This is a genomic window from Salipiger sp. D13 (assembly GCF_003703915.1).
GTDB classification, from domain to species: domain Bacteria; phylum Pseudomonadota; class Alphaproteobacteria; order Rhodobacterales; family Rhodobacteraceae; genus Salipiger; species Salipiger profundus.
Genome location: NZ_ML112596.1, coordinates 1 through 55,518, shown reverse-complemented (window position 1 = coordinate 55,518; position 55,518 = coordinate 1). Strand labels below are relative to the sequence as shown.

The following is a 55,518-nucleotide window of genomic DNA, read 5'->3' as shown; positions in this document are numbered from 1 at the left end:
CTCATCTCCGCCTTCGCGACGCTCTTCGTGGTGATCGATCCGATCGGCCTCACGCCGATCTTCATCGCGCTGACGCAGGGGGCGGATTCGCTCCATCGCCGCCGGCTGGCGCTGCGGTCCTGCATCATCGCCGGTGCCGTGCTCACGCTCTTCACCTTTTTCGGCGAGGCTGTGCTCGGCTTCATCGGCATCACCATGCCCGCTTTCCGCATCGCCGGTGGTATCCTGCTGTTCATCACCGCGCTCGACATGCTCTTCGAACGCCGCTCGAAACGCCGCGAGGACAAGGTCGAGGATGACGACGCCCTGCCCGACCCGTCGGTCTTCCCGATCGCGATCCCGCTGATCGCCGGCCCCGGCGCCATCGCGACGATGATCCTGCTCGCCGGGCGCACCTCCGGCCCGCTCGAGCTTGCCGCCGTCCTCGGCGTGCTGCTGGTGGTCCTGTTGCTGGTGCTGCTGCTGTTCCTCGCCGCAGGGCCCATCGAGCGCGCGCTCGGGCACACCGGCATTGTGGTCGTCACGCGGCTGCTGGGCATGCTGCTCGCCGCGCTCTCGGTGCAGTTCGTCATCGACGGGATGCGCAACATCGGCGCGCTCGGCTGAGACCTGTTCAGCGGCGGCGCGGATGCCTATGTTGGACCCGTCCCAAACGGAGTGCGCCGGTGTCCCCGACCGACTATGGAAATCTCGCCTACCTCGGGCTGCTGGCCGCGGTGCTGGTGGTCTGGATGTTCATCGCCAACCGCGGCGGCCTCGGCCGCAAGCTGCAGCACCTCGCGGCCTGGGGGCTGATCTTCCTCGGGGTGATCGCGGCGGTCGGGCTCTGGGGCGACATCCGCCAGACCGTGATGCCGCAGCAGTCGGTCTTCGCAGAGGAGGGCCGGGTCGAACTGCCGCGCGCGCCGGACGGGCACTACTACGTCTCGCTCGATCTCAACGGCGTGCCCACGCGCTTCGTCGTCGATACCGGTGCCTCGGGGCTGGTGCTGACCCGGCACGACGCGGAACGCGCCGGGCTCGACGTCGCGGCGCTGCTTTACCGGGGCGAGGCGAGCACCGCCAACGGCGTGGTGCGCACCGCGCCGGTGCGCCTTGACGAGGTCGCGCTCGGCCCCTTCACCGACCGCAACGTACGCGCCTACGTGAACGAGGGCGCGATGAAGACCTCGCTGCTCGGGATGAGCTATCTCCAGAACTTCAGCCGGCTCGAGATCACCAACGGGCAGATGGTGCTGGAGCGCTGACGTCTCGAACCTGGCTCCCGCCCGTGGTGGGCCTGCGCCCCCGAGAGGCTGCCGGCGCCGTGGCGCCGGCCCGAGGCGGGGGCTCTGCCCCCGCACCCCCGGGAATATTTCTGGCCAGAAGAAGACCGGGCCGCGGCGCAGTGGAGCGTGGGCTGTAGCGGGCCCCGGGCGCGGGTCAGGCCTCGGCCTTCTTTTCCCAGCGGCCGGATTCCTCGGACCAGTATTGCGCGGCGCAACCGGCCTTGGTGAGGGTCCGCCACTGGCCGCGCGCGGCGTCGACCGCCGCCGGGTCGTGCCCGTCGAAGAGGATGCAGACCCGGTCGAGCGCGGATACCTCCTCGGGCACGACGCCCGCGCCGTCCACCGCCATCAGGCAGGCCGCATCGTTGGGCAGCGCCGCGTCGGTGGTCAGAAGCACCGGCTGCAGCGCGTCATGCGGGCCGCCCGCGAGCCCGTGCGGCAGGAAGCCGTCGTCGGGGCCCTGCCAGAGCGTGCGGTCAAGCCACTCCATGCGGTCGCGGTCGACGCCGCGCACCGCCACGCGCCAGCCCGCCGCCAGTGACTTTTCAAGCAGCACCGGCAGCGTCGCCTCGAGCGGGCGCTGGGTCAGGTGGTAGAAGAAGGCCGCGCCCATCGGTCAGCCCCTGCGAGCCTTGCGCATCTCAGCCCTCTTTCGTCTCGAACCGGTCGCGCACCAGCCGGTCGAGCGCCAGCACGCCCCATCCGGTGGCCCCCTTCGGCGCGAAGGGGCCATCGGTCTTGCGACTGGCGACGCCGGCGATATCGAGGTGGATCCACGGCATGTCGTCACGCACGAAGCGGCAGAGGAACTGCGCCGCGGTGATCGACCCCGCTGGCCGGCCACCGATGTTCTTCATGTCGGCGATGGGCGATTTCAACATGTCGTCGTAGGCCTTGCCCATCGGCATCCGCCAGGCGCCTTCGTCCTCGCTACCGGCCGACTTGAGGAAGGCCTCGGCGAAGCCGTCGTCATTGGAGAAGACGGCCGCGTTCTCGTGCCCGAGCGCCACGACGCAGGCGCCGGTGAGGGTCGCGAGATCGACCATGGCGGCGGGCTTCACGTGTTCCTGCGCGTACCACAGGACGTCGCAGAGCACGAGCCGGCCCTCGGCGTCGGTGTTGATCACCTCGATGGTGTCGCCCTTCATCGAGCGGACCACGTCGCCGGGGCGCACCGCCTCGCCCGAGGGCATGTTCTCGACGAGGCCCACGAGCCCCACCACGTTGGCCTTCGCCTTGCGCTGTGCCAGTGCCTTCATGACGCCCGAGACGACCCCGGCGCCGCCCATGTCCATGGTCATGTCTTCCATGCCGACCGAAGGCTTCAGCGAGATGCCGCCGCTGTCGAAGACCACGCCCTTGCCGACCAGCGCGAGCGGATCGCCCGAGCCACCGTTCCAGCGCATCACCACCATCTTTGTCGGCGCGCTCGAGCCCTGCCCGACGCAGAGCATCGCGTTCATGCCGAGTTCGGCGAGGCGGTCTTCCTCGATCACCTCGACCTCGACGCCGAGATCGCGCAGCGCGACCAGCCGGTCGGCGAACTCGGTCGTGGTGAGCACGTTGGCCGGCTCGTTCACGAGGTCGCGGGTGAAGAACACGCCCTCGGCCAGTGCCAGCGCCTCCTTGCAGGCGGCCTCGGTCTCGTCGGGTTTGCTGCAGAACACATGCGCCGGCGCGGGCGCCTTGCCCTTATCGCTCTTGTGGTCGGTGAAGGCATAGCCGCGCAGCGACAGCCCGAGCAGAAGCTGCGGCAGGCGCGGCAGTGTTTCACCCAGGATGGTGAGCGGGCTGCCGCCGGCGATGCGGGCCAGTGTGGCCCCTGCCTTGCGCGCCTCGGCCACTGTCGGGCGGCGTTCGAGCCGGACGACGTCGACCGCTTCTGCCTCCATGCCGACGGGATAGGCGAGCGTGACCACGTCGCCGGCCGCCTTCGCCTCCCAGCCCTCGTCGGCCACGGCCCGCGCGAGCGCGCCCTTCGTCAGGCGGTTCAGGCGACGGGCACCGCGCCCGAGCTGCCCCGCACCATTCACGAAGACGGCGACGCGGCCCTCGGCATCTTTCAGCGCATCGAGGTCGGTTTCGGCAAAGGTGATCTCGCGCAGATCGGTCATCAGGCTCTCCTGTTCTCGGACGCCCCAGTGGTAGTGGCCCCGCGCGGCATTGACCAGAGCCACCTTTTCCCGCAATTACCGATCGTCTACGGTCAGGCGCAACACGGGATCTGGGGGAAACGCGGACGTGCAGAGATTCGACAGATACATGCTGTCGCAACTCATGGTGGTCTTTGGGTTTTTCGCCCTCGTCCTTGTCATGGTCTACTGGGTGAACCGCTCGGTCAGCCTGTTCGACGAGCTGATCGCCGATGGCCATTCGGCGGGGATCTTCCTCGAATTCACGCTGCTCAGCCTGCCTACGGTGATCGCCATCGTGCTGCCGATGGCGGCCTTCGGGGCAGCTGTCTACGTCACCAACCGGATGTCGAACGAATCCGAGATGACGGTGCTCAAGGCGACCGGGCTCTCTCCCTGGCGGCTGGCGCGGCCGGTGCTGGTGTTCGGCATCCTCATCGGCGCCATGATGGCGATGCTGAGCCACGTGCTGGTGCCCGCCTCGATCGCCCAGCTGCGCCTCCGCGAGGGCCAGATCGCAGGGTCCGTCTCGGCCCGCCTGCTGCACGAGGGCACGTTCCTGCACCCGACGCGCGGCGTCACCTTCTACATCCGCGAGATCACCCCCGAGGGCGAGCTGCGCGACGTCTACCTCTCGGACCGCCGCGATTCCGAGCGCGCTGTGACCTACACCGCCGCCACCGCCTACGTGCTCAACGACGACGAGGGGCCTCGGCTGACGATGCAGAGCGGGCTCGCGCAGACGCTGCGCTACGAGGACCAGACCCTCTCGACCACGGATTTCACCAACCTCACCTATGACATCAGCGGGCTGGTGAGCGCGGGCGATGCGCCGAGACGGCGGGCGCGGCAGGTGCCGACGTGGGAGCTGCTGACCGACACCGAGGCGGTCGCGGAAGAGGTCAACGACAGCGTCGGCGAGGTGCTGGAGGAAGCCCATTCCCGCTTCGAGCTGCCGCTTCTCTGCGTGGTGGCCGCGCTCATCGGTTACGCCGCGCTGATGGCGAGCCGCTTCTCGCGGTTCGGCGTCACGCGGCAGATCGTGGGCGCGATCTTCCTGCTGGTGCTCATAAAGATCATCGAGAGCGTCGTCGGCGGACCGGTGCGCGCGAACGGCGCACTCTGGCCGTTGATCTACCTGCCAAGCGTCAGCGGGCTGGGCATCGCCTGCCTGCTGCTGTGGCAGGCGTCCCGCCCGTTCCGTCCGGCGCGGCGAGCAAACGCCGACCCCGTGGCGGAGGCTGGCGCATGATCCTGCATCGCTACTTCGCGCGGCGCTTCTTCTGGGTGTTCATGTCGATCCTCGGGATCTTCGCGCTGTTCATGGGTCTCGTGGATTTCGTCGAGCAGCTGCGCCAGCTCGGTGGCGACGCGAGCTTCGGCCAAGTCGTGCAGGTGACGCTGCTGCGCCTGCCCGAGGGCATGTACGAGATCCTGCCGCTGGTAATGATCCTTGCCACCGCCTCGCTGTTCCTGATGCTGGCGCGCAGCTCCGAGCTCGTGGTGGTGCGCGCCGCCGGACGGTCGGGGCTGGCCGCGCTCATGGGACCGGTGATGGTCGCGCTGGTCATCAGCGGCATCACCGTGGCGATGCTGAACCCGCTGGTGGCGGCGACCTCGAAGCGCGCGTCGGACCTGTCGGAGAGCTACGAGAGCGGCGGCGCCTCGGTGCTGTCGATCGGCCGCGAGGGTCTCTGGCTGCGGCAGGGCGGACCGCGCGGACAGACCGTGATCCGCGCCGACAGCGCCAACCCCGATGCCACGGTGCTCTACGACGTGAGCTTCATCGCCTACGCACCCGACGGCGGACCGATCCGGCGCATCGAAGCCGCCGAGGCGCAGCTCGAAGACGGCGCCTGGGTGCTGCATGACGCCAAGGCGTGGCCGCTGAGCACCGGCATCAACCCAGAGACGGGCGCCCGCACCCACGCCGAACTGAGGGTCGAGTCGGATCTCACGCAGGACGGCATCCGCGACCGTTTCGGCAAGCCTTCGGCCATCCCGATCTGGGATCTGCCAGCCTTTATCGCGGGGCTGGAAGAGGCCGGATTTTCCGCCCGCCGCCACCAGGTCTGGTTCCAGATGGAGCTGGCGCGGCCGATCTTCCTCATCGCGATGGTGCTCGTGGCCGCGGGCTTCACCATGCGTCCGGCCCGGCTGGGCCGCACGGGGCTATACGTGCTGGCCGCCGTGCTGCTGGGCTTCGGCCTCTACTACGTGCGCAACTTCGCGCAGATCATGGGCGAGAACGGCCAGCTTCCGCCGATCCTCGCGGCCTGGACGCCGCCGGTGGCTTCGCTGCTGCTGGCGCTCGGGCTGGTACTACAGATGGAGGACGGCTGATGCGTCTTGCCCGCCACCTCTGCGTCGCCGCGCTTCTCGCGCTCGGCGCGGCGCCGCTGCCGCTTGTCGCGCAGACCACGACCCTCACCGCCAATGCCGGCGACGAGAGCACCGAGCCTGCGCTGCTGCTGGCCGACGCGGTCTTCGTCGAAAACGGCGCGCGGCTCATCGCCAGCGGCAACGTCGAGGCGCTGCACGACGGCCTGCGCCTGACCGCCGAACGCATCGTCTTCGACCAGGACGCCGGCACGCTGCAGATCGAGGGCCCGATCCGCATCACCGACGAGACCGGCAACCTGCTGCTCGCCGATGCCGCGCAGATGGACGAGGGGCTGCGCAACGGGCTGCTCAAGGGCGCGCGCATGGTCATGGACGACCAGCTGCAGCTTGCCGCCGTCGAAGCCCAGCGGGTCAAGGGCCGCTACACCCAGCTCAGCCGCGTCGCCGTGACCTCCTGCCAGGTCTGCGGTGCGAACGAGGTGCCGTTGTGGCAGATCCGCGCCGACCGGGTGATCCACGACGAGGAGGCCCGCCAGCTCTACTTCGAGGGCGCGCAGTTCCGGGTGCTCGACGTGCCGATCCTCTGGGTGCCGCAGCTTCGACTGCCCGACCCGTCGCTCGACCGCGCGCGCGGCTTCCTGACGCCGTCGATCCGCAGCACCACGCTGCTCGGTACCGGGGTCCGCATCCCCTATTTCATTCCGCTCGGCGAGCATCAGGACATCACGCTCACGCCCTATGTCTCGGCCGAGACCCGCACGCTGGAGGCGCGCTACCGGCGGGCGTTCTCCAATGGCACGATCGAGCTTAACGGCGCGGTCACCAAGGACACGCTGCGCCCCGACGACACGCGGGGCTACCTGTTCATCGAGGGCGAATTCGGCCTCAAGGGCGATTTCACGCTCGATTTCGATATCCAGACGGTCTCGGACGACGCCTATTTCAACGTCTACGACTACGGGCCCAGCGAGCGGCTCGAGAGCGCGCTGACGCTGACCCGCGCCCGGCGCGACGACTTCCTGCAGGCCGACCTGACCTACTACGAGACGCTGCTCGCCTCCGAGGAAAACGACACGCAGCCCTCGGTCATGGTCAACACCATGTACGAGCGGCGGTTCTACCCCGACCGCATCGGCGGCGAATTCCGCCTTGGCGCCATCATGCACGCGCATTACCGCCAGTCCGATCTCGACTACGACAGCGATGATGCCGACAGCATCGTCGACGGTCGCGACATGGCCCGGCTCAGCGCAGAGGCCAGCTGGCGCCGCCGCTGGACGCTGGCGGGCGGCATTCGTGCGGGGATCACCGGCTATCTCTGGGCGGACCGTTTCGAGGTCCGGCAGGACGCCACGTCGGAGAACTCGGCGTCGCAGCTGACGCCCGCCGCCTCGGTCGAGCTGCGCTGGCCGCTGGTCCGACGCGGCGCCGGCGGGGTGCGCGATCTCGTCGAGCCGGTGCTGCAGTACGGCTGGGTCGGCGGCGAACGGCTCGACATCCCGAACGACGAAAGCACGAGGGTCGAGTTCGACGAGGCCAACCTGCTGTCGCTGTCGCGTTTCCCGGCCTCGGACAGGCGTGAACGCGGCGAGCTGGCGGTCGCCGGTCTGCGCTGGCTGCACGAGGCCCCCGCCGGCTGGACCGCGGGCCTTACCGTCGGCCGCGTCTGGCGCGACGAGCTGGACAGTGACCTCGGGCGGTCGAGCGGGCTCGACAGCCAGACCTCCGACTGGCTGATCGCGGGCGGTTTCGCCAACCCGCTGGGGCTCAGCATCACCGCGCGTGGCCTGCTCGACGAGGACGGCCAGTTCAACAAGGCCGAGGCGCGCGCCGCCTGGGCCAACCCACGGGTCGATCTTGCCGCGACCTACGTCATGCTCGTCGAGGACCCGGTCGAGGACCGCGATGAGAGCCAGGCCGAGTGGGGCTTCGAAGGCAGCTACCGTCTCAGCCGTCACTGGACCGGCGCGGCGGAGTGGCGCTACGATCTCGCCGATCGTCGGCTTGACCGCACCGGGCTGGGGCTGCAATACCGCAATGAATGCGTTCAGGTGGATTTCTCGGTGACCCGCAAGTTTGCCTCCTCGACCAACCTCGAACCGTCCACGGATTACGGCCTCACGGTCGCGCTGACCGGCTTCGGCACCGCCGCGAGCGCCAAGGAGTATCGACGCACATGCAACTGACCTCTGCCCGCCTCTTCCGTTCGCTCGTCCTGGCCGCGGGGCTGGCGATGACCGCGCTGCCCGGCGCCGCGCCGGCGCAGGGGCTCTTCGCGCCCGCGATCGTGGTCGACGAGATGGTGATCACCGGCTACGAGATCGACCAGCGCACGCGGATGCTCACGCTGCTGAACGCCCCCGGCAACCCCGAGGAACTGGCCCGCGAGCAGCTTATCGACGACCGGCTGCGGCTACAGGCGGCCCGTGACGCCGGCATCGAGCCCACCGAGGAAGAGATCCTCGATGGCATGGAGGAATTCGCCGGCCGCGCCGACATGAACCGCGAACAGTTCGTCGCGGCGCTCGCGCAGAACGGCGTCGCCGAAGAGACCTTCCGCGATTTCGTGCGGGCCGGCACCGCCTGGCGGTCGCTGGTCCAGGCGCGTTTCGTGTCGCGCGCGCAGGTCTCGCCCGAGGAGATCGACCGCGCCCTCGCCGGCTCCGGTGGAACCTCGAACGTGCGGGTGCTGCTGTCGGAACTCATCATGCCGGTGACGCCAGAGAACGCGCAGGAGGTGCGGGCGCGCGCCGACCGTATCTCGCAATACACCTCCACCGCCGACTTCTCGGCCGCCGCCCGGCAGTATTCCGCGACCTCGACACGGGGCGACGGCGGCCGCCTGCCATGGCGCGACATTAACGAACTGCCGCCGCAGCTGCGCCCGCTGATCATCGGGCTCGCGCCCGGCGAGGTCACCGATCCGCTCCCGATCCAGGGCGCGGTCGCGCTGTTCCAGCTGCGCGATCTCGAGGAAACCGGCTATACCGCGCCGGAGATTTCCGCCGTGGAATACGCCGCCTACTACATGCCCGGCGGTCGCTCGCAGGAGACGCTGGCCAAGGCCCGCGTGCTCGCCTCGAAGGTCGATCGCTGCGACGATCTCTACGGCATCGCCAAGGGCCAGCCCGAAGACGTGCTGCAGCGCGACACGCTGCCGCCGTCCGAGATCCCCACGGATGTCGCCTACGAGCTGTCGAAGCTCGACCCGGGCGAAGTCTCCACGGCGCTGACCCGCGCCAACGGGCAGACGCTGGTCTTCCTGATGCTTTGCGGTCGCACCACCGCCGTGGCCGAGGACACCGACCGGCAGGAGGTCGAGATGGGCCTGCGCAACCGCCGTGTCACCGCGCTGGCCGAGGGCTATCTCGCGCAGCTGCGGGCCAACGCGCGCATCGTCGAGAAATGAGCCCGGTCGGAAGCGCCCCCCTCGCCCCCGTTGCCCTGAGCTGCGGCGAGCCGTCCGGCATCGGGCCGGAGGTGGCCGAAGCCGCCTGGACAGCCCTGCGCGGCGAATTGCCCTTCGTCTGGATCGGCGACCCGGCGCATCTGCCCGGCGGTGTGCCGCACGGCTGGATCTCGGACCCGTCCGATGCCGCATCGGTGATGACCGAGGCGCTGCCGGTGCTGCCGCTGCCGATGCCGGGCCCGCGCGTGCCCGGAGCCCCGCAGCCGGCGCAGGCGGCAGGCGTGATCGAGGCCATCGCGCGTGGCGTTTCGCTGGTTCGGGACGGCGCCTGCTCGGCGCTCTGCACGCTGCCGATCTCGAAGCAGGCCCTGGCCGAGGGCGCTGGCTTTGCCTACCCCGGCCACACCGAGTACCTGCAGGCGCTCGCGGGGGCCGACGAGGTGGTGATGATGCTGGCCTCCGACGAGCTCCGCGTGGTCCCGGCGACGATCCACATCCCGATCTCGGAGGTGCCGCAGGCGCTGACGGCGGAGCTGCTGGAGAAACGCCTGCGCATCACCCATGCCGCGCTGATCGCGCGGTTCGGCATCGCGCAGCCGCGGATCGCGGTGGCGGGGCTGAACCCGCACGCCGGCGAAGGCGGGCGCATGGGCCGCGAGGAGATCGAGCTGATCTCTCCGGTGCTCGACCGGCTTCGGGCCGAGGGGATGGACCTGGCGGGCCCGCTGCCCGCCGACACGATGTTCCACGCCGAGGCCCGCGCCGGCTACGACGCCGCCGTGGCGATGTATCACGACCAGGCGCTGATCCCGATCAAGACGCTGGCCTTCGACCGGGGCGTGAACGTGACGCTCGGGCTGCCCTTCGTGCGCACCTCGCCCGATCACGGCACCGCCTTCGGCATCGCCGGACAGGGCATCGCCAACCCGACCTCGACCATCGAGGCGTTGCGGATGGCGTGGCGCATGGCCGGGACGGCGGCCTGATGGGGGCGCTGCCCCCGTCCGCGCGGACGCGCGGACTCCCCCGAGGTATTTTTCAACCAGAGAAGACATGAGCGCGATCGACGGTCTGCCGCCCCTGCGCGAGGTGATCGCCTCGCACGGGCTGACGGCGAAGAAATCCCTTGGCCAGAACTTCCTGCTGGACCTGAACCTGACGGCGAAGATCGCGCGGCAGGCGGGCGACCTGTCGGGCATGGACGTGCTCGAGGTGGGGCCCGGGCCCGGCGGGCTCACGCGCGGGCTGCTCGCCGAGGGCGCACGCAAGGTGCTGGCCATCGAGAAGGACACGCGCTGCCTGCCGGCGCTTTCGGAGATCGCGGCGGCCTACCCCGACCGGCTCGAGGTGATCTCGGGCGACGCGCTCGAGGTCGATCCGTTGGCGCATCTGACCCCGCCGATCGCGGTCTGCGCCAACCTGCCCTACAACGTCGGCACCGAGTTGCTGGTGCGCTGGCTGACCCCCGAGGACTGGCCGCCGTTCTGGACCACGCTGACGCTGATGTTTCAGCGCGAGGTGGCCGAACGGATCGTGGCGCAGCCCGGATCAAAGGCTTACGGGCGCCTCGCCGTGCTCGCGCAGTGGCGCTGCGAGGTGCGCATCGCGCTGAGCCTGCCGCCGGGGGCGTTCACGCCGCCGCCCAAGGTCTCCTCGGCGGTGGTGCACCTGAAGGCTCTGCCCGAGCCGCGCTTTCCGGCCGACCGCAAGGTGCTCGAGCGGGTGGTGGCGGCGGCCTTCAACCAGCGGCGCAAGATGCTGCGCGCGGCGCTGAAGGGGCTCGCGCCGGACATCGAGGCAAAGCTCGAGGCCGCCGGCATCGCGCCCACCGAGCGCGCGGAGCAGGTCTCGCTCGAGAAGTTCTGCGCGCTGGCGCGGGTTCTGGCCTGAGACGCTTCTTCTCGGAGATTCCTTCCTGAAACGAGAAGCGCCGCGCCCGGAGATCCGGGGCGCGGCGCTTTTCATGTCGCACACACGGCTGAGAGCCAGCCCTACTGCTCGGCGGTATCCGGCGCCGGCGCGTCATCCTTGGGCTTGGCGCGCGACCGCGACCGCGGTTTCGGTGCGGGTTTCGCATCGCCCTGGGGCTGGTCGCCCTCGGCCGCGGGCTCGGCTTTCTTCCGGGTCCGACGGGGCTTCTTGGGCTTTTCCTCGGCGGCAGGAGTCTCGCGGTTTTCCGGCGTCTCGACGAGGCCGGAATCGGCGTTTTCGCCCATGTCGATCACGTCGTCGCCCTGGTTGCCGTTGCCGAGCGGATCCTTGCGGGTCTGGCCCTGCTCGTCCGACGATGCCTGCTGCTCGTCGCGCGGCTTGCCGCCGCCCTGCTGCTGGCCGCCGCCCTGGCTGCCCGACTGGGAGTTGTTGTCGGAGGAGCCGCTGTCGTCGCGGTCGGACGACTTCTGCGCCTCGCGCTCGGCGCGTTCCTTGTCGCGCTGCGACTGGCGTTCGCGGTTCTCGCGTTCCTGCTGTTCGCGACGCTGGTCCGCATCGCGCTGCGCTTCGGACAGCATCCGCATGTAGTGTTCGGCGTGCTGCTGGAAGTTCTCCATCGCCACCCGGTCGTTGCCGAGCGAGGCATCGCGCGCCAGTTGGTTGTACTTGTCGATGATCTGCTGCGGCGTGCCGCGCACCTTGCCCTCGGGGCCGCTGCTGTCGAACACACGGTTGACGACGTTGCCCAGCGAGTTGCGGTTGCGGTTACTCTTCGACCGCGAGCGTGATTTCGAGGATCGCATGTTGTCTGCTATCAGCCTTGTGTCTGACTGTCCCTGTGACCCGTGTAGCGCTCTGGGCGCGGTAGAATGTGAGGTCACATCAATGTTGGGTTGGCGTCGGGCGGGACCGCCGCGAGGCATCCACCGCTCCGACCCCTTCGACAAACCACGTTCGGCGCCCGGAAACAAGGGAAAAACCGAGATAAATCTAAAGAAACTGGCGATGTCTTGCCACAGGGCGGCGTCAAAGCGCTTGCAGTCGCGCGCCCACGACACGGTCGCGCCCGTCGAGATCCTGCACCACGCTCACCTCGGAAAGCCCGGCCAGGTCGAAGAGCGCGCTTACCGCAGCGCCCTGGGTCGGGCCGATCTCGACCAGCAGTCGCCCGCCGGGCGCGAGATGCGCCGCCGCGCCGGCCGCGATGGCGCGGTAGGCGGCGAGCCCGTCGCTCTCGTCGGTGAGCGCCATCCTCGGCTCGTGCTCGCGCACCTCGGGCGAAAGCCCGGCCATCTCGTCACGGGCGATATAGGGGGGATTCGAGATGATCAGGTCGAAACCACCCTGCCCGGGACCGAGCGCCTCGTACCAGCTGCCCCGGCAGAGCGTCGCACGGTCGGAGAGACCCAGAGCGTCCCGATTCCGGCAGGCGACGGCGAGCGCGGCCTCGGAGAGGTCGCTTCCGACGCCGGTCGCCGCCGGGCGTTCCGCGAGCAAGGTCAGCAGGATGCAGCCCGAGCCGGTGCCGAGGTCGAGCAGGCGGGTGACGGGGCCGGAGAGCGCGGTCTCGATGAGGGTCTCGGTCTCGGGGCGCGGGTCGAGCACATCCGATGTCACCTCGAAGTCGCGACCGTAGAAGGCACGATGGCCAACGAGGTGCGAGACGGGTTCGCGGGCGGCGCGGCGCGCGATCAGCGCCTCGAACGCCACGCTTGCGTCGGCAGGCATGGGGTCGGGCAACACGAGCGTGAGCCGCGCGGGTGGCACGTCAAGCGCATGGGCCAGCAGCCGTCGCGCGTCGCGCGCCGCATCGGGAATGCCGGCCTCAGCAAGCCGGCGCGTGGCTGCGACCAGCGCCACCGAGGCGCTCGGCGTGCCAGTGGCAAGGGCTTCGCTCATGCGCCCATCTCGGCGAGCTGCGCGGCCTGCGCGTCGGCGGTGAGCGCGTCGATGATCTCGTCGAGGTCGCCGCCCATGATCTGCTCGAGCCGGTAGAGCGTGAGGCCGATGCGGTGGTCGGTCATGCGGCCCTGCGGGAAGTTGTAGGTGCGGATGCGCTCGGACCGGTCGCCGCTGCCGACCTGCGCCTTGCGATCCGAGGCGCGCGCGTCGGCGGCCTTCTGGCGCTCCATGTCGAAGAGCCGGGCGCGCAGGACGTTCATCGCGATCTCGCGGTTGCGATGCTGCGATTTCTCCGAGCTGGTGACCACGAGGCCGGTCGGCAGGTGGGTGATGCGCACTGCCGAGTCGGTGGTGTTCACGTGCTGACCGCCGGCACCCGAGGCGCGCATGGTGTCGATGCGCACGTCCTGCGGCGAGATGTCGATGTCGACGGCCTCGGCCACGGGCAGCACCGCGACGGTGGCGGCGGAGGTGTGGATGCGGCCGCCGGATTCGGTCTCGGGCACCCGTTGCACCCGGTGCACGCCGCTTTCGTACTTGAGGCGCGCGAAGACGTTCTCGCCCTCGATGCGCACGACAAGCTCCTTGAGGCCGCCGAGCTCGGTGGCCTGCTCCTCGATCACCTCCCAGCGCCAACCGTGCGCCTCGGCGTAGCGCTGGTACATCCGGGCAAGATCGCCGGCGAAGAGCGCCGCTTCCTCGCCGCCGGTGCCGGGCCGGATCTCGAGGATGGCTGGCCGGGCGTCGGCGGCATCGCGGGGAAGAAGGGAAAGCTGCAGCGCCGCCTCGGCCTCGGGGAGGCGCGCGCGCAACAGCGGCAGTTCCTCCTCGGCAAGCGCGGCCATCTCGGGATCGTCGAGCATCGCCTCGGCTTCGGAGAGATCGGACTGCAGCCGGTCCCACTCGGCGATCTGGTCGACCACCGGCTTCAGCTCGGCATATTCACGCCCGAGCGCGGCGATGTCGCCCTCGCCCGTGGCCATCTTCGCCTCGAGAAACTCGAAACGCGCGCGGATCTGCAAAAGTCGGTCGGTCGGGATCATGGCGCAACTGTCTTTCCCGAAACCGCTCAGGCGTCAAGTGCCCGCGAACCGGCCCGCGATGCGCCATCGCGCCTGTCAGTCGGCGGCGCCGATCCGGTCGAGCCAGCCTTCGACCCGCGCCCGGTTCACGCCTTGGTCGGACTGGCCGAAACGCAGGCGGCCATAGATCTCGAGACCGTCGTCCTCGAGTTGCACGGTGGTGTAGTCGGGAAAGCCGAACCACATGGAGCGCGTGATGTAGGTCACCCGGCCCTCGGAGGGCGACCCGGCCAGCACCTCGGTGCGCGGGGTCTCGAGGATGATCCGGTGCAGCGCTTCAAAGGTCGTCTCGTCACCGGGAATGCGCCGCCGCACGCCGCCGGCGAGATCCTGCGCCGCGGTCACCTTGGGATCGACATGCCACACCGCCGGATCCGAGGGGGCCAGCCTGATCCAGGCGAGGCCACCGATCACGGCGAGCAGAACGAGCCAGAAGAAAATCCGCAACTCTCAGGTCCTTTCGGCTGGGGGCGTCGGGCGGGCCGTCTTTCGCGACTCGCCATCGGCCGGCCTCCTCCTGTTCACACGATTCTGGCCGGCGGGAAAAGGCCGGCCCGCCCGCTTTCGCGGGATTTCGCCCAAGCCGGCCGTCAGGCGCCGCCGCGCCGGGTCCAGCCCCAGAGGCACAGCAGCTCGGTCGCCACATGCGCCGCCGCGATGGCGGTGGCCCCGGTGGTGTCGAACGGGGGCGAGACCTCGACCACGTCGCCGCCCTTGAGGTCGATCCCGGCCAGCTCGCGCAGCATCACCGCCGCCTGGTGCGAGGTGAGCCCGCCCCAGACCGGCGTACCGGTGCCGGGCGCGAAGGCCGGGTCGAGCGCGTCGATGTCGAAGGTCAGGTAGACCGGGCTGTCGCCGACGATCTCGCGGGCCTGCGCGGCGATGGCCTCGGGGCCCTGCCGGTGCACGGCGCGCGCATCGAGAATGTTGAAGCCCAGGGTGTCTGGGTTGTCGGTGCGGATACCGATCTGCACCGAGCGGGCGGGGTCGACATAGCCGAGCTTCACCGCCTTGTACATGAAGGTGCCGTGGTCGATGCGCTCGAAGTCGTCATCGGCCCAGGTGTCGGTGTGCGCGTCGAACTGGATGACCGACAGCGGGCCATGTTTCTCGGCGTGGGCCTTGAGGATCGGCAGGGTGATCGAATGATCCCCGCCAAGTGTCACTGCGGCCGTGTCGCTGGCGAGGATGCCGGCGATGTGCCGCTCGAGCGTCTCCGGGAACGCCGGCACGTTGGCATAGTCGAAGGCGAGATCGCCGAAGTCGGCGATGGCAAACTCCGACAGCACGTCGTAGCCCCAGCCGTAGGGCGCGTCGCACGGCTGCAGGAGCGAGGCTTCGCGGATCGCGCGCGGGCCCAGCCGGGTGCCGGTGCGGTTGGTCACCGCCTGGTCGAAGGGAACACCCGTCACCGCGATGTCGGCACCGGCAAGCTCCTTGGTGTAGCGCCGTCGCAGGAAGGAGGCGGCACCGCCGAAGACGTTTTCGAAGCTCGGCCCCTTCAGGTCGTCGCGGGTGAAGGCGTGGTCGATCTGGGTCTTGGCGTCTTCAAGAGCCATGCTGTGTCCTCCGGTATGCTGCCGTGTGGCCTCGTAGGGTGGGCAATATGGCCCGCCCTACCGCTTGTCGAGGGGCTGGCGTGTCTCGACCAGCCGCGCGAAGAAGCTCGCACCGATCGGGGCGGCCTCGTCGTTGAAGTCGAATTTCGGGTGATGGCAGAACGGTCCCAACCCCTGCCCGAGGTAGAGAAACGCGCCGGGGCGGGCCTCGAGCATGTAGGAGAAATCCTCGGCCCCCATCGAGGGCACCGTCTCGTCGTCCACCACCGGCACGATGCCGCGCGCGACCGAGACGGCAAACTCGGTCTGTCGCGCGTGGTTCACCGTCGGCGGGTAGTTGCGCTGGTAGTCCAGCTCGGCAGTCACGTCGTAGGACATCGCCTGCCCCGCCACGATCTCGCGGATGCGCTTCTCGGCCATGTCGCCGATCGCCGGGTTGAAGCTGCGCACCGTGCCCGCCAGATAGGCCGTCTCGGGGATCACGTTGGTGGCGGAGCCGGTCTGCACCACGGTCAGCGACACCACCAGCGCCTGCAGCGGATCTGTGTTGCGCGAGGGCACGGTCTGCAGCGCCTGCCCGATCGCAAGCGCGCAGGGCACCGGGTCGATGCAGGTGTCGGGATGCGCCGCGTGGCCACCGCGACCGGTCAGCCGCAGCTCGAAGTCGTCGACGGCGGCCATCAGCGGGCCGGTGCGGGTGGCGAACTCTCCGAGCGGGCGCGACGGATCGGTATGCAGCGCATAGACCTCCTCGATGCCGAAGCGCTCCATGATGCCCTCCTCGACCATGATGCGGCCGCCGCCGATGGTCTCTTCCGCAGGCTGGAAGATCAGCGCCACCCGCCCCGCGAAGTTGCGGGTCTCGGCAAGGTAGCGTGCGGCGCCAAGCAGCATCGCCGTGTGTCCGTCGTGGCCGCAGGCGTGCATCGCACCCGGCACCTCCGAGCGATACTCGGCCCCGGTCTCCTCTTCCATCGGCAGCGCGTCCATGTCGGCACGCAGCCCGGTGATCGGGCCCGGCCCTTGCCCCTCGATGATCGCCACCACGCCGCTCGTCGCGATGCCCTCGTGGATCTCGGTGATGCCGAACTCGCGCAGCCTTTCCACCACGAAAGCCGCGGTCACGTGGCAATCCAGGCTCAGCTCGGGACGCCGGTGCAGAGCACGCCGCCAGGCTTTCATGTCGTCGGCGAAATCGGCGATGCGGTTGACGATGGGCATGGGTGGACTCCGGGGGGCACTTGTCGCAGGACTGCACCCAATACCGAAACGCGGGGGAAGTCCATGAGCGACGATCTGATCCACGATCCGAACGGCGGGATGCCACGGCTGCTCGAGATCATGCGGCGGCTGCGCGATCCAGATACCGGCTGTCCGTGGGACATCGCGCAGGACTTCGGCACCATCGCGCCCTACACCATCGAGGAAGCCTACGAGGTCGCCGACGCCATCGAACGCGAGGCCTGGGGCGAGCTCAAGGGGGAACTTGGCGACCTGCTGTTCCAGTCGGTGTTCCATGCGCAGATGGCGGCGGAGCGCGGGCTCTTCACCTTCGACGAGGTGGCCGACACCATGTCCGACAAGATGGTGGCGCGGCATCCGCATGTGTTCGGGGAGGAGTCGAACGACAAGAGCCCCGAGCAGCAGACCCGCGACTGGGAGACGATCAAGGCTGCCGAACGGGCCGCCAAAGCCGAAAAGGGCGTTCTCGACGGTGTCGCCATGGGCCTGCCCGCGCTGCTGCGCGCGGTGAAGCTTCAGAAGCGCGCGGCGCGGGTGGGCTTCGACTGGCCCTCGACCGACGAGGTGATCGACAAGATCGTCGAGGAAGCGCAGGAGCTACGCGAGGCCACAGACCCCGACCACGTCGAGGAGGAGTTCGGCGACCTGCTGTTCGTCATGGCCAACCTCGCGCGGCACATGGACATCGACCCCGAGGCCGCCCTGCGCGCCGCCAACGCCAAGTTCACGCGCCGCTTCGGGGCCATCGAGGCCGCGCTCGCAGCCGAGGGTCGCCGGCCCGAGGACAGCGATCTTGCCGAGATGGACAGGCTCTGGGATGCGGCCAAGGCGCGGGAAAAGGCCGCGAAATGCTGAGTATTCCGCTCAGGCATTGACCCGAGTGTTTTTATCGGATTATGTCCACGCGATTGCAATCCGCAGGAATGGAGACCTTACATGCGCCTTGCACCCGCCACCCTCGCCCTGATCGCCGCCGCCGGCCCGGCGCTCGCACAGGAAGTGAACCTCTACTCCTATCGCCAGCCCGAACTGCTCGCGCCGCTCACCGACGCCTTCACCGAGGCCACCGGCATCGAGGTCAACGTCGCCTACCTGAGCAGCGGCATGGTCGAGCGGCTGCAGGCCGAGGGCGACCGCTCGCCCGCCGACCTGGTCTTCACCGTGGACATTTCGCGGCTGTCGGCCATCGTCAACGCCGGCGTGACCCAGCCGGTCGAGAGCGAGGTGCTGGAAGAGAACGTGCCCGAGCAGTATCGCGACCCCGGCAACGAGTGGTTCGGCCTGACAACGCGCGCGCGCATCGTCTACGCCTCGAAGGACCGCGTCGATCCGCTCGAGGTGACCACCTACGAGGATCTCGCCGATCCGAAGTGGAAAGGCCGCATCTGCACCCGCTCGGGCACCCACCCCTACAACGTCGCGCTGGTGGCGGCACACCTCTACCACCACAACGAGGAAGAGACGAAGGAGTGGCTGGAGGGCCTCAAGGCCAACCTCGCACGCAAGCCGCAGGGCAACGACCGCGCGCAGGTCAAGGCGATCTGGGCCGGCGAATGCGACCTTGCGCTCGGCAACACCTATTACATGGGCAAGATGCTGGAGGATCCCGAGCAGAAGGAATGGGCCGACTCCGCGAACGTGCTGTTCCCGGTCTTCGAGGGCGGCGGCACCCATGAGAACATCTCGGGCGTGGCGATGACCAAGTCGGCACCGAACCGCGAGAACGCGCTTAAGATGATGGAATTCCTGTCCTCGCCCGAGGCGCAGGAAGTCTACGCCCACGCCAACTACGAGTACCCCATCGCGCCCGGCACCGAGGCCGACGAACTGGTGCAGAGCTGGGGCAGCTTCGAGGCCGACGACGTGAACCTCATGGATCTGGCCGACCTGCGCCCCGACGCGCTGCGCCTTATCGAAGAGGTCGATTTCGACGGCTGAGTCGTCGCGGCCCGACCGCTCCACCGGGGCGGCCATCACACCATCGCAGGAGCGGCTCCCGAGGGGGCCGCTCTTTTTTCGTGACCGCTCCTGCTGCGGGACGGTGGGCGGGGCGACGCTCCTTCAGGGAGCGAGCGGCGTCCCCGTCACGAAACATCGGCGCCCAAAAGAAAAACGGCGCCCGCTGGGGACGCCGTCTCAAGACACGTATCGGTCCGGAGAAACCCTTACTGGGCTTCCTTGATGAACTTGACCGCGTCGCCGAAGGTCTGGATGGTCTCGGCTGCGTCGTCCGGGATCTCGATGCCGAACTCTTCCTCGAAGGCCATGACCAGCTCGACGGTGTCGAGGCTGTCCGCGCCCAGGTCGTCGATGAACGAGGCGCTCTCGGTCACCTTGTCTTCTTCGACGCCGAGGTGTTCGACAACGATCTTGCGCACGCGATCAGGGATATCGCTCATTAATCCGTCCTCACATTTCTCTGGGCCCCGCGGCCCCGTTCTGCCCTCGCCCCACCGGGGTGGCGGCTGATTTTGCCCGTTCCGGGCAGCTCATCCCGGTGATCCGGGAACGGCCTTGCAGCGCGTATACCGCGCCCCCCGGCCAATTTCTTGCGGGCCTATATCACAAGGCCACGTCTTGGCAAATGCTTTCGACACCCTTGCCGGGACGTCGGTCAGAGCATCGCCATGCCGCCGTTCACGTGCAGCGTGCTGCCGGTCACATAGGCAGCCTCGGCGCTCGCGAGATAGAGCACAGCGGCGGCGATCTCCTCGGGGGTGCCCATGCGTCCGGTGGGGATCTGGTTCAGAATCGCCCCCTTCTGCTCGTCGTTGAGCTTGTCGGTCATCGCGGTCTCGATGAAGCCCGGCGCAACGGCGTTCACGGTGATGCCACGGCTCGCGACCTCGTAGGCCAGCGACTTCGACATGCCGACCATGCCCGCCTTGGCGGCGGCATAGTTGCCCTGCCCGGGGTTGCCGGTGGCGCCCACCACCGACGAGATGTTCACGATGCGGCCCCAGCGCGATTTCATCATGCCGCGCATCACGCCCTTGCAGAGCTTGAACGTCGCCGTGAGGTTCACGTCGAGCACCGACTGCCATTCCTCGTCCGACATCCGCATGAAAAGGTTGTCGCGGGTGATGCCGGCGTTGTTCACGAGGATGTCGACCGCGCCCATCGCCTCGGCGGCCTGCTTCGGCAGCGCCGCCACGGCCTCCGGGTCGCTCAGGTTGCACGGCAGCACGAAGGCCCGCTCGCCGAGCTCGTCGGCCAGCGCCTGCAGCGGTGCCTCGCGGGTGCCCGACAGGCCGACAGTGGCGCCCGCCTGGTGCAGCGCTTTCGCGATGGCTCCGCCGATGCCGCCGGAGGCCCCGGTGATCAGCGCGCATTTCCCTGTGAGATCGAACATGGCTCGCCTTGCCTCTCTGGTCCGTTTCGATGTGTTGCGCCCGCGTATCGCATCCGGCCCGGCGCGAGGCAAGGATATTGCCCGCGCCGCGCCGGCAGCCCTCAGTCGGCCGCGGCAAGCGCCTTCGCGATGTCTTCCGGCGTGCCGATGTTCTGCACCGTGGCCGGGCGGTGGATGCGGCGCACCATGCCCGACAGCGCCTTGCCCGCGCCAATTTCCCAGAACTCGGTGACGCCCTCGGCGACCATGAACTCGACCGACTCGCGCCAGCGCACCGCGCCGGTGACCTGCTCGATCAGCAGGGTGCGGATCTCGGCGGGGTCGGTGACCGCCCCGGCGCGCACGTTGGCAACCAGCGGCACCGACGGCGCCTTGATCTCGACACCGGCGAGCGCCTCGGCCATGACCTCGGCGGCGGGTGCCATCAGCTCGCAGTGGAACGGCGCGCTCACCGGCAGCATCACCGCCCGCTTGGCACCCTTGCCCTTGGCGATCTCGACGGCACGCTCGACCGCGGCCTTGCTGCCCGAGATGACCACCTGCCCGGGGTCGTTGTCGTTGGCGGCCGCGCAGACCTCGCCCGGCACCGTGGCCTCGAAGGCCACCTCCTGCGCCGCCTCGAGGTCGAGCCCCAGCAGCGCCGCCATCGCGCCCTCGCCGACCGGCACCGCCTCCTGCATCGCGCGTCCGCGGGTCCGCAGCAGCCGCGCCGCATCGGCGACGCTCAGCGCGCCGGCGGCGGTCAGCGCCGAGTATTCCCCCAGCGAATGACCGGCCACGAAGGCGGCCGATCCGACCTCGATGCCCTCCGCCTCGAGCGCGCGCAGCGCCGCAATCGAGGTCGCCATGAGCGCCGGCTGGGCGTTCGCGGTCAGCGTGAGCGTCTCCGCCTCACCCTCCCAGATCAACGAGGACAGGCTCTCGCCGAGCGCCGCGTCGACCTCGTCGAACACCGCCTTCGCCGCCGGGTAGGCCTCGGCCAGCGCCCGGCCCATGCCGATCGCCTGGGCGCCCTGGCCCGGGAAAATGAATGCTCGCGACATGGCTTGCCTCCGCTCTCTGTTCTGGAATTGACGTGTTGGGCGCCTCCAATACCTTTCCCGGTCGCCTTTCGCAACGCCCCCGCACGACCCCTGTGCGCCGCTTCGCAATTGCGCTCAGCCGCGGCGCGGCTACTTACGAGCGAACCCAAGAAGCGCCCCTCTGGTCCGACAGGAGCCCCGCCCCATGCCCCTCGCGAACACCCCCACCGCCTACGGCCGCGTCGCGCGCAGCTTTCACTGGCTGATCGCGCTCGGCATCCTGCTGATGATCCCGCTCGGCTGGATCGCCCATCTCGCGCCGATGCAGGACTCCGACCAGATCGCCCTGAAGAGCGCGCTGTTCTCGGCCCACAAGACCCTCGGCGTGGTGCTCTTCTTCCTCGCGCTCGGCCGCATCGGCTGGGCCGTCACCCAGCCGAAACCGGCCCCCCTGCACCCCGAGCGCCGCGCCGAGACGCTGCTTGCCGAGGCGGTGCACTGGGCGCTCTACGCGGCGCTGGTGGTGGTGCCGCTCTCGGGATGGATCGAACACGCGGCGACCGACGGTTTCGCACCGATCCTCTGGCCCTTCGGACAGGACCTGCCGCTGGTGCCGAACGATCCCGGCCTCGCGGAAACCGCCGCGACCGTTCACTTCCTCGCCCAGTGGGTGCTGGTGGGGGCGCTGGTCCTGCACGTGGCGGGGGCCCTGAAACACGCCGCCGTCGATCGCGACGCCACCCTCTCCCGCATGGCCCGGGGCACGCCTGCGGGACAGCCCCAACACGCGCACGGTCTCGCAGGACCGGCCGCCCTTGCCCTCGGCGCCTGGCTGGCGGTGCTCGGCGGCGCGGCGGCGGCCGGCTACTTCACGGAGCCCGAAAACGGCGAGAGCCCCACCCTCGCCGAAGCCCCGAGCGACTGGACCGTCGAAGAGGGCACCCTCGCCATCCACGTCCGGCAGATGGGCAAGGAGATCACCGGCAGCTTCTCCGAGTGGACCGCCGCCATCACCTTCGAAGAGCCCGACGCGCCCGGCAAGGCCGGCGAGGTCGAGGTGACCATCTCGATCCCCTCGCTGACCCTCGGATCGGTCACCAGCCAGGCGCTCGGGCCCGACTTCTTCGCCGCCGAGAGCCACCCGACCGCGACCTTCACCGCCGATCTCGTAAAGCTCGAGGACGGCTACGAGGCCCAGGGCACGCTCGCTCTCAAGGGCGCCGAGGCTCCGGTCACCCTGCCCTTCAGCCTCGAACTCGACGGCGACACCGCGCGGATGGAGGGGCGCACCACGCTCGACCGCCGCAACTATGCCATCGGCGAGGGCATGAGCGATCCAGACCAGCTCGGCTACGAGGTGCAGGCGATCATTGATCTCACCGCGACGCGCGCCGCCGACTGACCCGCCACCGCCGGGGGCCAGAGACGCCCCCATGGTCTTCTCCGGTTCGAAAAATACCCTCGGGGGAGACCGCGCGCAGGCGCGGGCGGGGGCAGAGCCCCCTTGCCTCTTCCCGACCCACACGCGCCGTGCTATCGCCGACCGCATGACCCAGATCACGCTCCGACGCCCCGATGACTGGCACCTGCACCTGCGCGACGGCGCGGTGCTGCGCGCCGTGACCCCCGAGACCGCCCGCCATTTCGGACGCGCGATCATCATGCCCAACCTCGTGCCGCCGGTGGTGACCGGCGCCCAGGCCGAGGCCTACCGAGAGCGCATCCGCGCGGCGATTCCCGAGGGCAGCGGCTTCACGCCGTTGATGACGCTCTACCTCACCGAGGAAACCGACCCCGCCGACGTCGCCCGCGCCCATGCCGAGGGCATCGTAACCGCGGTGAAGCTCTACCCTGCAGGCGCCACCACCAACTCGGCCTCGGGCGTGCGCGATTTCGACAAGGTCCGCCCGGTGCTCGAGACCATGGCCGAACACGGCATCCCGCTCTGCGTGCACGGCGAGGTCGTCGACGCCGACATCGACATCTTCGACCGCGAGGCGGTGTTCATCGACCGCGTACTCGACCCGATCCGCCGTGCCACGCCGGGGTTGCGCGTGGTCATGGAACACATCACCACCAAGGACGGCGTCGACTACGCGCGGGCGGGCGGCGACACGCTCGGTGCCACGATCACCACGCATCACCTGGTGATCAACCGCAACCACATCCTCGTCGGCGGCATCAAGCCGCACTACTACTGCCTGCCGGTCGCCAAGCGCGAGAGCCACCGCGAGGCCCTCGTCGCGGCCGCCACCAGCGGCGATGCGAGTTTCTTCCTCGGCACCGACAGTGCACCGCATACCGACCCCAACAAGGAAAGCGCCTGCGGCTGCGCCGGCTGCTTCACCGCGACCAATACGTTGTCGATCCTCGCCGAGGTCTTCGAGGCGGCGGGCGCGCTCGACCGGCTCGAGGCGTTCACCTCGCTCAATGGTCCGGCCTTCTACGGGCTGGAGCCCAACGCCGACACGGTGACCCTGAGCAAGGGGCCGGCGGTCGCCTACCCGCCGAAACTGCAGACCGGCGACGGGCCGGTCACGCTTTTCGATCCGGGCTTCCCGCTGCACTGGTCCGTCGGCTGAGAGGCGTTGCGGGCCTGCGGCCCGCCCCGCAAGGGGCGCTGCCCCTCTGGGCGCGTGCCGCGCCCATTCACCCCGAGGGTATTTGAAAAGAGAAGAAGCGGCGGGCGCGGCGCGGAGGCCGGCCTCGGCCGGGAGTGCTTTTCCAAGCGTCTGCGCCCCGTGCGGTCTTCCAAGCCGGCGGGCTTTCGCGCTAGAGGGGGCGCGGTCTTACATGCAGGAGTGCGCCCGATGATCCCCTCGTCCTATCCCGCCAAAGAAGAAATGGCCCGGCTGACCGCGCGGATGCTGTGGGAGATCGGCGCGGTTCATTTCATGGAGGGTGGCGAGCCGTTCAAGCTGGCCTCCGGACTGCCGTCGCCGGTCTACATCGACTGCCGCAAGCCGAACTCCTTCCCGCGCGTGCGGTCTACGCTGATGGATTTCCTTGCGGTGACGGTGATGCGCGACGCCGGCTTCGAGGCGTTCGACAACATCGCCGGCGGCGAGACCGCGGGCATCCCCTTCGCGGCCATGGTCGCCGAGCGGCTGGCGCTGCCGATGACCTACGTGCGCAAGAAGCCCAAGGGATACGGTCGCAACGCCCGCATCGAGGGCGTGATGACCGAGGGCCAGCGGGTGCTGCTGGTCGAGGACCTGACCACCGACGGCGGCTCGAAGCTGAGTTTCGTCGACGCGATCCGCGAGACCGGGGCGACCTGTGCGCATACGGCGGTGATCTTCTACTACGGCATCTTCCCCGAGACCACGCAGACGCTGGGCGACCACGGCGTGTCGCTGCATTACCTCTGCACCTGGCACGACGTGCTGGCCGAGGCGAAGGCGCGCGGCGGCTTCGACGCCGAGACGCTGGCGGCGGTCGAGGCCTTCCTGGCCGACCCGCGCAAGTGGCAGGCGGAAAACGGCGCATAGGGTTTCATCGGCGAGCGGTGGATAACACCGGATCGAATCGACCACGCGCGCCAGATGTTGCGGTGATCCCGGCCTGTGCTACGATATGTCAGGGCGAACGCGGGGCAACCGTGTCATCCACCGCCTTATCCCGGCGGTTTTCCACAGAGAAATCCCGATTGGTCGGCGGGTCCGGCAGGGCTATGACGCCCCAACCATCGGGACACGCGCGCAGACGGGAAGCAGGGGCAGAGCAATGAACGATCACAGCGTCTTCAATCCGACCGGTCTCGAGGTCGAGCAGGCCGAGACCATGCCGCATTCGATCGAGGCCGAGCAGCAGCTGCTCGGCGCGATCCTGACCAACAACGACGTCTACGACCGGGTCGCGGCGATTCTCACCGCCGGTCATTTCTTCGAACCGGTGCACCAGCGCATCTTCGAGATCGCCTCGGCGCGGATCGCGAAGAACAACCTCGCCTCCCCGGTGACGCTCAAGGCGTTCATGGAGGACGACGAGGGCCTCAAGGAACTTGGCGGGCCGTCCTACCTCGTGCGGCTGGCCGGCGCCGCGGTCTCGAGCTTCGCGGTACGCGACTACGCGCAGATGATCTACGATCTCGCGGTCCGCCGCGACCTGATCCGGCTTGGTCGCGACATCGCCGACAAGGCCGCCAAGGTCGATGTGAAGAGCGAGCCGCGCGAGCAGATCGTCGAGGCGGAACAGGCGCTCTACAAGCTTGCCGAGCAGGGCCAGGCCGAGGGCGGCTTCCAGAGCTTCCTGCGCGCGGTGACCGACGCGGTGAACGTGGCCAACGCCGCCTACCAGCGTGACGGTGGCCTTGCCGGCATCTCGACCGGGCTCACCGACATGGACAAGAAGCTCGGCGGTCTGCACCCGTCGGACCTGCTGATCCTCGCCGGGCGCCCGTCGATGGGCAAGACGTCGCTGGCAACCAACGTCGCCTTCAACATCGCCAAGGCCTACAAGCGCGGCCAGCGGCCCGACGGCAGCGAGGGCGCCATCGACGGCGGCGTGGTGGGCTTCTTCAGCCTCGAGATGAGCGCCGAGCAGCTCGCCAGCCGGATCCTTGCCGAGGCCTCCGAGATCTCGAGCCACAAGATCCGCCAGGGCGACATGGACGAGAAGGAGTTCCGCCGCTTCGTCGACGCCGCCAAGGAGCTCGAAGCCTGCCCGCTGTTCATCGACGACACCCCGGCCCTGCCGATCAGCCAGGTCGCGGCACGGGCACGGCGGCTGAAGCGGACGCATGGGCTCGACCTGATCATCGTCGACTACCTGCAGCTGCTGCGCGGCACCGCCGACAACCGGGTGCAGGAAATCGCCGAGATCTCGATGGGTCTCAAGGCCATCGCCAAGGAACTCAACATCCCCGTCATCGCGCTGTCGCAGCTGTCGCGCCAGGTCGAGAGCCGCGACGACAAGCGTCCGCAGCTGTCGGACCTGCGGGAATCGGGTTCGATCGAGCAGGACGCCGACGTGGTGATGTTCGTGTTCCGCGAGGAATACTACGTCGAACGCGAGAAGCCCTCGGATGACCGGCTCGACGAAATGGCGTCGTGGCAGGAGCGCATGAGCCGCCTGCACGGCAAGGCCGAGGTGATCATCGGCAAGCAGCGTCACGGCCCGATCGGCACGGTGGAGCTTGCGTTCGAGAGCCAGTTCACCCGCTTCGGCAACCTCGTGAAGCCCTGGCAGCAGGACGGCGGCGAAGGCTTCTGATCCACCGTGATCCGAAAGAAGGCGGGGTCGGTCGGCGACCGCCCCTTTTTCGTTGCGCTCGAGCTTGGGCGCTGCGCGTCCTTGTGGAGCCCTGTTCAGACCGGACCTGCGGGCGGAAACAGCAGCCGGTAGACATCGTTCGGATAGGCCTCGGCGCCGATGCGGAAGTGCGTGGTGCCGATTTTCTCGAAGCCCTGCGACAGGTAGAACCCGATGGCCGGCGCGTTCTCGGAATTCGTCGTCAGCCAGACCGACGCATGGCCCGTCTCGCGCGCATGGCGCAGCGCTGCGGCGAGCAGCGCGCGGCCCTTGCCGTGCCCCTGGTGGCGCGGCTGCACGTAGAAGGTCGCGATCTCGAGTTCCGAACATGCGGGAACCGGTGCGGGAGCGCCGGAGGTCAGGCGAATGAAGCCGTCGGGGCCGTCATCGTTCTCGGAGACGAGCACCCACGCGCCGGGCCGCTCGATCATCGCCCGGAGGTTTCCGGCGGTGAAGGTGGAGAGCGCATGGTCGGCGAAGGCCGTGCTGACGCCGTGGCGGATGTAGGTGCCAAGCCAGACCTCGATCGAGATCGCCGCAAGGCTCGCGGCATCTTCCGGGCGCGCAGGACGCAACCGCGCGCGGCTGAAGGGTTGTGAGCGTTGCATCGGGTCTCCGTCGTGCGGCGCAGGGTCTCCGGGACGTGTCGGCCATCGCGGCGGATCGGGCAAGCCCCGACATCGCCGGACCGTTGCGCTTAGAGAGCGCCCGGACCGCCCGCGAAGGCCACGTCGGCGCGCTCGGGCATGGCCTTGCCCGCATTCCCTCTTGACCCCGCCGCGGCTTCGTATTCCAAGCAGACCATGGCACAGGCACAGCTCACGATCGACCTCGCCGCGATCCGCGCCAACTGGCGCGCGCTCGCGAAACTCACGACCGGCGAGGCCGGCGCCGTCGTCAAGGCGGATGCCTACGGGCTGGGGATGGACAAGGTCGCCCCGGCGCTGGCCGAGGAAGGCGCACGGCGCTTCTTCGTCGCCATCGCCGAGGAGGGCGTGCGCCTGCGCCGCATCCTCGGGCCGGGCCCCGAGATCTGCGTCTTCGGCGGCCACATGGAGGGCGACGCCGACCTGCTGCGCGACGCCCGCCTCACGCCGATGCTGAACTCGATCGACCAGATGCTGCGCCACGTCGAGGCGCTGCCGGGCCACCCGTTCGGCATCCAGCTCGACTCGGGCATGAACCGGCTCGGGATGGAGCCTGCCGAATGGTCGGCGCTGCGCGACATCGCGCTGGCGCAGAACCCGGTGCTCATCATGTCGCACCTCGCCTGTGCCGACGAGCCCGAGCACGGCATGAGCGCCTTCCAGCTGCGCACCTTCCGCGAGATGACCGACGGCATCGACGTGCCGCGCTCGCTGTCGGCCACCGGCGGCATCCTGATGGGCGAGGACTACCACTTCGACGTCACCCGCCCCGGCATCGGCGTCTACGGCGGCATGCCCTTCGCCGACGCGCAGCGCGTGGTGGAACTGCTGGTGCCGGTGATCCAGACCCGCGAGGTCACACCGGGCGAATCCGTGGGTTACGGCAACGCCTGGGTCGCGCGGGTGCCGACCAGGGTGGCGACCCTGTCGGCGGGCTATGCCGACGGCGTGCACCGGGCACTGGCGCAAAAGGGCTATTTCTGGGCCGGCGAGACGCGCTGCAAGATCCTCGGGCGGGTCTCGATGGACCTGATCACCGTCGACGTGACGGCGGTGAAGGAGATGCCGCGCCATCTCGAGCTGCTCGGGCCGCACCAGACCATCGACAAGGTCGCCGACGCCATCGGCACCATCGGCTACGAGGTGCTGACCTCGCTCGGCAGCCGCTACGCGCGGACCTACACCGGCGCATGAGCCCCACCCTGCCCCTCGCCCTGCTCGGCCGCGCGGTTCTGAACGCGCTGGCCTCGGTCGGGCGCGTGGCGCTCTTCGCGCTGTCGGCGGTCACGCACCTGCTGCGGCCGCCCTTCTACGGCCGCGAGTTCTTGAACGCGCTCCTGCAGATCGGCTGGCTGTCGCTGCCGGTCGTCGGGCTGACGGCAGTGTTCACCGGCGGCGCGCTGGCGCTGCAGATCTACTCGGGCGGCGCGCGGTTCAACGCCGAGGCGGTGGTGCCGCAGATCGTCGGCATCGGCATGGTGCGCGAGCTCGGGCCGGTGCTGGTGGGGTTGATGATCGCCGCGCGGGTGACCTCGAGCATCGCCGCCGAGATCGCGACGATGAAGGTCACCGAGCAGATCGACGCGCTGGTGACTCTCTCGACCCATCCGATGAAGTATCTCGTCGCGCCGCGCCTGCTGTCGGCGCTGATCGTGGTGCCGCTGCTGGTGGCGGTGGGCGACGTGATCGGCATCTTCGGCGGCTATGTCGTCGCCACCGGCTCGCTGGGCTTCAACCCGGCGGCCTACCTGAAGAACACCGTGGATTTCCTCGAACCGCTCGACGTGATCTCTTCGCTGGTCAAGGGCTGCGCCTTCGGCGGCATCGCGGCGCTCATGGGGTGCTACTACGGCATGACCTCGGGGCGCGGCGCGCAGGGCGTGGGCCGCGCGACCAAGGGCTCGGTAGAGGCCGCCGCCGTGCTGATCCTCGCCGCCAACTTCCTGCTGACGGGGGTGTTCTTCTCGGTATGAGCGGCCTCGTCATCCCCCACGCACACGCCGGGCAACGACATGCCTCCAGACGGGATCGCCCTCGCCGTGGCACCCTATTGACGGAGCCGGCGACGTGATCACCCTCGAAGGCGTTTCCAAGAGCTTCGGCCCCAAGCCTGTCCTGCGCGGCGTCGACCTGTCGATTGCCCGGGGCACCTCGATGGTCATCATCGGCGGATCGGGCACCGGCAAGTCGGTGCTGCTGAAATGCATCCTCGGGCTGATCGAGCCGGATGCGGGGCGCATTACCGTCGACGGGCGCGACGTGCACGAGGGCGACCGCGACGCCTTTCTCGCGCGGTTCGGGATGCTGTTTCAGGGCGCCGCGCTCTTCGACTCGCTGCCGGTCTGGCAGAACGTCGCCTTCCGGCTGCTGCGCGGCGCGCTGAAGCGCCCGAAGCGCGAGGCGCGCGAGATCGCCATCGAGAAGCTGCGCCGCGTCGGGCTCACCCCGGACGTGGCCGATGCCTTTCCGGCGGAGCTGTCGGGCGGCATGCAGAAGCGCGTCGGCCTTGCCCGCGCCATCGCCGCCGACCCCGAGATCATCTTCTTCGACGAGCCCACCACCGGGCTCGATCCGATCATGGCCGGCGTCATCAACGAGCTGATCCGCGAGATCGTCACCGAGATGGGCGCCACCGCGATGACCATCACCCATGACATGACCTCGGTGAGGGCCATTGCCGACGACGTGGCGATGCTGCATGACGGTGTCATCAAGTGGACCGGCCCCGTCGCGCAGATGGACACCGCCGCCGATCCCTACCTGCAACAGTTCATCCACGGGCGCGCCGAGGGCCCGATCGAGGCCGTGAGGTAACTTCCGCCGATGTTCGAACCAAGCCCTGTCCTGCTCGCCTTCCTCGTGTTCAAGCGCTTCGTCTTCCTCGAGCTGATCGCCGCGCTGGCGCTCGCCCGCGTGCTGACCGCGCGTGGCGCCTCGCGGATCGTCGCGGGCCTCGCACTGCTGCTGGCCGTGGCCGAAGCCGCGATCCTGCTCGCACCGGTCGCGGGGACGCCGCAGGGGGCGCTCTACCCGAGGCTCGCGCAGCTCATGCAGATGGGCAACGGCATGCTGCCGCTGTTGATCCCGTCGCTGTTCCTCGCGATCAGCGCCTACCTGCCCGGCAAGCGGATGCGGGGGCTCGATTTCGCCCATATCGCGCTTCTGTGGGTGCTGGTCGGCCTCTGGGTCGCGACCATGATCGTCTGAGACGGTGCCGCGCACGGCTGCCCTGCTGAAGGCCGCGAATCTCGCGCTGCTGGTTCTCTACCCTGTCGCCTGGACGGCACCGCTGCTGCGGGCCGGCCTGCTGCCGCTCTTCGGGCTGGAAGAGATCAGCGTGCTCACCGGGCTGCGTGCCCTCTGGCAGACGGAAATCTTCCTCGCGGTGCTTGTCGCGCTCTTTGCGCTCATCGCGCCGCTGGCCAAGACCATCGGCCTCTCGCTCGTCCAGTTCGGTCTGCTGGGCCGACGGGCGCTGGTCGCGCTGAACCTTCTGGGGAAGCTCGCGATGGCCGACATCTTCCTGATCGCGCTCTACATCACGGCGGTGAAAGGCATCGGCATCGGGCGCATCGAGACCGCCTGGGGCCTCTACCTGTTCAGCGGCTGCGTGCTCGCCTCGCTGGTGCTTTCCCTGTTCCAGCGCCGGGATTGACCGTCCCGCAAGACGGAAACAACACCCGGGAATCGGGCCGAATTGTCGATGCGCAATGTTCTCGTATAAGCATTGGTTAAAAATTTTCTAGGTCGCAACGCAACCTTCGGCGTATTCTTGCTGTTGTGATTTAGATCGAAAACAATTTCCGTGGGGCTTTTGAAGATGATCACGCAACTGCGCGCTGGCGGACTGCTCCTTCAATACATCATGCAGCGGGTGACCTTCCTTCTGCTCCTGTCATTCGGGCTGGGCCTTCTGGCCTATACCGTCGCCTGCGCCGCGGGTCAGACTCCGTGGCTCGAAATGCCGCTCGCGTTCGGTGGCCAGATATACGAAGACGCCGGGAACTACGTCCAGGTCGGGCTGACCGCACTGGTCATCGGGATGATGTTCTTCCTGCCCACAAACGCCCGCGTCATGGCGCTTGAGACATCGCACCGAAACTTCCAGATCCGCATGAAGGACGTGGCCCGCGCCTATTCCGCCGCGCATCGTGCCGACCGCGAGGGCGTCTTTACCCTGTCGTCGGAGTTCGACTCGGTTCGTGAACGCATCGCCTTTCTGCGCGATCATCCCGATCTCGGGGATCTCGAACCCTCGGTGCTCGAGGTCGCGGCCCAGATGAGCCACGTCTCCAAGGAGCTGGCGCAGGTCTACTCCGACAGCAACGTGCAGCGGGCACGGGATTTCCTGACCGCGCGCCAGCAGGAAATCGCGGATTTCTCCGTGCGTCTCGAAGAGGCCAAGGTCGTCGCCAACGAGATCCGCCAGTGGCACAATCGCGTCGAGATCGAGGAAGACGTCGCGGAATCGCAGCTCGCCCGGCTGTGCGAGGAACTCGAACAGATTCTGCCCGAGATCGTGCCCGAGCCCGTGGCGCAGGCGCCTCTCGCGCCGTCCGAACATCCCTCCGGCTGGGTGCGCGACAACGACGCCGCCTTCGTCGAGGAGCGCGACGACCAGCGTGTCGTCGCCATGGTCACGCAGCGCGCCGCCGAATAACGCCACGACCGAAGCCCGGTGGCGTCGCGGGGTCTTGCACCTCCGGGCTGCCGCGGCCTAGAAGGCTGCAATGGCGCGCACATCCTCCACTTTCGTCTGTCAGTCCTGCGGCAACACGACCTCGAAGTGGTCGGGGCGCTGCGAAGCCTGTGGCGAGTGGAATACCATCGTCGAGGAAGCGCCGCTGTCCTCCGGGCCGGCCGGCAAGACGCTCGGCGCCGCCAAGGGACGCGCCGCGAAACTCACCGACCTGTCACATCCCGAAGCGCCGCCACCGCGCACCGCCTGCTCCATCGGCGAGCTCGACCGCGTGCTTGGCGGCGGGTTGGTGCCGGGCTCGGCGATCCTCGTCGGCGGCGATCCGGGGATCGGCAAGTCGACGCTGCTGCTGCAGGCCGCCGCCGCCTTCGCGCAGGCCGGTCTGAAGGTGATCTATGCCAGCGGCGAGGAGGCCAGCGCCCAGGTGCGGATGCGGGCGCAGCGGCTGGGGCTGGAGCAGGCCCCTGTGAAGCTTGCCGCCGAGACCAACCTGCGCGACATCATCACCACCCTCGAACGCGAGCGCCCTGCCCTCGTCATCGTCGACTCGATCCAGACCATGTGGGCCGACAACGTCGGCTCGGCGCCGGGTTCGGTCGGACAGGTGCGGGCGGCCGCGCATGAGCTCACGACATTCGCCAAGGGTCGCGACACTGCGGTCATCATGGTCGGCCACGTCACCAAGGACGGCCAGATCGCCGGCCCCCGCGTCGTCGAACACATGGTCGACACGGTGCTCTACTTCGAGGGCGAGCGCGGCCACCAGTTCCGCATCCTGCGCAGCGTGAAGAACCGGTTCGGCCCCGCCGACGAGATCGGCGTCTTCGAGATGACCGGCGGCGGCCTGTCCGAGATCGGCAACCCCTCGGCGCTGTTCCTGTCGGAACGCGGCAACCCGGCGCCCGGCTCGGTGGTGTTCTCGGGCATCGAGGGCACGCGCCCGGTGCTGGTCGAATTCCAGGCGCTCGTGGCACCTTCGCCACACTCGCAACCGCGCCGCACGGTCGTCGGCTGGGACGGCGGGCGGCTTGCGATGATCCTCGCGGTGCTCGAAGCGCGCTGTGGCATCCCCTTTGCGGGGCTCGACGTCTATCTCAACGTCGCCGGCGGCATGAAGATCAGCGAGCCGGCGGCCGACCTCGCCGTCGCGGCCGCGCTTCTTTCCGCGCGCGAGGATGTGGCATTGCCGCCCGAAACGGTGGTATTCGGCGAAATCAGCCTCTCCGGAGCGCTGCGCCCCGTGGCGCAGACTGAAAACCGGTTGAAAGAGGCGCAAAAACTTGGTTTCTCCACGGCCATCCTGCCACGCGGCGGAAAGGCCAAGGGCGGCGGCATGACACTCACCGAGATGCCGGATCTCGCCGCCGTGGTTGGAGAGGTCTTTGGCGCCGGATGACGCTCGGGCAGACAGGGTCGACAAGGGACGGGAACGGATGGAAGGTTTCACTGTAGTAGATGGCGTGGTCGCTGTCGTCATCGTGCTGTCGGCGCTGCTGGCCTACTCGCGCGGCATCGTGCGCGAGGCGCTCGCCATCGCGGGATGGGTCGTCGCGGCGATCTTGGCCTATATGTTCGCCCCGCAGGCTCAGCCTCTCATGCAGGAGATCCCCGTCGTGGGCGAATTCCTGCAAGGCAGCTGCGAGCTTTCACTGATCGCCGCCTTCGCCGCAGTGCTGGCCCTGGCGCTGATCATCGTTTCGCTCTTCACGCCGGTCTTCTCGAGCGTGGTGCAACGCTCTGCGCTCGGCGGCCTCGACCAGGGGATCGGCTTCCTCTTCGGCGTCGCACGCGGCATCCTGCTCGTCGCCATCGCCTTCTTCGTCTACGACACGGTGATCACCGCGCAGGACGTGCCGATGATCGACGACTCGCGCTCGGCGCTGATCTTCTCGCGCTTCACCGACCGGATCGAGGCACAGAACCCCGAGCAGGCGCTCGGCTGGATCACCCAGCAGTACGAAGACCTTGTTGCGGTCTGCCAGGCCCCCGGCGCGAACGACGCCTGATCCCGAGGGCTTTGGCACCGGACCAATAGACATTCCTGAAACGCGCGCAGCTCCGGCTGCGCGCGTTTTTCGTTGGGGATGATGTGTGACGGTGAGCGCCTCGGCCCAGGGCACGCCCGGACAACGCCGGATGCGCCGTCGATATCCTAGAGGATCATCAGCCGGATCAGGTAGGCAATGCTGCCGACCACGAGGATCCCGGCCGCGTAGAGCACGATGAACCAGCCGATCTTCTTCAGCCGGCTCGCCATCAGTGGTAGCCCTCGTCCGGATCGAGCTTCCCGCGGAACACCCAGTACGCATAGGCGGTGTAGCCGAGGATGATCGGGATCAGCACCACCGCACCCACCAGCATGAAGAGCTGCGACGACGCCGGTGCTGCCGCCTGTTGCAGCGTGATGGCCGGCGGGATCACATGCGGCCACATCGACAGGCCAAGCCCCACGAAGCACAGCCCGAACAGCGCCAGCGACAGGATCATCGGCAGCCAGTCCGGACCCCGGCCAGAGGTCAGCGCACGGGCGAGCCACAGCGTCAGGACCGCCACCAGCACCGGCACGATGGCCACCTCGAGGATGCCCGGCCACGCCAGCCAACGCTCGAAGTAGGCGGTCTCGAGGAACGGTGTCGCGGCGCTCACCGCGACGATACCCGCCACGGTCAGCAGTCCGGCGACGCGGGCGATGCCACGTGCCCGCTCCTGGATCGCGCCCTCGGTCTTGATGTTGAGCCAGCAGGCGCCGAGCAGCGCGTAGCCCACCACGACCGACACCCCGCAGAGCAGCGTGAACGGCGTAAGCCAGTCCCACCAGCCACCGGCGTAGTTGCGGCCCTCGACCTCGATGCCTTGCAACAGCGTGCCGAGGATCATGCCCTGAGACATCGCCGCGACGGTCGATCCGCCGATGAACCCGGCGTCCCAGAGCCAGCGCGAGAAGCCGCTGCCCGAGCGCCAGCGGAACTCGAAGGACACGCCCCGGAACACCAGCGCCAGCAGCATGGCGATGATGAGCGGATAGGTCGCTGTCAGGATGATCGCGTAGGCCAGCGGAAAGGCCGCGAAAAGCCCGCCGCCACCCAGCACCAGCCAGGTCTCGTTGCCGTCCCAGACCGGCGCGACCGAGTTCATCATCAGGTCGCGGTCCTTCTTCGTCGGAAAGAACGGGTAGAGAATGCCGAGCCCGAGGTCGAAGCCGTCGAGCACGACGTAGATGAACACCGCGAGCGCGAGCAGCAGCGCCCATGCCGTGGTCAGGTCGATTGCCATGGTCAGGCCCTCCTCATTCCGCCTGCGGGGCGACGTGGCCCTTGTCGGTCAGGATCTGCTGTTGCGGGGTGATGCCGGCGGCGCGGGTCGGCCCCGGTCCGGTCTCGGGCGTCGTCTCGACAGGGTCCGGCGTCTTGTGCATCAGCCGCAGGATATAGGCGACACCGGCCCCGAACACCGCGAAGTAGATCACGATGAAGGCGATGAGCGACCAGCCCACGGCACTGGCGGCGATCGGCGAGACCGCATCGGCGGTTAGCAGTTCGCCGTAGACCACGTAAGGTTGCCGCCCGACCTCGGTGGTGATCCAGCCGGCGATGACCGCGACCAGCCCCGAGGGCCCCATCAGGACCATCGTCCGCCACAGCATCGGCGTCGCGTAGAGATTGCCGCGCCAGCGCGTCCAGAGGCCCCAGAGCCCCGCGCCGACCATCAGGAAGCCGAGGCCGACCATCACCCGGAACGACCAGAACACCACCGCGACGGGCGGCTCCTGCTCGTCGGGCACCACGTCGAGCCCCTCCATGCCGCCGTTCCAGCCCAGCCCGAAGATCACCGAGCTGAGGTGCGGCACCGAAACTTCGTAGTGCATCTCGCCCGCCTCCTGGTCGGGGATGCCGAACAGGATCAGCGGCGCACCGTCCGGGTGGCTCTCGAAATGGCCCTCCATGGCCGAGATCTTCGTCGGCTGGTGCTCGTAGGTGTTGAGCCCGTGCTCATGCCCGAGGATCACCTGCAGCGGCGCGGTGACGACGATCATCCACATCGCCATCGAGAACATCCGCCGCACCACCGCGTTGTGGCTATGCCCCCTCAGGAGCTGCCATGCACCGACGCCGCCGACGATGAAGGCGGTGGTCAGGTAGGCCGCCGTGAGCGTATGCGCGAGCCGATACGGGAAAGAAGGCGTGAAGACGATCTGCCACCAGTCCTCGGGGATGAACTGCCCGTCGGCGTTCATGCCGAAGCCCTGTGGCGTCTGCATCCAGCTGTTCACCGACAGGATCCACGTGGCAGAGATCGCCGTGCCCCCCGCGACCATGGCGGTGGCGAACATGTGCAGCCCCGGGCCGACCTTCTTGCGACCGAAGAGCATGATGCCGAGGAAGCCCGCCTCGAGGAAGAAGGCGGTCAGCACCTCGTAGGCCATCAATGGCCCCACCACCGGCCCGGCAAGGTCCGAGAACCCCGACCAGTTGGTGCCGAACTGGTAGGACATGACGATGCCCGAGACCACACCCATGCCGAAGGCGATGGCGAAGATCTTCTCCCAGTAGTTGAAGATCCGCAGGTAAACCTCGTCCTTTCGCCACAGGTAGAGGGCATTCACAACCGCCAGATAGCTCGCGAGCCCGATGCTGATCGACGGAAAGATGAAGTGGAAAGATACCGTGAAGCCGAACTGAATCCGGGCCAGAAGCGTTGCATCCAGTCCTAGGAATGTGTCCATGTTTCGCTCTCCCATGCACTTGGCCAGTCACCTAGGGCTCGCGAACCGGGCCGCCACCGCGCAATTGCGGCAGGTTGCCGCGCATCGGGATCACGTTCCTGTCAGTCACGCGGCGCTCACAGGAGTTTTGTGATCCTTCCGTGACACTCCGTCGCCTTGGCAGTATGTGGGGGGCACATCTCCCCAATACCGGATTCGGAGCTGCCCTTGTCCGAGCGCCATATGCCCCCCGCCCATCCCTTCGACTTCGATGCCGTCGACGGTGACAAGCTGCATGAAGAATGCGGCGTGTTCGGTGTCATCGGGGTCTCCGATGCCGCGAACTTCGTTGCCCTAGGCCTTCACGCGCTGCAACACCGCGGCCAGGAAGCCGGCGGCATCGTCTCCTACGCCCCCGAGCACGGTTTCAACTCGGCCCGTCGTTTCGGCTACGTCCGCGACAACTTCACCAAGCAGTCGCTGATGGAAACCCTGCCCGGCGCACTGGCCATCGGCCACGTGCGCTACTCCACCGCCGGATCCAAGGGCGCCGCGATCCGCGACGTGCAGCCTTTCTTCGGCGAGTTCTCGATGGGCGGCGCCGCGATCGCCCACAATGGCAACATCACCAATGCCGAGGCCCTGCGCCGCGAGCTGATCGAGCGCGGCTCGATCTTCCAGAGCTCGTCGGACAGCGAATGCATCATCCACCTGATGGCCCGCTCGCTGCAACGCGACATCCCGGCACGGATGGAAGACGCGCTGCGCCGGGTCGAGGGCGCCTTTTCGGTCGTCGCCATGACCCGCACCAAGCTGATCGGCGTGCGCGATGCCCTTGGCGTCCGCCCGCTGGTGCTCGGCAAGATCGGTGACGGCTGGGCGCTGAGCTCGGAAACCTGCGCACTCGACATCATCGGCGCCGAGTTCGTGCGCGAGGTCGAGCCGGGCGAGATGGTGGTCATCACCGAGAAGGGCGTCGAGAGCACCCGGCCCTTCCGCAGCCGCAACTCGCGCTTCTGCATCTTCGAGCACGTCTATTTCTCGCGCCCCGATTCGATCATCGGTGGCCGCTCGGTCTACGAGACCCGCCGCCAGATCGGCGTTGAGCTTGCGCGCGAGGCCCCGGTCGAGGCCGACCTCGTCTGCCCGGTGCCCGACAGCGGCACCCCGGCGGCGATCGGCTACGCGCACGAGTCGGGCATACCCTACGGCATGGGCATCATCCGGAACCAGTACATGGGCCGGACCTTCATCGAGCCGACCGAGCAGATCCGCAACATGGGCGTGCGGCTCAAGCTCAACGTCAACCGCGCGCTCATCCGCGGCAAGCGGGTGATCCTCGTCGACGACTCGGTGGTGCGCGGCACGACCTCGCGCAAGATCAAGGAGATGATCCTCGATGCCGGCGCCGCCGAGGTGCACTTCCGCATCGCCAGCCCGCCGACCTCCTGGCCGTGCTTCTACGGCGTCGATACGCCCCAGCGCGAGAAGCTGCTCGCCGCCACCATGTCCGAAGACGAGATGTGCGCGCATCTCGGCGTCGACTCGCTGAAATTCATCTCGCTCGACGGGCTCTACCGCGCCGCCGGCGAGGCGGACGGGCGCGACAACAGCTGCCCGCAATACTGCGACGCCTGCTTCTCCGGCGAATACCCGGTCGAGCCGGCGGACATGATCGAGAAGGGATTCAAGCTGAAAGCCGCCGAGTAACCGGCGGCTTCGGCCCCTCCCCTTGCACGACCCCGTTCCAGGTGCCATCTGCAGCCTGTCAGAGCCGCTGACCGCCCGCGCCATGCGCCGGCACAGCGAGAACTCTGCCTCCGCGGACCAGGATTGGCAGGCCGCGGCCACCCACCTCAGAACGGGATTTCGACATGCTGACTTCCTCCTTGCGCCCGGTCGCACGGCCGGACAAGCTCGATGTGGCGCGTTACGTGAAGACTGGCCCCGAAACCGGGGACGCGGCGTCGCTCGCCACCAAGCAGAGCATCCTGAACCCCTCGGCGCTCATCGTGCTCGGAATCTTCGGCACCGATGACGACCGCAAGGCGCTGGTGCGCACGCCCGACGGTCGCACCGGAACCTACCGCGCCGGAGACCGGATCGAGGGCCGCGCCATCGTGGCGGTCGACGACGACTCGCTGCTGGTCCGGGTCAACGGACGCGCGCACCGCCTTCAACTGCCCTCCTGACGCAGCCACGCCCCGACGGGGTCACGGTGTGGCGACCGCCTGCCGACCGGCAGGCGACCTTTCGCCACCCGCGTGCACCTCACCCGAGCGTGAGCGCAGGCCTGCTTTCCCGGCCTTCGCCGGGATTGTATTTCGATCCGACCAAGGCAGAACCGACAACGCAAGAGATGGGAGACAGCTCATCATGTCACAGGCAGGCACACCCCCGGCGGTCGCCGCGACCGCGACGAAACGCGCAGACATTCCCCGTTCGGGCCCCGTCCTTCTGGGCATCTTCGGCCGCGACTCTGCGCCCCGGGCGCTGGTCCGGCTGCCCGGCGGACGCACCGCCTCGGTGCGCGTCGGGGATCGCGTCGGCAACCGCCGCGTCGTCGCGATCGACGAGACCCGCATCGCGCTCGCGCGCAACGGCAAGGGCTACTGGCTCGACCTGCCGCAGGTGAACTGAACGCGGCCCCCGCGCGGCGGGCTGACGCGTTGACAAGGCGCGCGCGCCGCGCCAAAGGGGCGGGCATGACCGACCAGATCGCCATTGTCACCGGTGCCTCGCGCGGACTGGGCTTTGCCCTGGCCGAGGCACTCGCGCCCCGCTACCACGTCGTTGCCGTCGGCCGGACCACCGGCGGGCTCGAGGATCTCGACGACCGCATCAAGGCCCGCGGCGGCAGCGCCACGCTCGCCCCCATGGACATCACCAAGCCCGAGGCGATGGCCCAGCTCTGCCGGTCGGTCTACGACCGCTGGGGCGGCGCGGCGCTCTGGGTGCACACGGCGATCCACGCGGCCCCGCTTGCCCCGGCGAGCCACATGGACCACAAGGATTTCGACAAGTCGGTGGCGGTCAACGTGACGCCGATGGGCTATCTCGTGCCCTACATGGCGGCGCTTCTCGGCGAGACCGGGCAGGCACTGTTCTTCGACGATCCGCACACGGGCGAACGCTTCTACGGTCACTACGGTGCGACCAAGGCGGCGCAGATCTCGGTTGCCAAGAGCTGGCAGGCGGAAAGCGTCAAGACCGGCCCCAAGGTCCAGATCCTCGAGCCGCGCCCGATGAACACCGCCACCCGGATGCGCTTCCACCCCGGCGAGGACAAGTCGGCGCTGGCCTCGCCCTACGACGAGGCCGCGCGGCTGCTCGCAGAGGCGGGGCTGACCGCGCCCGCCTCCTGAGCCCTGGCTCGCCGACACGGTCAGTGGGGGCGGATCACTCCGCCGCCACGACCTCCTGCCGCTGCTCCCCGAGTTTCTCGACGCGCAGTTCCATGACGTCGCCCGCGCGCAGGAAGCGCGGGGGTTTCATACCCAGCCCTACACCCGACGGCGTGCCCGTGGCGATCAGGTCGCCAGGGACGAGCTGCATAAAACGGCTCATGTAGGAAACGATCTCGGCGACGCCGAAGATCATGTCCGAGGTGTCGCTGTCCTGCACCCGCTCGCCGTTGAGATCGAGCGACAGGCCCAGGGCCTGCGGGTCCGGCACCTCGTCGGCGGTCACCAGCCACGGCCCGCAGGGCCCGTATCCCGGTGCCGACTTGCCCTTGATCCACTGGCCGCCGTGCTCCATCTGCCAGGCGCGTTCCGACAGGTCGTTGACCACGCAGTAGCCAGCGACATGGTCAAGCGCCTCGGCTTCCGAGACCTGCCAGCAGGGCTTGCCGATCACCACGCCGAGCTCGACCTCCCAGTCGGATTTCTCCGATCCCGGCGGAATGGTCACAGCATCGTTCGGACCCGCGAGCGCCGATGCGGCCTTGGAGAACAGGATCGGTTCGGCCGGCGGCTTGGCACCGGTTTCGGCGGCATGCTTCGCGTAATTCAGCCCGACGCAGAAGAAATTCGGCACGGCTCCGAGACAGGCGCCGATGCGCGCCCCCTCGGGCAGCACCGGCAACGTGGTCAGGTCGATGCCCCGGATCGTCTCGAGCGCCGCGAGCGACACGCCCTGCCCCGTGAAGTCCGGCACGTGGCCGGAAAGGTCGCGGATCTGGCCGTTCTCGTCGATCACCGTCGGCCGCTCTTCTCCCGGCGGCCCCACACGCATCAGTTTCAACTGTCGTCCTCCTTCTTGATGTTCGTCTCCGCCTCGGCGGCAAGCGCCTCGGCGATGTCGTCGGCCATCGAGCCCAGGTGCGCCTCGACCGCGGCAGTCACCGCTTCCGTGTCGCGCGCCAGAAGAGCCCGTGTCAGCCGCTCGTGATGACCGACCACCCGGTCCCGGTTGCGTCGCATCCGTGCCGGCAGGTAGCGCGCCCGCCACAGCCGGGCGAGGTAGGCACCATGCGTCTCGGCCAGTGCCGGATTGTGCGAGGCCAGCGCGATCTGCCGGTGAAACGCCATGTCGAGCTCGAAGGCGTCGAGCGCGTCGAGCCGGTCGTAGTTCTCGGCGACCTCGCGGTGCTGCGCCGCGATGGCGTCGAGCTCGTCCTGCGTGGCCTGCGAACAAGCAAGCTGCGCCGAAAGCTTCTCGAGCGCTTCGAGCACCACCACCTGGTCGCGGATTTCCCTGATGGTGGGGCTGGCCACCACCGGGCTGCGGGCCGGGCGCAGCACCACGAGCCCCTCCTTGGCAAGAATGCGGATCGCCTCGCGCATCGGGGTGCGGCTCACGCCCATGGTGGCGGCGCTGTCGCGCTCCTTGATCGGCGCGCCGGGCGGCAGCGTGCCGCGCAGGATCGACCGGCGCAGCCGCGCCGCGATCTGCTCCGCCAGCGTTTCCTGCGGCGCCTCCATGCGGTCTCAGCCCCGGCCGATATAGGGCATCGCGGTGGCCATCACGGTGACGAACTGCACGTTCGCATCGAGCGGCAACGACGCCATGTGCAGCACGGTCTGCGCGCAATGGCTGGCGTCCATCACCGGCTCGGGCGCGATCTCGCCGCTGGCCTGCGGCACGCCCTCAGCCATCGGCGCCGCCATGTCGGTCAGCGCGTTGCCGATGTCGATCTGGCCGCAGGCGATGTCGAAGGCCCGGCCGTCGAGGCTGAGGGATTTCGTCAGCCCGGTGATCGCGTGTTTCGAGGTCGTGTAGGGCACCGAGCCCCAGCGCGGCACATGCGCCGAGATCGACCCGTTGTTGATGATCCGCCCGCCCTGCGGCGTCTGCCGGCGCATCTGGCCAAAGGCCGCGCGGGCGCAGAGCACCATGCCGGTGATGTTCACCGAGGCAAGCGCCAGCCAGTCCTCGACCGGGATCTCGTCGATCATCGCCGCCTTGCTGAAGATGCCGGCGTTGTTGAAGAGCGCGTCGATCCGGCTCCATCGGTCCGCGACCTGTGCGAAACCCGCGTCGACCGCTGCCGGCTCGGACACGTCGAAGGGCACGACCAGCGCGTTCGGATCGCCGTTCGCGGTCTCGACGAGCGGCGCCTCGCGACGGCCCACCAGCGCCACGCGCCAGCCCGCTTCGAGAAACGCCTGCGCCGTCACGCGGCCGATGCCGCTGCCCGCACCGGTGATCACGATGCCCTGTGTCATGCGATATGCTCCCCCGATTGTGCATCCCCGTGGATCCCGGCGATTTCCGGCCGCCCGTCCGCTTGCCCACACTCGTCCGGCTGGTATACCGATTGCAAGAGCAATCCCAGAACCCCGGACCTTCCCATGACCGCCTTCGAGGCTCTCGACCATCTTCTCGGATCGCGCTTCACCACGACGCTGGCGGCGCGGCAGCAGAATGCCCACAACGAGGCGCATTACGACGAGGCCCTGCCCGACGCCGTGGCCTTTCCCGAGACCACCGAGGAGGTCGCGCAGATCCTGCGCACCTGCGCCGAAGCCGGTGTGCCCGTCACGCCCTTCGGCACCGGCACCTCGCTGGAGGGGCAGCACCTTGCCGTCAACGGCGGCGTGAGCCTCGATTTCTCGCGGATGAACCGCATCCTGTCGGTGAACGATGCCGACATGAACGTCGTGGTGCAGCCGGGCGTGACCCGCAAGCAGCTCAACGAGGAGCTGCGCGCCACCGGCCTGTTCTTCCCGATCGACCCCGGCGCCGACGCCTCGCTCGGCGGGATGGCGGCGACGCGGGCAAGCGGCACCACCGCCGTCCGTTACGGCACCATGCGCGAGAACGTGCTGGCGCTCGAAGCGGTCATGGCCGATGGCTCGGTCATCCGCACCGGCACGGCGGCGAAGAAGTCCTCGGCGGGCTACGACCTGACGCACCTGCTGGTGGGCTCCGAGGGCACGCTCGGTCTCATCACCGAGCTCACGCTGAAGATGCACGGCCAGCCCGAGGCGGTGGCCGCCGCCACCTGCCGCTTCGAGACGGTGGAAGACGCGGTCGACTGCGTCATCCTGACGATCCAGAGCGGCATCCCGATGGCGCGGATCGAGCTGGTCGACGAGATGATGGTGCGCGGCTTCAACCTCCACGCGGGCACCGGGATGCCCGAGAAGCCGCATCTTTTCCTCGAGTTCCACGGCGCGCCGCAGGCGGTGGCCGAGCAGGTCGCCACCTTCCGCGAGCTTGCCGCCGATGCCGGTGCCGAAGGCTGGCAGGAGGCCGCGACCACCGAGGAACGCACCGCGCTCTGGAGCCTGCGCCACGGCGCCCTGCCCGCCATCGGCGCGCTCGATCCCGGGGCCGGGAAGCGGACCTATTCCACCGATGTCTGCGTGCCGATCTCGCGACTGGCCGAAGCCGTCGCGGTGGCCAAGGAAGAGGCACGCGCGCGCGGGCTGATCTGCACCATCGTCGGCCACGTCGGCGACGGCAACTTTCACTGCGGCGTGCGCTTCGACCCAGCCGACCGCGCCCAGCTCGACGCGGTGCTGGCGTTCTCCGGCGCGCTGGCCGAGGCGGCGTTGCGGCTCGGCGGGACGGTCACCGGGGAGCATGGCATCGGCCTTGGCAAGCAGAAATACATGGATGCCGAGCACGGCGCCGCGCTCGACTGGATGCGGCGGGTGAAGACAGCCTTCGATCCGCAGGGTATCCTCAATCCCGGCAAGCTGATACCGCCGGAATCCTGACACCACGTTTCAAACCACAGGAGTGACGCAATGGGCGCCTTTCTCGCCCTCGGGGAATGCATGGTCGAACTGTCCTCGGCCGGCGGCGATCTCTATCGCCGCGGATTCGCCGGAGACACGTTCAATACCGCCTGGTACGCCCGGCGGCTTCTTCCGGCCGACTGGACCGTCGGCTACGGCACCTGCGTCGGCGAGGACAAGGCCAGCCAGGAGATGCTCGACTTCATGGCCGCCGAGGGCATCGAGACCTCGGGCATCCGGCGGGTGCCGGACGCCACGGTGGGGCTCTACATGATCTCGCTCGAAGAGAACGGCGAACGCAGCTTCTCCTACTGGCGCGGCCAGTCGGCGGCGCGGCGCATGACCGAGGACCTCAAGTGGCTCGACGGGCTGCTCAAGGACCGCGACATGATCCACTTTTCGGGCATCACGCTGGCGATCCTGCCGCCGAAGAGCCGCGAGTTCTTCTGCGGCGCGCTCGCCCGCGCCCGCCAGCGCGGAGCAATCGTCGCCTTCGACACCAACCTGCGCCCGAAGCTCTGGGAAAGCCGCGAGGCGATGAAGGCGGGGCTGACCATGGGCGCGCGCACCGCCGATATCGTGCTGCCGTCCTTCGACGAGGAGACCGAGCTGTTCGGCGACGCGACCCCGGAGGCGACCGCCGAGCGCTACCGCAAGCTCGGCGCCGACTTGGTGGCCGTCAAGCAGGGCCCCGGCGCGCTGACCGTGTCGCAGCGCGAGGCCGGCCTGCTGACCGTGCCCTCGGTGCCGGTGACAAAGGTCGTCGACACCACCGCCGCCGGCGACAGCTTTGCCGCCGGGCTGCTGTCGGGACTGGCCATGGGGCTGCCGCTGGAAGAGGCGGCGGCGCAGGCGATGGGGCTCGCGGCGCGGGTGATCCAGGCGCCGGGCGCGCTGGCGCCGTCGGCGGTGGCGCCGGCCTGAGACTGGATCTTCGCGGATGGCGGGGTGCGGTGGCGGAGTGCGGATGTCGCTCCGGCGCCGCGCCGGCGGCACCGGCCGGCAGCGAGGGGCGCTGCCCCTCGCGCTCCCCGAGGGTATTTGGAAAGAGAAGAAGGGAGGACGTCGCGCTGCCGGTCGATGGGCGCGACGCGTGAGTGATGTCTGCGCGGGGGCCGTCGAGGGCGCGGTGAGGGTCGCCGGGGAAGCCTGCCGCGCGGTTGCGGCACGGCCCCCCGCGGCGGCTCAGGTGTTGAAGAGGAAGTGCAGGACGTCGCCGTCCTTGACCGTGTAGGTCTTGCCCTCGGCGCGCATCTTGCCGGCTTCCTTGGCGCCCTGCTCGCCGCCCTGCGCCACGAAATCCTCGTAGGCGATGGTCTCGGCGCGGATGAAGCCCTTTTCGAAGTCGCCGTGGATGACGCCGGCCGCCTGCGGTGCGAGCGTGCCGGTGCGGATGGTCCAGGCGCGGGCTTCCTTGGGGCCGACGGTGAAGTAGGTCTCGAGGTGCAGCAGCTCGTAGCCGGCGCGGATCAGGCGGTCGAGCCCGGCCTCCTCGAGGCCGAGCTCGGACAGGAACATCTCGGCCTCCTCGCCGTCGAGCTGGCTGATCTCCTCCTCGATCTTGGCGGAGATCACCACGTGGGCGTTGCCCTGCTCGGCGGCCATCGCGGCGACCTTCTCGGAGAGCGCGTTGCCGGTGGCAGCCTCGTCCTCGTCGACGTTGCAGACGTAGAGCACTGGCTTGGAGCTCAGCAGCTGCAGCATGTTCCACTGCTTGCGGTCGTCGTCGTCGACCTCGACCATGCGGGCGGGCTTGCCCTGTTCGAGCATCTCGAGCGCGGCCTTCATGAGGCGCTCCTGCTGGACCGCCTCCTTGTCGCCGCCGCGCACCTTGCGCACGATGTTCTGGAGGCGCTTCTCGAGGCTCTCCATGTCGGCGATGATCAGCTCGGTCTCGATGGTCTCGGCGTCGGCCACCGGGTCGACCCGGCCGTCGACATGGGTCACGTCCTCGTCCTCGAAGCAGCGCAGCACGTGGGCGATGGCGTCGGTCTCGCGGATGTTGGCGAGGAACTGGTTGCCGAGGCCCTCGCCCTTGGAGGCGCCCTTAACAAGGCCCGCGATGTCGACGAAGGTCATCCGCGTGGGGATGATGTTCTGCGATTTCGCGATCTTCGCCAGCGTGTCGAGGCGCGAGTCGGGCACGGCGACCTCGCCCACGTTGGGCTCGATCGTGCAGAAGGGAAAGTTCGCCGCCTGCGCCGCGGCGGTCCTGGTCAGCGCGTTGAAGAGGGTCGACTTGCCGACGTTCGGCAGACCCACGATGCCCATGCGAAATCCCATATCCTGCTCCTTAGGCTGGCGTTCGGCGCCTTCTAGGCAGGGATGCCTCCGAGCGCAAGGGAGCGCGCGGCCTGCTGCGCATCGAGCGCCGGCAGCGCGCGACGCCAGAACCTGAGCAGCAGAAGGACCGCCGCCGCCCCAAGGCCTATGGTCAGCCCGAACCAGACGCCCACCGTGCCGAAGCCTCCGTGCAGCCCGAGCAGCCAGCCAGCCGGCAGGCCGAGCCCCCAGTAGGAGACGGCCGCGATGATCATCGGGCCGCGCGTGTCCTGCAACCCGCGCAGCAGGCCGAGCGCCACCACCTGCAGCGCGTCGACCAGCTGGAAGGCCGCCGCGACCATCAGCAGCGCGACGCCGATGGCCAGGATCGCCTCGCGCTGGGGGTCGTCCGGCGACAGGAAGATGCCCACCAGCGCCTCGGGCACGAGGAGGAACAGCGCCACCGTCACCACGACCGCCGCAATGGACAGCGCGAAGACCGTCCGTGCGTCGCGCCGCAGGAAGACCGCATCGCGACGGCCCCGCGCCTGCCCGGCGCGGATCGTTGCCGCGTTGGCGAGGCCGAGGTGAATCATGAAGGTCGCGGCGGTGATCTGCAGGCCGATGCCATGCGCGGCCAGCGGCACCGGTCCGAACAGGCCGATCAGGATCGCCGAGGCGCCGAACAGCCCGACCTCGGCCAGGGTCGTCAGCCCGATGGGCAGACCCAGCGAGAAGACGTCGCGCAGGAGTTCGACGTCGGGCCGCCAGAAGCGCTGCCAGAGCGGGTATTGCGGCAGTTGCACACGAGCATAGAGGGCGCAGCCGGCGAAGGACACGCCATGCGAGACGAGCGACGCCACCGCGGCGCCCCGGATACCGAGCTCGGGCGCACCGAAGTTGCCGAAGATCAGCATGTAGTTGGCGAGCGCGTTGGCCAGCGCCGCCAGCACGGTGATCCAGAACACCATGCGGGTGTGCTCCAGCGCGCCGAGGTAGCTCTTGAACACCATGACGCCCAGGGCGGGAAGCAGGCCGAACCCGGCGACCCGCAGGTAGGTCTGCGCGTCGCGCGCCACCTGCGGTGCCTGCCCGAGCGCCTCGAGCGCGGGGGCCGAGAACCACATCAGCGGCATCGCCAGAAGGAACACGCCGATAGACAGCCACAGGCTCATGCGGGTGGCCCGGCGGATCATCGTGTGGTTTCCCTCGGCATCATACTGCGCGATCATCGGCGTGACCGCCCAGGCGAAACCCGAGCCGAACAGGAAGATCACCGCGAAGGCGGTGGTCGCAAGTGTGAGACCGGCCAGCTCCGCCACGCCGTAGCGGCCGATCATCGCCGCATCGGTCAGGCCGATGGCCATCTGCGCCAGATGCCCGCCGACCAGCGGCAGGCCGAGGAGCAGGAGACCCCGGGCATGGGTTCGATATGGAAGTCGGGTGGTCATGCGCGCGCTCTAGCCCCCGGGCGCGACCGCGGCAAGCCGCAATCTGCGGTTGCGCCTTGTCGGGCCTCAGAGCGCCCGCAGGACGAATTGCCCCGCGAGGACGGCGATCATGGCGCCGGCTGCCACCTCGATGCCCCCCATGACGCGCAGGGCGCCCGGACCGCTCTCGAAGCGCGTGAGTGCCCCCTCGCGCAGGACGACCGAGGCCAACGCGACGACCACGGTCACGGTGGCGGTGCCGAGCCCCATGGCGAAGGCACCGAGGATACCGGCGCCATCGAGCCCCATCCGCCAGGTCAGGATGAGCAGGAACAGCGCCCCCGTGCAGGGGCGCAGCGCGATGGCTCCGATCAGGGCCGCGGCATCCCGCAGCGAGCGCACCGCTTCGGCCTGCTCGGCGGTCGGCGCATGGGCATGGCCGCAAGTGGTGCAGACCGCGTCGTCGGGCACGTGGTGGTGGTGATGCTCGTGCGTCCCCTGCGTGGCCTCCCCCGGGCGCGACGCCGGCCAGAGCTTGCGCGCCCCGCGCAGCACCAGCCACGTGCCAATTAGCGCAATGGCCGCGTAGCTCGCCGGTGCGAACCATGCCTCGGCCGCGCCGGTCAGCTCGCTCCGGCCCCAGCCCAGCAACCACACGCCGGCGTAGACGAGCCCCACCGCCGAGGCGGCCTGCGCCAGGCTGGACGCCACCGCGAGGACCGAAAGCCGCAGAACCGGCACGCGCCGTCCGACCCCGTAGCCTCCGATCAGCAGCTTGCCATGCCCCGGCCCCGCAGCGTGAAAGACCCCATAGGTGAAACACACCGCCAGCAGGGTCGCGAGCGCGCCCGGATCGCCGGCCCGAAGCGCCCTCAGGCCGCCGGCCATGAACGTCTGCGCCTCGCGCTGACCATCGGCGGCCAGCCTTGCCACGAGATCGGCACCACCGAAGCCCCAAAGCCAGAGCGCAAGCCCTGCCACGGCGAGGGCACCACTCAGGAGGAGGGCGCGCATGTCAGCGTGATCCTCTCCGCATAATATTTTCCGACCTCCAGCAGCTCGAACTGATCCTCGGGCACCTGCGCGAGTTCCTCATCGACCGCCCGTTCAGCAGCCTCCGTGTCGGGCGCCTCGACCTCCGCCCGGCAAGGCTCCGGCAGCGCGACCCCGCCCGAGACCTCGTAGGCGACATAGTAGGTCGGATCGAATTGGCGGATCTCGACTCCTTCGGCCGGTGTCGGTGCCACGTCGCGATAGTGAACCGACACGAGTTGCCCGTCGATCAGCTGCACGCCGCGCCCCTCCGGCGCCCCGAGCGCCAGAGAACGCCCCTCCGCGTCGCGAAGGTAGAGATCGCCCTCGAAATCCTCGGGCCAGTTGTCCAGATCGAAGCGCTGCACCTGCTCGAGCTCGTCCGGCGCAAGAACGCCGTCACCGTCGGCGTCGAGCCCCATGTCCTCGAGTATCAGCAGGCTGAAGAGCGCGTCATAGGCCCATGTCACCTCTATCCCGGTGAGCTGTCGCTCGGAGTCGAGGCTCAGCCGCAGCGTCGTGTCGACGAAGACATGCGGATGCGCCCGCGCCGGGATCGCGGGCAGAAGCAGCAGAAGACAGGCAAGCCATTTCGTCATGGCCGGGAACTTACCTTCTCCCCGTGGCTTTACAATAGGCGGTGCAACGGCATCGGCGGATCGGCGCAAGTCGCCGCGAGAGCGTTGAAAAAGAGGTGTGTTCAAACATGGAGACGGCGTCGGATACCGAACTTGAAGGGTTTGCACGGGGCGCGCGCGCCTTTCTCGAGGATCTGTCCCGCTACAACACGAGGGCGTGGTTCCGCGAGAACAAGTCGCGCTACGATGCCGAGGTGAAGCGCCCCGCCGAAACCCTCGTCGCGAGCGTTGCCTCGGGGCTCGAAGACGCCCATGGCCTCCCGGTGCATGGCAAGGTCTTCCGGCCCCATCGCGACATCCGCTTTTCCGACGACAAGACACCGTTCTTCACCCATCTCCACGCCGCCTGGAGCGTGCCCGACGGCCGAGGCTGGTATTTCGGCCTCTCGCCCTCCTACGCCTCGGCGGGTGGCGGCGTGATGCAGTTCGACGAGGAGCAGGCCGCGCACTGGCGCGGCGCGGTCGACGGCCCGGCGGGCGCGGCCCTCGAGGCCGCGCTGGCGGTGCCCGGCGCACGGCTCGATCCGCCCGATCTCGACGAGGTGCCCGAGCCCTACCCCGACGATCACCCCCGCGCCGACCTGTTGCGCCGGCGCGGTTGTCTGCTCTGGCTCGACGACCTGTTCGAGCCGCTCGACCGGGATCCCGCGGCGGGACTTCTGGATGCCTTCGACCGCATCGCGCCGCTGCAACGCTGGCTCGGCGAGCATCTCTGAGCGAAGCGTATCCGCTCAGCTGCCCACGTGCCGGTTCGACGGGTGCAGCGCCGTCCCGAGGATATGGTCGGCCCGGTGGATCACATGCGCCGCACCGCCCACGATCAGCGGGTCCGGTGGCGTGGCGATCCTGCGGTCCTTGCCCGGATAGTCGAGCGTCGACAGGAAATGCCGCATGCAGTCCAGCCGCGCGCGTTTCTTGTCGTTCGATTTCACCACGACCCAGGGCGCATCGGCGGTATCGGTGTAGAAGAACATCGCCTCCTTCGCCTCGGTGTAGTCATCCCACTTGTCGAGGCTCGCCTTGTCGATCGGCGACAGCTTCCACTGCTTGAGCGGATCTGTCTCGCGGCTCTTGAAGCGGCGCTTCTGCTCGTCCTGCGTGACCGAGAACCAGTACTTGTAGAGCCGGATGCCCGCCCGCACCAGCATCCGCTCGAGCTCGGGCGTCTGCCGCATGAACTCGAGATACTCGTTGGGCTCGCAGAACCCCATCACCCGCTCGACACCCGCGCGATTGTACCACGAGCGATCGTAGAGCACCATTTCACCGGCGGTCGGCAGATGCTCGATGTAGCGCTGGAAATACCATTGGCCCTTCTCGACATCCGAAGGCCGGTTCAGCGCCACGACGCGCGCGTGCCGCGGGTTCAGGTGCTCGGTGAAGCGCTTGATCGTGCCGCCCTTGCCGGCGGCATCGCGGCCCTCGAACAGCAGCACGCATTTCTGCCCGGTCTGCTGGAACCACAGCTGGACCTTCAGAAGCTCGGCCTGCAGCTGCGCCTTCTGACGCTCGTAGCTGCGCCGCGACAGCTTGGTCTGATAGGGATACTCGCCGGTCTCGAAGGCATGGCGGATCTCGTCCGGCGTGGGCGCCGGCGCGTGCAGGCGGCGCCTCTGGGGCGCGGGGTGGGCCTCCGCCCCGGCATCGGGCCGGGTCTGCGGATCGAAGGGCACCGTCTCCCCGTTCGGCATCGCGTCGGTGCTGGCGGCGGGGGGCTTTTGCGTCTCGTCCATGCGGCTCCTTTCGGCATCGGTTGCGCGCAGCTTGCCCCGCCCGCCCCGCGCCGTCCTTGACCCGTGTCAAGAAACCGCGCCCCGCGCCGCCGCGCCCGACATGGCATTGATTTTCCCGCAGGCTTGCGGCAGACCACGCCGGTGGACAGGGAAAGGAACGCCATGACTCGCATCGACGACAAGTTCGCGGCTCTCAGGGCCGAGGGAAAGAAGGCCTTCGTCGCCTACGTCATGGCCGGCGATCCCGACTACGAGCGCTCGCTCGAGGTGGTCAAGGGCCTGCCCGCCGCCGGCGTCGACGTGATCGAGCTGGGCCTGCCGTTCACCGATCCCATGGCCGACGGCCCGACCATCCAGCTCGCCGGACAGCGCGCGCTCGAGGCCGGGATGACGCTCGAGCGCACCCTGCAGATGGTCCGCGCCTTCCGCGAGACCGACAACACGACCCCCATCGTGCTCATGGGGTACTACAACCCGATCTACAGCCGCGGCGTCGACACGTTCCTCGCGGATGCGACCGAGGCCGGCATCGACGGGCTGATCGTCGTCGACCTGCCGCCCGAGGAGGACGACGAGCTCTGCATCCCGGCGCAGAAGGCGGGCATGAACTTCATCCGGCTCGCCACGCCCACCACCGACGACAAGCGCCTGCCCAAGGTGCTGCAGAATACCTCCGGCTTCGTCTACTACGTCTCGATCACCGGCATCACCGGCTCCGCCGCCGCCGAGGCCACCGACGTCGGCCCCGAGGTGGCGCGCATCAAGGCCAAGACCGACCTGCCCGTCATCGTGGGCTTCGGCATCCGCACCCCCGATGCGGCGCAGAGCATCGCCGGCGTCGCCGATGGCTGCGTGGTGGGCTCCGCGATCGTCGCCGCCCAGGCCGAGGGCAAATCCGCCGAAGACGTCCTCGCCTTCGTGAAGACCCTCGCGGACGGCGCCCACCGCGCCTGATCCCGGGCGGGAGGCACGCGCCTCCCGCAACCAGTTACAGGACCGCGCCCTCGCCACCAGCAGGCCGCGGCCCTGCTCTTCTCCGGTTCGAAAAATACCCTCGGGGGAGTCCGCGGCACGCGGACGGGGGCAGAGCCCCCCACAACCCTAGGGACACACACCGCCGGACGGGACCGCGCCCCGCCCGACGGTCGCGCGCGCCTTACTCCGCCGCCTGCGCAGCGTCCGTCTCGAGCCCTGCGCCCTCGTCGAGGCCGAGCATGATGTTAAGGTTCTGCACCGCCGCGCCGGACGCCCCCTTGCCGAGGTTGTCGAGCACTGCCACCAGCGCCACGGCGCCATTGTCGCGGTTGCCATGCACCGACAGCTCCAGCCGGTTGGTGCCGTTCAGGCGCTGCGGCATCACCCGCGGCTCGTGCACCGACGGATCCACCACCGACACGAAGCGCTCGCCCGCGTAGGCCGCCCGCAGCGCCTCTTCGGCCGAGCCGATATCCCCGGATCCGAGACCGGCAAGCTCGACCGCCACGGCCATGCCCTGCGCGTAATGTCCCACCGACGGCACGAAGACCGGCGCCTGCGACAGCAGCCCGTGTTTCGTCATCTCCGGCAGGTGCTTGTGGCCCTGGCCGACACCGTAGAGGAAGCCGCCCGAGATCTCGCCGTTCTCGAACTCGGCGATCATGCCCTTGCCGCCGCCGGTATAGCCCGAGACGCCCGAGATCGCCGGACGCGAGGCCGGATCGATGATCCCGGCCGCGACCAGCGGCCGGATCAGCGCGATGGCGCAGGTCGACCAGCAGCCCGGGTTCGAGACGTGCCGCGCATTCGCGATGGCGGCGCGCTGGCCCTCGGCCATCTCGGCGAAGCCGAAGACCCAGTCGTCGGCCACCCGGTGCGCGGTTGAGGCGTCGATGATCCGCGTGCCGTGCGGTTCCGCCAGCGCCACGGTCTCGCGCGCGGCATCGTCGGGCAGGCAGAGGATCGCGACGTCGGCCTCGGCCAGCGCCTCGGAGCGCGCCCCGGCATCCTTGCGGCGTTCATGGGCGACCTTCACAAGCGCGATATCGTCGCGGCGCTCGAGCCGCTCGCGGATCTGCAGTCCCGTGGTTCCGGCTTCGCCGTCGATGAACACCTTGTAGGCCATGGCCCGTCTCCTTTGTTTCCGCGCGTCCATAGCAGACCCGCCGGCGAATGGGAACGGCCCGGATGACCCCGGATTACCCCAGCGTCACGTCGAGCAGCATCATCAGGATCAGCCCCGCCAGAAGCCCGGTCGTGGCGCGGTTCTGGTGGCCGTGACGATGGGTCTCGGGAATGATCTCGTGACTGATGATATACATCATCGCGCCCGCGGCGAAGGTCAGCCCGACCGGCAACACGTAGGTCGAAACGGTCACCCCGGCGACGCCGAGAATGCCGCCCAGCGGCTCGACCAGCCCGGTCAGCAGCGCGATCCAGACGCTGCGCAGCCGACCGTAGCCCTGCCCGCGCAACGCCACCGCGACCGCCAGCCCCTCTGGCGCGTTCTGCAACCCGATGCCGGTGGCCAGCGACATGCCGTTGCTGACGTCGCCGCCACCGAAGCCGATCCCCACCGCCATGCCCTCGGGGAAGTTGTGGATGGTGATCGCGAGGATGAAGAGCCACAGCTTAGACAGCGCGCCGGGGTCCGAGCCCTCGGGGCCGGAAACGAAATGCTCGTGCGGCACGAGATGGTTCAGCGCCGCCACCGCAGCCGCACCGAGCGCGATCCCGAGACCCGCCGCCAGCGCCGCCATCGGCACCGAGCCGTAGATGCGTTCGCCGTGGTCGATGCCCGGCAGGATCAGCGAGAAGAACGACGCCGAGATCATCACCCCCGCCGCGAAGCCCAGCATCATGTCGTTGGTCCGGCGGGTGATCTCGCGCCCGAAGAGCACCGGCAGGGCGCCGATGCCGGTCATCAGGCCCGCCCCCATGCTGGCCAGGAATCCCCAGAGGATCATGCGCGCGTCTCCCGTGCCGTGGCCGCGCGTCCGGCCACCGCCCCAACCAGTTGCGCCGCGGCGCGGAAATGTCCAGCCTTCGAGATTGCCTCGGACGCGCCGAATTGGTAACCAAACCTGACCAGAGGGCCTCAAGGAGCGCGCCATGCCCACGATCACCGAAATCGAGGATCTCAAGCGGATCTACAAGCGGCGCGTGCCGAAGATGTTCTACGACTACTGCGAGTCCGGCAGCTGGACCGAGCAGACCTTCCGCGACAACGTCTCGGACTTCAACGAGTTGCGGTTGCGGCAGCGGGTGGCCGTCGACATGACCGGCCGCAAGACCGCGACGCAGATGATCGGCCAGGACGTCTCGATGCCGGTCGCTCTGGCGCCGGTGGGGCTCACCGGGATGCAGCACGCCGACGGCGAGATCCACGCCGCGCGCGCCGCCGGCAAGTTCGGCGTCCCCTACTGCCTGTCGACCATGTCGATCTGCTCGATCGAGGACGTGGCCGAGAACACCGACGCGCCATTCTGGCTGCAGGTCTACACGCTCAAGGACGACGACTTCATGCAGCGGCTCTTCGACCGCGCGAAGGCGGCGAAATGCTCTGCGGCAGTCATCACAGTCGACCTGCAGCTGCTCGGGCAGCGCCACAAGGACATCAAGAACGGCCTTTCCGCGCCGCCGAAGCTGACGCCGAAGTCGGTGGCCAACATGATGACCAAGGTGCCCTGGGGGCTGGAGATGCTGCAGACCAAGCGGCGTTTCTTCGGCAACATCGTCGGCCATGCCAAGGGCGTCGACGATCCCTCGAGCCTGAGCACCTGGACCGCCGAGAGCTTCGACCAGGCGCTCGACTGGGACCGCATCCGGCAGTTCCGCAAGATGTGGGACGGCCCGCTGATCATCAAGGGCATCATGGACCCGCGCGATGCGCTCGAGGCCTGCAACGTCGGCGCCGACGCCATCGTGGTGAGCAACCACGGCGGCCGCCAGCTGGATGGCGCGCTGAGCTCGATCCGGGCGCTGGCGCCGATCATGGACGCGGTGGGCGACCGCATCGAGGTGCATCTCGATTCCGGCGTGCGCTCCGGCCAGGACGTGCTGAAGGCGGTCGCCATGGGCGCCAAGGGCTGCTGGATCGGCCGCGCCTACATCTACGGCCTGGGCGCCATGGGCGAGACGGGCGTCTCGGAGGCGCTGCGGGTGATCCACAAGGAGCTCGACACCTCCATGGCGCTCTGCGGCCGCACCGACATCGAGACCGTCGACCGCGACATCCTGATGATCCCCAAGGGGTTCTCCGGCGACTGGGAGAACTGAGGCGGCGGGACCGGAGGGGGCGCTGCCCCCGTCCGCGTGCCGCGGACTCCCCCGAGGGTATTTGGAAAGAGAAGAAGACCGGGGCGTGGCGCGGGGTGCGGTCAGGCGGGGGCACGGGCGCTGCGGCGCATCCAGGGAACCAGGGCGAGCGGCACGAGGCAGAGGACCAGCGCCACGGCCGCGAAGGCCGCGGCGAGGCCCACCGCGCCCGACACGACCCCCATCATCGGCGGACCGAGGAAGAAGCCGAGGTAGCCGATCATCGACAGCCGCGCGATGGCGGCGGCGCGGGCCTCGGGCGTGACGCGGGCCGCCACGAAGGCGAAGCCCATGGGCACCAGCAGCGAGGCGCCGAGCCCCAGCGCCGCGAAGCCCGCGTAGGCCAGCATCAGCGTCGGCGCGAACGCGGCGAGCAGGCCGCCGGCGGCCGCCACC

At 68.8% G+C, this 55,518-nt stretch carries 57 protein-coding genes (1 of these 57 only partly in view); 31 read left to right on the top strand and 26 right to left on the bottom strand.

Features of this window, described 5'->3' with window-relative positions; genetic code table 11:
- On the top strand, positions 1–606 hold the 3' portion of the coding sequence (locus D6860_RS11855) for a MarC family protein (RefSeq protein WP_017469186.1). 15 nt of this gene lie to the left of the window's left edge; only the last 606 of its 621 coding nucleotides appear in the window; its start codon lies beyond the left edge, outside the window; its stop codon occupies positions 604–606.
- Positions 607–665: 59 nt separating this feature from the next.
- Positions 666–1,247, top strand: coding sequence for a retropepsin-like aspartic protease family protein (locus D6860_RS11850; RefSeq protein WP_076624760.1), 582 nt, complete (start codon positions 666–668; stop codon positions 1,245–1,247).
- Positions 1,248–1,422: 175 nt separating this feature from the next.
- Here the strand turns inward: D6860_RS11850 and D6860_RS11845 are convergent, their stop codons facing one another.
- Together D6860_RS11845 and D6860_RS11840 are read right to left on the bottom strand one after the other, a co-directional pair.
- A complete protein-coding gene (locus tag D6860_RS11845) occupies positions 1,423–1,881 on the bottom strand; it encodes a DNA polymerase III subunit chi (protein WP_076624761.1) in 459 nt (152 codons plus the stop codon).
- Between the two features lie 28 nt (positions 1,882–1,909).
- Entirely contained in the window at positions 1,910–3,382 is a 1,473-nt protein-coding gene (locus D6860_RS11840; protein WP_076624762.1) for a leucyl aminopeptidase, read from the bottom strand.
- A 148-nt stretch (positions 3,383–3,530) separates the two neighbouring features.
- On the opposite strand from D6860_RS11840, the gene lptF reads away from it, so the two are divergent.
- The 6 genes from lptF to rsmA all read left to right on the top strand — a co-directional run bounded on the left by lptF (position 3,531) and on the right by rsmA (position 11,042).
- Positions 3,531–4,652: an LPS export ABC transporter permease LptF gene (lptF, locus tag D6860_RS11835; RefSeq protein WP_076624763.1), complete on the top strand. Its 1,122-nt coding sequence runs from the start codon at positions 3,531–3,533 to the stop codon at positions 4,650–4,652.
- Positions 4,649–5,743 carry an LPS export ABC transporter permease LptG gene (lptG, locus tag D6860_RS11830; protein ID WP_017467893.1) on the top strand — a complete coding sequence of 365 codons (1,095 nt, stop codon included), beginning with the start codon at positions 4,649–4,651 and terminating at the stop codon, positions 5,741–5,743. Before lptF ends, lptG begins: the two co-directional genes overlap by 4 nt.
- On the top strand, positions 5,743–7,929 hold the full coding sequence (locus D6860_RS11825) for an LPS-assembly protein LptD (protein WP_076624764.1): 2,187 nt from the start codon (positions 5,743–5,745) through the stop codon (positions 7,927–7,929). The genes lptG and D6860_RS11825 overlap by 1 nt, the downstream gene beginning before the upstream one ends.
- On the top strand, positions 7,920–9,152 hold the full coding sequence (locus tag D6860_RS11820; protein WP_076624765.1) for a peptidylprolyl isomerase: 1,233 nt from the start codon (positions 7,920–7,922) through the stop codon (positions 9,150–9,152). The genes D6860_RS11825 and D6860_RS11820 overlap by 10 nt, the downstream gene beginning before the upstream one ends.
- On the top strand, positions 9,149–10,138 hold the full coding sequence (gene pdxA / locus D6860_RS11815) for a 4-hydroxythreonine-4-phosphate dehydrogenase PdxA (protein WP_076624766.1): 990 nt from the start codon (positions 9,149–9,151) through the stop codon (positions 10,136–10,138). Before D6860_RS11820 ends, pdxA begins: the two co-directional genes overlap by 4 nt.
- 67 nt (positions 10,139–10,205) lie before the next feature.
- A complete protein-coding gene (gene rsmA / locus D6860_RS11810) occupies positions 10,206–11,042 on the top strand; it encodes a 16S rRNA (adenine(1518)-N(6)/adenine(1519)-N(6))-dimethyltransferase RsmA (protein ID WP_076624767.1) in 837 nt (278 codons plus the stop codon).
- A gap of 101 nt (positions 11,043–11,143) precedes the next feature.
- Here rsmA and D6860_RS11805 read toward each other — a convergent pair whose 3' ends face one another.
- The 6 genes from D6860_RS11805 to D6860_RS11780 all read right to left on the bottom strand — a co-directional run bounded on the left by D6860_RS11805 (position 11,144) and on the right by D6860_RS11780 (position 16,848).
- Positions 11,144–11,887 carry a DUF4167 domain-containing protein gene (locus D6860_RS11805; RefSeq protein ID WP_076624768.1) on the bottom strand — a complete coding sequence of 248 codons (744 nt, stop codon included), beginning with the start codon at positions 11,885–11,887 and terminating at the stop codon, positions 11,144–11,146.
- Between the two features lie 223 nt (positions 11,888–12,110).
- Positions 12,111–12,983: a peptide chain release factor N(5)-glutamine methyltransferase gene (prmC, locus tag D6860_RS11800; protein WP_076624769.1), complete on the bottom strand. Its 873-nt coding sequence runs from the start codon at positions 12,981–12,983 to the stop codon at positions 12,111–12,113.
- A complete protein-coding gene (gene prfA / locus D6860_RS11795; RefSeq protein ID WP_076624770.1) occupies positions 12,980–14,029 on the bottom strand; it encodes a peptide chain release factor 1 in 1,050 nt (349 codons plus the stop codon). The genes prmC and prfA overlap by 4 nt, the downstream gene beginning before the upstream one ends.
- Positions 14,030–14,104: 75 nt before the next feature.
- Positions 14,105–14,515, bottom strand: a complete 411-nt coding sequence (locus D6860_RS11790; protein ID WP_017469535.1) for a DUF1499 domain-containing protein — start codon at positions 14,513–14,515, stop codon at positions 14,105–14,107.
- A 143-nt stretch (positions 14,516–14,658) separates the two neighbouring features.
- Positions 14,659–15,627 carry an agmatinase gene (speB, locus tag D6860_RS11785; protein ID WP_076624771.1) on the bottom strand — a complete coding sequence of 323 codons (969 nt, stop codon included), beginning with the start codon at positions 15,625–15,627 and terminating at the stop codon, positions 14,659–14,661.
- 57 nt (positions 15,628–15,684) lie between these two features.
- On the bottom strand, positions 15,685–16,848 hold the full coding sequence (locus D6860_RS11780) for a M20 aminoacylase family protein (RefSeq protein WP_076624772.1): 1,164 nt from the start codon (positions 16,846–16,848) through the stop codon (positions 15,685–15,687).
- A 63-nt stretch (positions 16,849–16,911) separates the two neighbouring features.
- On the opposite strand from D6860_RS11780, the gene mazG reads away from it, so the two are divergent.
- Together mazG and D6860_RS11770 are read left to right on the top strand one after the other, a co-directional pair.
- Complete coding sequence (gene mazG / locus D6860_RS11775; protein ID WP_017468057.1) at positions 16,912–17,724, top strand: nucleoside triphosphate pyrophosphohydrolase; 813 nt, start codon at positions 16,912–16,914, stop codon at positions 17,722–17,724.
- Positions 17,725–17,805: 81 nt separating this feature from the next.
- Positions 17,806–18,807, top strand: coding sequence for a Fe(3+) ABC transporter substrate-binding protein (locus tag D6860_RS11770; protein ID WP_017468058.1), 1,002 nt, complete (start codon positions 17,806–17,808; stop codon positions 18,805–18,807).
- A 227-nt stretch (positions 18,808–19,034) separates the two neighbouring features.
- Here D6860_RS11770 and D6860_RS11765 read toward each other — a convergent pair whose 3' ends face one another.
- The 3 genes from D6860_RS11765 to fabD form a co-directional block, all read right to left on the bottom strand.
- On the bottom strand, positions 19,035–19,268 hold the full coding sequence (locus D6860_RS11765; protein ID WP_017469623.1) for an acyl carrier protein: 234 nt from the start codon (positions 19,266–19,268) through the stop codon (positions 19,035–19,037).
- 215 nt (positions 19,269–19,483) lie between these two features.
- Positions 19,484–20,221, bottom strand: coding sequence for a 3-oxoacyl-ACP reductase FabG (gene fabG, locus D6860_RS11760; protein WP_076624773.1), 738 nt, complete (start codon positions 20,219–20,221; stop codon positions 19,484–19,486).
- Between the two features lie 101 nt (positions 20,222–20,322).
- Entirely contained in the window at positions 20,323–21,264 is a 942-nt protein-coding gene (gene fabD, locus D6860_RS11755; RefSeq protein WP_076624774.1) for an ACP S-malonyltransferase, read from the bottom strand.
- Positions 21,265–21,448: 184 nt separating this feature from the next.
- On the opposite strand from fabD, the gene D6860_RS11750 reads away from it, so the two are divergent.
- The 4 genes from D6860_RS11750 (at position 21,449) to D6860_RS11735 (ending at position 26,457) form a co-directional block, all read left to right on the top strand.
- Entirely contained in the window at positions 21,449–22,645 is a 1,197-nt protein-coding gene (locus tag D6860_RS11750) for a cytochrome b/b6 domain-containing protein (protein ID WP_076624775.1), read from the top strand.
- A 145-nt stretch (positions 22,646–22,790) separates the two neighbouring features.
- Entirely contained in the window at positions 22,791–23,825 is a 1,035-nt protein-coding gene (gene pyrC, locus D6860_RS11745; RefSeq protein WP_076625443.1) for a dihydroorotase, read from the top strand.
- A gap of 228 nt (positions 23,826–24,053) precedes the next feature.
- Complete coding sequence (locus tag D6860_RS11740; RefSeq protein WP_076624776.1) at positions 24,054–24,734, top strand: orotate phosphoribosyltransferase; 681 nt, start codon at positions 24,054–24,056, stop codon at positions 24,732–24,734.
- A gap of 235 nt (positions 24,735–24,969) precedes the next feature.
- Positions 24,970–26,457 carry a replicative DNA helicase gene (locus D6860_RS11735; protein WP_076624777.1) on the top strand — a complete coding sequence of 496 codons (1,488 nt, stop codon included), beginning with the start codon at positions 24,970–24,972 and terminating at the stop codon, positions 26,455–26,457.
- Between the two features lie 95 nt (positions 26,458–26,552).
- Here D6860_RS11735 and D6860_RS11730 read toward each other — a convergent pair whose 3' ends face one another.
- Positions 26,553–27,104, bottom strand: a complete 552-nt coding sequence (locus D6860_RS11730) for a GNAT family N-acetyltransferase (protein ID WP_017468253.1) — start codon at positions 27,102–27,104, stop codon at positions 26,553–26,555.
- 195 nt (positions 27,105–27,299) lie between these two features.
- Here D6860_RS11730 and alr point away from each other — a divergent pair, with 195 nt between their 5' ends.
- The 8 genes from alr to D6860_RS11690 all read left to right on the top strand — a co-directional run bounded on the left by alr (position 27,300) and on the right by D6860_RS11690 (position 33,848).
- Entirely contained in the window at positions 27,300–28,337 is a 1,038-nt protein-coding gene (alr, locus tag D6860_RS11725; protein ID WP_076624778.1) for an alanine racemase, read from the top strand.
- The gene (locus tag D6860_RS11720; protein WP_076624779.1) at positions 28,334–29,116 is read left to right on the top strand and encodes an MlaE family ABC transporter permease; all 783 of its coding nucleotides are present in this window, start codon (positions 28,334–28,336) and stop codon (positions 29,114–29,116) included. Before alr ends, D6860_RS11720 begins: the two co-directional genes overlap by 4 nt.
- A gap of 94 nt (positions 29,117–29,210) precedes the next feature.
- A complete protein-coding gene (locus D6860_RS11715; RefSeq protein ID WP_076624780.1) occupies positions 29,211–29,957 on the top strand; it encodes an ABC transporter ATP-binding protein in 747 nt (248 codons plus the stop codon).
- A 9-nt stretch (positions 29,958–29,966) separates the two neighbouring features.
- Positions 29,967–30,350, top strand: a complete 384-nt coding sequence (locus tag D6860_RS11710) for a hypothetical protein (protein WP_076624781.1) — start codon at positions 29,967–29,969, stop codon at positions 30,348–30,350.
- A 22-nt stretch (positions 30,351–30,372) separates the two neighbouring features.
- A complete protein-coding gene (locus D6860_RS11705; protein WP_076625444.1) occupies positions 30,373–30,798 on the top strand; it encodes a paraquat-inducible protein A in 426 nt (141 codons plus the stop codon).
- Positions 30,799–30,963: 165 nt separating this feature from the next.
- Complete coding sequence (locus D6860_RS11700) at positions 30,964–31,803, top strand: DNA repair protein (RefSeq protein ID WP_076625445.1); 840 nt, start codon at positions 30,964–30,966, stop codon at positions 31,801–31,803.
- A gap of 70 nt (positions 31,804–31,873) precedes the next feature.
- Positions 31,874–33,238 carry a DNA repair protein RadA gene (radA, locus tag D6860_RS11695; RefSeq protein WP_076624782.1) on the top strand — a complete coding sequence of 455 codons (1,365 nt, stop codon included), beginning with the start codon at positions 31,874–31,876 and terminating at the stop codon, positions 33,236–33,238.
- 37 nt (positions 33,239–33,275) lie between these two features.
- Positions 33,276–33,848, top strand: a complete 573-nt coding sequence (locus tag D6860_RS11690; protein ID WP_076624783.1) for a CvpA family protein — start codon at positions 33,276–33,278, stop codon at positions 33,846–33,848.
- A gap of 146 nt (positions 33,849–33,994) precedes the next feature.
- Here the strand turns inward: D6860_RS11690 and D6860_RS11685 are convergent, their stop codons facing one another.
- Genes D6860_RS11685 through D6860_RS11675 form a run of 3 tightly spaced genes read right to left on the bottom strand, consistent with a single transcriptional unit; the run spans position 33,995 to position 36,565 of the window.
- Positions 33,995–34,099 carry a hypothetical protein gene (locus tag D6860_RS11685; protein ID WP_017466991.1) on the bottom strand — a complete coding sequence of 35 codons (105 nt, stop codon included), beginning with the start codon at positions 34,097–34,099 and terminating at the stop codon, positions 33,995–33,997.
- The gene (gene cydB / locus D6860_RS11680) at positions 34,099–35,115 is read right to left on the bottom strand and encodes a cytochrome d ubiquinol oxidase subunit II (protein WP_076624784.1); all 1,017 of its coding nucleotides are present in this window, start codon (positions 35,113–35,115) and stop codon (positions 34,099–34,101) included. The genes D6860_RS11685 and cydB overlap by 1 nt, the downstream gene beginning before the upstream one ends.
- A gap of 13 nt (positions 35,116–35,128) precedes the next feature.
- Positions 35,129–36,565 carry a cytochrome ubiquinol oxidase subunit I gene (locus D6860_RS11675; RefSeq protein WP_076624785.1) on the bottom strand — a complete coding sequence of 479 codons (1,437 nt, stop codon included), beginning with the start codon at positions 36,563–36,565 and terminating at the stop codon, positions 35,129–35,131.
- A 222-nt stretch (positions 36,566–36,787) separates the two neighbouring features.
- Here D6860_RS11675 and purF point away from each other — a divergent pair, with 222 nt between their 5' ends.
- The 4 genes from purF to D6860_RS11655 all read left to right on the top strand — a co-directional run bounded on the left by purF (position 36,788) and on the right by D6860_RS11655 (position 39,909).
- Positions 36,788–38,254 (top strand): amidophosphoribosyltransferase, encoded by a 1,467-nt coding sequence (purF, locus tag D6860_RS11670; protein ID WP_076624786.1) that lies wholly within the window; start codon positions 36,788–36,790, stop codon positions 38,252–38,254.
- Between the two features lie 164 nt (positions 38,255–38,418).
- Positions 38,419–38,736, top strand: coding sequence for a hypothetical protein (locus D6860_RS11665; RefSeq protein WP_076624787.1), 318 nt, complete (start codon positions 38,419–38,421; stop codon positions 38,734–38,736).
- Between the two features lie 184 nt (positions 38,737–38,920).
- Positions 38,921–39,184 (top strand): amidophosphoribosyltransferase, encoded by a 264-nt coding sequence (locus D6860_RS11660; protein WP_076624788.1) that lies wholly within the window; start codon positions 38,921–38,923, stop codon positions 39,182–39,184.
- Between the two features lie 65 nt (positions 39,185–39,249).
- Positions 39,250–39,909, top strand: coding sequence for an SDR family NAD(P)-dependent oxidoreductase (locus tag D6860_RS11655; protein ID WP_076624789.1), 660 nt, complete (start codon positions 39,250–39,252; stop codon positions 39,907–39,909).
- A gap of 34 nt (positions 39,910–39,943) precedes the next feature.
- Here D6860_RS11655 and D6860_RS11650 read toward each other — a convergent pair whose 3' ends face one another.
- From D6860_RS11650 to D6860_RS11640, 3 genes are read right to left on the bottom strand one after another with little or no spacing between them, the layout of a single operon-like run.
- Positions 39,944–40,789 (bottom strand): fumarylacetoacetate hydrolase family protein, encoded by an 846-nt coding sequence (locus D6860_RS11650; RefSeq protein WP_076624790.1) that lies wholly within the window; start codon positions 40,787–40,789, stop codon positions 39,944–39,946.
- Positions 40,786–41,469, bottom strand: a complete 684-nt coding sequence (locus D6860_RS11645; RefSeq protein ID WP_076624791.1) for a GntR family transcriptional regulator — start codon at positions 41,467–41,469, stop codon at positions 40,786–40,788. The genes D6860_RS11650 and D6860_RS11645 overlap by 4 nt, the downstream gene beginning before the upstream one ends.
- Positions 41,470–41,475: 6 nt before the next feature.
- Positions 41,476–42,213 (bottom strand): SDR family oxidoreductase, encoded by a 738-nt coding sequence (locus D6860_RS11640; RefSeq protein WP_076624792.1) that lies wholly within the window; start codon positions 42,211–42,213, stop codon positions 41,476–41,478.
- A 126-nt stretch (positions 42,214–42,339) separates the two neighbouring features.
- On the opposite strand from D6860_RS11640, the gene D6860_RS11635 reads away from it, so the two are divergent.
- On the top strand, positions 42,340–43,713 hold the full coding sequence (locus D6860_RS11635) for an FAD-binding oxidoreductase (protein WP_076624793.1): 1,374 nt from the start codon (positions 42,340–42,342) through the stop codon (positions 43,711–43,713).
- Between the two features lie 30 nt (positions 43,714–43,743).
- On the top strand, positions 43,744–44,658 hold the full coding sequence (locus D6860_RS11630; RefSeq protein ID WP_076624794.1) for a sugar kinase: 915 nt from the start codon (positions 43,744–43,746) through the stop codon (positions 44,656–44,658).
- 261 nt (positions 44,659–44,919) lie between these two features.
- Here D6860_RS11630 and ychF read toward each other — a convergent pair whose 3' ends face one another.
- The 4 genes from ychF to D6860_RS11610 all read right to left on the bottom strand — a co-directional run bounded on the left by ychF (position 44,920) and on the right by D6860_RS11610 (position 49,057).
- Positions 44,920–46,017, bottom strand: coding sequence for a redox-regulated ATPase YchF (ychF, locus tag D6860_RS11625; protein WP_076624795.1), 1,098 nt, complete (start codon positions 46,015–46,017; stop codon positions 44,920–44,922).
- Between the two features lie 32 nt (positions 46,018–46,049).
- Entirely contained in the window at positions 46,050–47,447 is a 1,398-nt protein-coding gene (locus D6860_RS11620; protein WP_076624796.1) for an MATE family efflux transporter, read from the bottom strand.
- Between the two features lie 66 nt (positions 47,448–47,513).
- Positions 47,514–48,440: a nickel/cobalt transporter gene (locus D6860_RS11615; RefSeq protein WP_076624797.1), complete on the bottom strand. Its 927-nt coding sequence runs from the start codon at positions 48,438–48,440 to the stop codon at positions 47,514–47,516.
- A complete protein-coding gene (locus tag D6860_RS11610) occupies positions 48,422–49,057 on the bottom strand; it encodes a DUF1007 family protein (RefSeq protein ID WP_076624798.1) in 636 nt (211 codons plus the stop codon). The genes D6860_RS11615 and D6860_RS11610 overlap by 19 nt, the downstream gene beginning before the upstream one ends.
- A 107-nt stretch (positions 49,058–49,164) precedes the next feature.
- Here D6860_RS11610 and D6860_RS11605 point away from each other — a divergent pair, with 107 nt between their 5' ends.
- Positions 49,165–49,812, top strand: coding sequence for a TIGR02453 family protein (locus D6860_RS11605; protein ID WP_076624799.1), 648 nt, complete (start codon positions 49,165–49,167; stop codon positions 49,810–49,812).
- A gap of 15 nt (positions 49,813–49,827) precedes the next feature.
- On the opposite strand, the gene ppk2 is transcribed toward D6860_RS11605, so the two are convergent.
- Positions 49,828–50,829 carry a polyphosphate kinase 2 gene (gene ppk2 / locus D6860_RS11600; protein WP_229743296.1) on the bottom strand — a complete coding sequence of 334 codons (1,002 nt, stop codon included), beginning with the start codon at positions 50,827–50,829 and terminating at the stop codon, positions 49,828–49,830.
- A 162-nt stretch (positions 50,830–50,991) separates the two neighbouring features.
- Here ppk2 and trpA point away from each other — a divergent pair, with 162 nt between their 5' ends.
- Positions 50,992–51,783: a tryptophan synthase subunit alpha gene (gene trpA / locus D6860_RS11595; protein ID WP_076624800.1), complete on the top strand. Its 792-nt coding sequence runs from the start codon at positions 50,992–50,994 to the stop codon at positions 51,781–51,783.
- Positions 51,784–51,985: 202 nt separating this feature from the next.
- On the opposite strand, the gene argC is transcribed toward trpA, so the two are convergent.
- Both argC and D6860_RS11585 read right to left on the bottom strand, forming a co-directional pair.
- On the bottom strand, positions 51,986–52,930 hold the full coding sequence (gene argC, locus D6860_RS11590) for an N-acetyl-gamma-glutamyl-phosphate reductase (protein WP_076624801.1): 945 nt from the start codon (positions 52,928–52,930) through the stop codon (positions 51,986–51,988).
- 73 nt (positions 52,931–53,003) lie between these two features.
- Positions 53,004–53,771: a ZIP family metal transporter gene (locus D6860_RS11585; protein ID WP_076624802.1), complete on the bottom strand. Its 768-nt coding sequence runs from the start codon at positions 53,769–53,771 to the stop codon at positions 53,004–53,006.
- A 145-nt stretch (positions 53,772–53,916) separates the two neighbouring features.
- Here D6860_RS11585 and D6860_RS11580 point away from each other — a divergent pair, with 145 nt between their 5' ends.
- Entirely contained in the window at positions 53,917–55,083 is a 1,167-nt protein-coding gene (locus D6860_RS11580) for an alpha-hydroxy acid oxidase (protein WP_076624803.1), read from the top strand.
- A gap of 101 nt (positions 55,084–55,184) precedes the next feature.
- Here the strand turns inward: D6860_RS11580 and D6860_RS11575 are convergent.
- A partial coding sequence (locus D6860_RS11575) for an MFS transporter (RefSeq protein ID WP_128549241.1) occupies positions 55,185–55,518 on the bottom strand: 334 nt, incomplete at its 5' end.

Coding starts and splice junctions, on each gene's coding strand:
- D6860_RS11845 (WP_076624761.1), bottom strand. CDS start 1,881: ATGGGCGCGGCCTTCTTCTACCACCTGACCCAGCGCCCGCTCGAGGCG.
- D6860_RS11840 (WP_076624762.1), bottom strand. CDS start 3,382: ATGACCGATCTGCGCGAGATCACCTTTGCCGAAACCGACCTCGATGCG.
- lptF (WP_076624763.1), top strand. CDS start 3,531: ATGCTGTCGCAACTCATGGTGGTCTTTGGGTTTTTCGCCCTCGTCCTT.
- lptG (WP_017467893.1), top strand. CDS start 4,649: ATGATCCTGCATCGCTACTTCGCGCGGCGCTTCTTCTGGGTGTTCATG.
- D6860_RS11825 (WP_076624764.1), top strand. CDS start 5,743: ATGCGTCTTGCCCGCCACCTCTGCGTCGCCGCGCTTCTCGCGCTCGGC.
- D6860_RS11820 (WP_076624765.1), top strand. CDS start 7,920: ATGCAACTGACCTCTGCCCGCCTCTTCCGTTCGCTCGTCCTGGCCGCG.
- pdxA (WP_076624766.1), top strand. CDS start 9,149: ATGAGCCCGGTCGGAAGCGCCCCCCTCGCCCCCGTTGCCCTGAGCTGC.
- rsmA (WP_076624767.1), top strand. CDS start 10,206: ATGAGCGCGATCGACGGTCTGCCGCCCCTGCGCGAGGTGATCGCCTCG.
- D6860_RS11805 (WP_076624768.1), bottom strand. CDS start 11,887: ATGCGATCCTCGAAATCACGCTCGCGGTCGAAGAGTAACCGCAACCGC.
- prmC (WP_076624769.1), bottom strand. CDS start 12,983: ATGAGCGAAGCCCTTGCCACTGGCACGCCGAGCGCCTCGGTGGCGCTG.
- prfA (WP_076624770.1), bottom strand. CDS start 14,029: ATGATCCCGACCGACCGACTTTTGCAGATCCGCGCGCGTTTCGAGTTT.
- speB (WP_076624771.1), bottom strand. CDS start 15,627: ATGGCTCTTGAAGACGCCAAGACCCAGATCGACCACGCCTTCACCCGC.
- D6860_RS11780 (WP_076624772.1), bottom strand. CDS start 16,848: ATGCCCATCGTCAACCGCATCGCCGATTTCGCCGACGACATGAAAGCC.
- mazG (WP_017468057.1), top strand. CDS start 16,912: ATGAGCGACGATCTGATCCACGATCCGAACGGCGGGATGCCACGGCTG.
- D6860_RS11770 (WP_017468058.1), top strand. CDS start 17,806: ATGCGCCTTGCACCCGCCACCCTCGCCCTGATCGCCGCCGCCGGCCCG.
- D6860_RS11765 (WP_017469623.1), bottom strand. CDS start 19,268: ATGAGCGATATCCCTGATCGCGTGCGCAAGATCGTTGTCGAACACCTC.
- fabG (WP_076624773.1), bottom strand. CDS start 20,221: ATGTTCGATCTCACAGGGAAATGCGCGCTGATCACCGGGGCCTCCGGC.
- fabD (WP_076624774.1), bottom strand. CDS start 21,264: ATGTCGCGAGCATTCATTTTCCCGGGCCAGGGCGCCCAGGCGATCGGC.
- D6860_RS11750 (WP_076624775.1), top strand. CDS start 21,449: ATGCCCCTCGCGAACACCCCCACCGCCTACGGCCGCGTCGCGCGCAGC.
- pyrC (WP_076625443.1), top strand. CDS start 22,791: ATGACCCAGATCACGCTCCGACGCCCCGATGACTGGCACCTGCACCTG.
- D6860_RS11740 (WP_076624776.1), top strand. CDS start 24,054: ATGATCCCCTCGTCCTATCCCGCCAAAGAAGAAATGGCCCGGCTGACC.
- D6860_RS11735 (WP_076624777.1), top strand. CDS start 24,970: ATGAACGATCACAGCGTCTTCAATCCGACCGGTCTCGAGGTCGAGCAG.
- D6860_RS11730 (WP_017468253.1), bottom strand. CDS start 27,104: ATGCAACGCTCACAACCCTTCAGCCGCGCGCGGTTGCGTCCTGCGCGC.
- alr (WP_076624778.1), top strand. CDS start 27,300: ATGGCACAGGCACAGCTCACGATCGACCTCGCCGCGATCCGCGCCAAC.
- D6860_RS11720 (WP_076624779.1), top strand. CDS start 28,334: ATGAGCCCCACCCTGCCCCTCGCCCTGCTCGGCCGCGCGGTTCTGAAC.
- D6860_RS11710 (WP_076624781.1), top strand. CDS start 29,967: ATGTTCGAACCAAGCCCTGTCCTGCTCGCCTTCCTCGTGTTCAAGCGC.
- D6860_RS11700 (WP_076625445.1), top strand. CDS start 30,964: ATGATCACGCAACTGCGCGCTGGCGGACTGCTCCTTCAATACATCATG.
- radA (WP_076624782.1), top strand. CDS start 31,874: ATGGCGCGCACATCCTCCACTTTCGTCTGTCAGTCCTGCGGCAACACG.
- D6860_RS11690 (WP_076624783.1), top strand. CDS start 33,276: ATGGAAGGTTTCACTGTAGTAGATGGCGTGGTCGCTGTCGTCATCGTG.
- D6860_RS11685 (WP_017466991.1), bottom strand. CDS start 34,099: ATGGCGAGCCGGCTGAAGAAGATCGGCTGGTTCATCGTGCTCTACGCG.
- cydB (WP_076624784.1), bottom strand. CDS start 35,115: ATGGCAATCGACCTGACCACGGCATGGGCGCTGCTGCTCGCGCTCGCG.
- D6860_RS11675 (WP_076624785.1), bottom strand. CDS start 36,565: ATGGACACATTCCTAGGACTGGATGCAACGCTTCTGGCCCGGATTCAG.
- purF (WP_076624786.1), top strand. CDS start 36,788: ATGCCCCCCGCCCATCCCTTCGACTTCGATGCCGTCGACGGTGACAAG.
- D6860_RS11665 (WP_076624787.1), top strand. CDS start 38,419: ATGCTGACTTCCTCCTTGCGCCCGGTCGCACGGCCGGACAAGCTCGAT.
- D6860_RS11660 (WP_076624788.1), top strand. CDS start 38,921: ATGTCACAGGCAGGCACACCCCCGGCGGTCGCCGCGACCGCGACGAAA.
- D6860_RS11655 (WP_076624789.1), top strand. CDS start 39,250: ATGACCGACCAGATCGCCATTGTCACCGGTGCCTCGCGCGGACTGGGC.
- D6860_RS11645 (WP_076624791.1), bottom strand. CDS start 41,469: ATGGAGGCGCCGCAGGAAACGCTGGCGGAGCAGATCGCGGCGCGGCTG.
- D6860_RS11640 (WP_076624792.1), bottom strand. CDS start 42,213: ATGACACAGGGCATCGTGATCACCGGTGCGGGCAGCGGCATCGGCCGC.
- D6860_RS11635 (WP_076624793.1), top strand. CDS start 42,340: ATGACCGCCTTCGAGGCTCTCGACCATCTTCTCGGATCGCGCTTCACC.
- D6860_RS11630 (WP_076624794.1), top strand. CDS start 43,744: ATGGGCGCCTTTCTCGCCCTCGGGGAATGCATGGTCGAACTGTCCTCG.
- ychF (WP_076624795.1), bottom strand. CDS start 46,017: ATGGGATTTCGCATGGGCATCGTGGGTCTGCCGAACGTCGGCAAGTCG.
- D6860_RS11620 (WP_076624796.1), bottom strand. CDS start 47,447: ATGACCACCCGACTTCCATATCGAACCCATGCCCGGGGTCTCCTGCTC.
- D6860_RS11615 (WP_076624797.1), bottom strand. CDS start 48,440: ATGCGCGCCCTCCTCCTGAGTGGTGCCCTCGCCGTGGCAGGGCTTGCG.
- D6860_RS11610 (WP_076624798.1), bottom strand. CDS start 49,057: ATGACGAAATGGCTTGCCTGTCTTCTGCTGCTTCTGCCCGCGATCCCG.
- D6860_RS11605 (WP_076624799.1), top strand. CDS start 49,165: ATGGAGACGGCGTCGGATACCGAACTTGAAGGGTTTGCACGGGGCGCG.
- ppk2 (WP_229743296.1), bottom strand. CDS start 50,829: ATGGACGAGACGCAAAAGCCCCCCGCCGCCAGCACCGACGCGATGCCG.
- trpA (WP_076624800.1), top strand. CDS start 50,992: ATGACTCGCATCGACGACAAGTTCGCGGCTCTCAGGGCCGAGGGAAAG.
- argC (WP_076624801.1), bottom strand. CDS start 52,930: ATGGCCTACAAGGTGTTCATCGACGGCGAAGCCGGAACCACGGGACTG.
- D6860_RS11585 (WP_076624802.1), bottom strand. CDS start 53,771: ATGATCCTCTGGGGATTCCTGGCCAGCATGGGGGCGGGCCTGATGACC.
- D6860_RS11580 (WP_076624803.1), top strand. CDS start 53,917: ATGCCCACGATCACCGAAATCGAGGATCTCAAGCGGATCTACAAGCGG.